Source organism: Micromonospora sp. NPDC049049, assembly GCF_040649115.1.
Lineage (GTDB): Bacteria > Actinomycetota > Actinomycetes > Mycobacteriales > Micromonosporaceae > Micromonospora.
The window spans coordinates 113611-170077 of record NZ_JBEZEX010000003.1 but is presented as its reverse complement, the minus strand read 5'-3'; the positions used below and the strand labels follow the sequence as shown (position 1 = coordinate 170077).

At 71.0% G+C, this 56467-nt stretch carries 54 protein-coding genes and 1 pseudogene (2 of these 55 running past the window's edge); 28 read left to right on the top strand and 27 right to left on the bottom strand.

Annotated elements, in window-relative coordinates:
- Positions 1-300: the 3' portion of a DUF4126 domain-containing protein gene (locus AB0B68_RS04920; RefSeq protein ID WP_355008049.1), read on the top strand. The gene continues 318 nt to the left of window position 1, outside the view; only the last 300 of its 618 coding nucleotides appear in the window; its start codon lies beyond the left edge, outside the window; it ends in the stop codon at positions 298-300.
- An 83-nt stretch (positions 301-383) separates the two neighbouring features.
- Positions 384-680 carry a DUF1540 domain-containing protein gene (locus AB0B68_RS04915; protein WP_355008050.1) on the top strand — a complete coding sequence of 99 codons (297 nt, stop codon included), beginning with the start codon at positions 384-386 and terminating at the stop codon, positions 678-680.
- Positions 681-720: 40 nt separating this feature from the next.
- On the opposite strand, the gene AB0B68_RS04910 is transcribed toward AB0B68_RS04915, so the two are convergent.
- A complete protein-coding gene (locus tag AB0B68_RS04910; RefSeq protein ID WP_357257897.1) occupies positions 721-2727 on the bottom strand; it encodes a protein meaA in 2007 nt (668 codons plus the stop codon).
- 151 nt (positions 2728-2878) lie between these two features.
- Here AB0B68_RS04910 and AB0B68_RS04905 point away from each other — a divergent pair, with 151 nt between their 5' ends.
- Together AB0B68_RS04905 and AB0B68_RS04900 are read left to right on the top strand one after the other, a co-directional pair.
- A complete protein-coding gene (locus tag AB0B68_RS04905; RefSeq protein ID WP_357198635.1) occupies positions 2879-3730 on the top strand; it encodes an ABC transporter ATP-binding protein in 852 nt (283 codons plus the stop codon).
- Positions 3727-4572 (top strand): ABC transporter permease, encoded by an 846-nt coding sequence (locus AB0B68_RS04900; RefSeq protein ID WP_357198638.1) that lies wholly within the window; start codon positions 3727-3729, stop codon positions 4570-4572. The genes AB0B68_RS04905 and AB0B68_RS04900 overlap by 4 nt, the downstream gene beginning before the upstream one ends.
- A gap of 48 nt (positions 4573-4620) precedes the next feature.
- On the opposite strand, the gene AB0B68_RS04895 is transcribed toward AB0B68_RS04900, so the two are convergent.
- Positions 4621-5469 carry a 3-hydroxyacyl-CoA dehydrogenase family protein gene (locus AB0B68_RS04895; protein WP_355008054.1) on the bottom strand — a complete coding sequence of 283 codons (849 nt, stop codon included), beginning with the start codon at positions 5467-5469 and terminating at the stop codon, positions 4621-4623.
- 95 nt (positions 5470-5564) lie between these two features.
- The gene (murA, locus tag AB0B68_RS04890) at positions 5565-7007 is read right to left on the bottom strand and encodes a UDP-N-acetylglucosamine 1-carboxyvinyltransferase (RefSeq protein WP_357208348.1); all 1443 of its coding nucleotides are present in this window, start codon (positions 7005-7007) and stop codon (positions 5565-5567) included.
- Between murA and AB0B68_RS04885 the strand changes: the two genes are divergently transcribed.
- Positions 7006-7578, top strand: coding sequence for a cob(I)yrinic acid a,c-diamide adenosyltransferase (locus tag AB0B68_RS04885; protein WP_355008056.1), 573 nt, complete (start codon positions 7006-7008; stop codon positions 7576-7578). The genes murA and AB0B68_RS04885 overlap by 2 nt on opposite strands.
- A 395-nt stretch (positions 7579-7973) precedes the next feature.
- On the opposite strand, the gene AB0B68_RS04880 is transcribed toward AB0B68_RS04885, so the two are convergent.
- Both AB0B68_RS04880 and AB0B68_RS04875 read right to left on the bottom strand, forming a co-directional pair.
- On the bottom strand, positions 7974-10163 hold the full coding sequence (locus AB0B68_RS04880) for a hypothetical protein (RefSeq protein WP_357257894.1): 2190 nt from the start codon (positions 10161-10163) through the stop codon (positions 7974-7976).
- Positions 10160-10951, bottom strand: a complete 792-nt coding sequence (locus AB0B68_RS04875) for a deoxyribonuclease IV (RefSeq protein WP_357201849.1) — start codon at positions 10949-10951, stop codon at positions 10160-10162. The genes AB0B68_RS04880 and AB0B68_RS04875 overlap by 4 nt, the downstream gene beginning before the upstream one ends.
- A 628-nt stretch (positions 10952-11579) precedes the next feature.
- Here AB0B68_RS04875 and rpsF point away from each other — a divergent pair.
- The 4 genes from rpsF to rplI all read left to right on the top strand — a co-directional run bounded on the left by rpsF (position 11580) and on the right by rplI (position 13230).
- Positions 11580-11870: a 30S ribosomal protein S6 gene (gene rpsF / locus AB0B68_RS04870; protein ID WP_036391391.1), complete on the top strand. Its 291-nt coding sequence runs from the start codon at positions 11580-11582 to the stop codon at positions 11868-11870.
- An 81-nt stretch (positions 11871-11951) separates the two neighbouring features.
- The gene (locus tag AB0B68_RS04865) at positions 11952-12488 is read left to right on the top strand and encodes a single-stranded DNA-binding protein (protein ID WP_181518404.1); all 537 of its coding nucleotides are present in this window, start codon (positions 11952-11954) and stop codon (positions 12486-12488) included.
- Positions 12488-12769 (top strand): 30S ribosomal protein S18, encoded by a 282-nt coding sequence (gene rpsR / locus AB0B68_RS04860; RefSeq protein WP_051723758.1) that lies wholly within the window; start codon positions 12488-12490, stop codon positions 12767-12769. Before AB0B68_RS04865 ends, rpsR begins: the two co-directional genes overlap by 1 nt.
- Before the next feature lie 14 nt (positions 12770-12783).
- Positions 12784-13230 (top strand): 50S ribosomal protein L9, encoded by a 447-nt coding sequence (rplI, locus tag AB0B68_RS04855; RefSeq protein ID WP_145778354.1) that lies wholly within the window; start codon positions 12784-12786, stop codon positions 13228-13230.
- 116 nt (positions 13231-13346) lie between these two features.
- Here the strand turns inward: rplI and AB0B68_RS04850 are convergent, their stop codons facing one another.
- Complete coding sequence (locus AB0B68_RS04850; protein WP_357257892.1) at positions 13347-14891, bottom strand: hypothetical protein; 1545 nt, start codon at positions 14889-14891, stop codon at positions 13347-13349.
- Positions 14892-15287: 396 nt separating this feature from the next.
- Between AB0B68_RS04850 and dnaB the strand changes: the two genes are divergently transcribed.
- Complete coding sequence (gene dnaB / locus AB0B68_RS04845; protein ID WP_124853587.1) at positions 15288-16691, top strand: replicative DNA helicase; 1404 nt, start codon at positions 15288-15290, stop codon at positions 16689-16691.
- Positions 16692-16951: 260 nt separating this feature from the next.
- Complete coding sequence (locus tag AB0B68_RS04840; protein ID WP_357201842.1) at positions 16952-17614, top strand: hypothetical protein; 663 nt, start codon at positions 16952-16954, stop codon at positions 17612-17614.
- Between the two features lie 45 nt (positions 17615-17659).
- Here AB0B68_RS04840 and AB0B68_RS04835 read toward each other — a convergent pair whose 3' ends face one another.
- The 5 genes from AB0B68_RS04835 to AB0B68_RS04815 form a co-directional block, all read right to left on the bottom strand.
- A complete protein-coding gene (locus AB0B68_RS04835; protein ID WP_357257890.1) occupies positions 17660-18340 on the bottom strand; it encodes a maleylpyruvate isomerase N-terminal domain-containing protein in 681 nt (226 codons plus the stop codon).
- Positions 18341-18444: 104 nt separating this feature from the next.
- Entirely contained in the window at positions 18445-18825 is a 381-nt protein-coding gene (locus AB0B68_RS04830) for a zf-TFIIB domain-containing protein (protein WP_357257888.1), read from the bottom strand.
- Positions 18826-18847: 22 nt separating this feature from the next.
- Positions 18848-19480 (bottom strand): phosphoribosyltransferase, encoded by a 633-nt coding sequence (locus AB0B68_RS04825; protein WP_357227162.1) that lies wholly within the window; start codon positions 19478-19480, stop codon positions 18848-18850.
- Between the two features lie 41 nt (positions 19481-19521).
- Positions 19522-20901 (bottom strand): glycosyltransferase family 87 protein, encoded by a 1380-nt coding sequence (locus tag AB0B68_RS04820; RefSeq protein WP_357257886.1) that lies wholly within the window; start codon positions 20899-20901, stop codon positions 19522-19524.
- 50 nt (positions 20902-20951) lie between these two features.
- Positions 20952-23369 (bottom strand): bifunctional diguanylate cyclase/phosphodiesterase, encoded by a 2418-nt coding sequence (locus AB0B68_RS04815; protein ID WP_357201827.1) that lies wholly within the window; start codon positions 23367-23369, stop codon positions 20952-20954.
- 823 nt (positions 23370-24192) lie between these two features.
- Here AB0B68_RS04815 and AB0B68_RS04810 point away from each other — a divergent pair.
- The 5 genes from AB0B68_RS04810 to AB0B68_RS04790 all read left to right on the top strand — a co-directional run bounded on the left by AB0B68_RS04810 (position 24193) and on the right by AB0B68_RS04790 (position 30302).
- Positions 24193-27297: a BTAD domain-containing putative transcriptional regulator gene (locus tag AB0B68_RS04810; protein ID WP_357257884.1), complete on the top strand. Its 3105-nt coding sequence runs from the start codon at positions 24193-24195 to the stop codon at positions 27295-27297.
- 262 nt (positions 27298-27559) lie between these two features.
- The gene (gene moaC / locus AB0B68_RS04805; protein WP_334500220.1) at positions 27560-28051 is read left to right on the top strand and encodes a cyclic pyranopterin monophosphate synthase MoaC; all 492 of its coding nucleotides are present in this window, start codon (positions 27560-27562) and stop codon (positions 28049-28051) included.
- The gene (locus AB0B68_RS04800; protein WP_357257881.1) at positions 28048-28518 is read left to right on the top strand and encodes a MogA/MoaB family molybdenum cofactor biosynthesis protein; all 471 of its coding nucleotides are present in this window, start codon (positions 28048-28050) and stop codon (positions 28516-28518) included. Before moaC ends, AB0B68_RS04800 begins: the two co-directional genes overlap by 4 nt.
- A 99-nt stretch (positions 28519-28617) precedes the next feature.
- On the top strand, positions 28618-29877 hold the full coding sequence (locus AB0B68_RS04795) for a molybdopterin molybdotransferase MoeA (protein ID WP_357257879.1): 1260 nt from the start codon (positions 28618-28620) through the stop codon (positions 29875-29877).
- Positions 29874-30302, top strand: a complete 429-nt coding sequence (locus tag AB0B68_RS04790) for a molybdenum cofactor biosynthesis protein MoaE (protein WP_130405760.1) — start codon at positions 29874-29876, stop codon at positions 30300-30302. The genes AB0B68_RS04795 and AB0B68_RS04790 overlap by 4 nt, the downstream gene beginning before the upstream one ends.
- A 3-nt stretch (positions 30303-30305) precedes the next feature.
- Here the strand turns inward: AB0B68_RS04790 and AB0B68_RS04785 are convergent, their stop codons facing one another.
- Positions 30306-31772 carry a glycosyltransferase 87 family protein gene (locus tag AB0B68_RS04785; protein ID WP_357257877.1) on the bottom strand — a complete coding sequence of 489 codons (1467 nt, stop codon included), beginning with the start codon at positions 31770-31772 and terminating at the stop codon, positions 30306-30308.
- Between the two features lie 215 nt (positions 31773-31987).
- Complete coding sequence (locus AB0B68_RS04780) at positions 31988-32533, bottom strand: DoxX family protein (RefSeq protein ID WP_357201811.1); 546 nt, start codon at positions 32531-32533, stop codon at positions 31988-31990.
- Positions 32534-32666: 133 nt separating this feature from the next.
- Between AB0B68_RS04780 and AB0B68_RS04775 the strand changes: the two genes are divergently transcribed.
- Positions 32667-33215 (top strand): N-acetyltransferase, encoded by a 549-nt coding sequence (locus AB0B68_RS04775; RefSeq protein WP_357201808.1) that lies wholly within the window; start codon positions 32667-32669, stop codon positions 33213-33215.
- 7 nt (positions 33216-33222) lie between these two features.
- Here the strand turns inward: AB0B68_RS04775 and AB0B68_RS04770 are convergent, their stop codons facing one another.
- The 3 genes and pseudogenes from AB0B68_RS04770 to AB0B68_RS04760 all read right to left on the bottom strand — a co-directional run.
- Positions 33223-34464 carry an ATP-binding protein gene (locus AB0B68_RS04770; RefSeq protein ID WP_357257876.1) on the bottom strand — a complete coding sequence of 414 codons (1242 nt, stop codon included), beginning with the start codon at positions 34462-34464 and terminating at the stop codon, positions 33223-33225.
- A 136-nt stretch (positions 34465-34600) separates the two neighbouring features.
- Positions 34601-35005: a hypothetical protein gene (locus AB0B68_RS04765; protein WP_357201854.1), complete on the bottom strand. Its 405-nt coding sequence runs from the start codon at positions 35003-35005 to the stop codon at positions 34601-34603.
- Between the two features lie 482 nt (positions 35006-35487).
- A pseudogene (locus AB0B68_RS04760) lies at positions 35488-35958 on the bottom strand (hypothetical protein); the annotation flags it as partial.
- 432 nt (positions 35959-36390) lie between these two features.
- Here AB0B68_RS04760 and AB0B68_RS04755 point away from each other — a divergent pair.
- Both AB0B68_RS04755 and AB0B68_RS04750 read left to right on the top strand, forming a co-directional pair.
- Positions 36391-37419: an EamA family transporter gene (locus AB0B68_RS04755; RefSeq protein WP_357193543.1), complete on the top strand. Its 1029-nt coding sequence runs from the start codon at positions 36391-36393 to the stop codon at positions 37417-37419.
- 10 nt (positions 37420-37429) lie between these two features.
- Positions 37430-38083: a prepilin peptidase gene (locus tag AB0B68_RS04750; RefSeq protein ID WP_357257873.1), complete on the top strand. Its 654-nt coding sequence runs from the start codon at positions 37430-37432 to the stop codon at positions 38081-38083.
- Between the two features lie 128 nt (positions 38084-38211).
- On the opposite strand, the gene AB0B68_RS04745 is transcribed toward AB0B68_RS04750, so the two are convergent.
- From AB0B68_RS04745 to AB0B68_RS04725, 5 genes are all read right to left on the bottom strand, one after another.
- Positions 38212-41391 carry a UvrD-helicase domain-containing protein gene (locus AB0B68_RS04745; RefSeq protein ID WP_357257871.1) on the bottom strand — a complete coding sequence of 1060 codons (3180 nt, stop codon included), beginning with the start codon at positions 41389-41391 and terminating at the stop codon, positions 38212-38214.
- Between the two features lie 61 nt (positions 41392-41452).
- A complete protein-coding gene (locus tag AB0B68_RS04740) occupies positions 41453-42697 on the bottom strand; it encodes a metallophosphoesterase (protein ID WP_357257869.1) in 1245 nt (414 codons plus the stop codon).
- A 14-nt stretch (positions 42698-42711) separates the two neighbouring features.
- Positions 42712-42966, bottom strand: coding sequence for a MoaD/ThiS family protein (locus AB0B68_RS04735; RefSeq protein WP_357193553.1), 255 nt, complete (start codon positions 42964-42966; stop codon positions 42712-42714).
- A gap of 2 nt (positions 42967-42968) precedes the next feature.
- Positions 42969-43982, bottom strand: a complete 1014-nt coding sequence (moaA, locus tag AB0B68_RS04730; protein WP_357257867.1) for a GTP 3',8-cyclase MoaA — start codon at positions 43980-43982, stop codon at positions 42969-42971.
- Positions 43979-44893 (bottom strand): fructosamine kinase family protein, encoded by a 915-nt coding sequence (locus tag AB0B68_RS04725; RefSeq protein WP_357193559.1) that lies wholly within the window; start codon positions 44891-44893, stop codon positions 43979-43981. The genes moaA and AB0B68_RS04725 overlap by 4 nt, the downstream gene beginning before the upstream one ends.
- Positions 44894-45066: 173 nt before the next feature.
- Between AB0B68_RS04725 and AB0B68_RS04720 the strand changes: the two genes are divergently transcribed.
- The 4 genes from AB0B68_RS04720 to AB0B68_RS04705 all read left to right on the top strand — a co-directional run bounded on the left by AB0B68_RS04720 (position 45067) and on the right by AB0B68_RS04705 (position 47654).
- Entirely contained in the window at positions 45067-46110 is a 1044-nt protein-coding gene (locus AB0B68_RS04720; protein WP_357193562.1) for a DUF4192 domain-containing protein, read from the top strand.
- Positions 46111-46171: 61 nt separating this feature from the next.
- Complete coding sequence (locus AB0B68_RS04715; RefSeq protein WP_357193565.1) at positions 46172-46423, top strand: hypothetical protein; 252 nt, start codon at positions 46172-46174, stop codon at positions 46421-46423.
- Positions 46420-46818 carry a hypothetical protein gene (locus tag AB0B68_RS04710; RefSeq protein ID WP_357257865.1) on the top strand — a complete coding sequence of 133 codons (399 nt, stop codon included), beginning with the start codon at positions 46420-46422 and terminating at the stop codon, positions 46816-46818. The genes AB0B68_RS04715 and AB0B68_RS04710 overlap by 4 nt, the downstream gene beginning before the upstream one ends.
- Before the next feature lie 119 nt (positions 46819-46937).
- Complete coding sequence (locus AB0B68_RS04705; protein ID WP_357257863.1) at positions 46938-47654, top strand: GAP family protein; 717 nt, start codon at positions 46938-46940, stop codon at positions 47652-47654.
- Positions 47655-47667: 13 nt separating this feature from the next.
- On the opposite strand, the gene fdhD is transcribed toward AB0B68_RS04705, so the two are convergent.
- The gene (gene fdhD, locus AB0B68_RS04700) at positions 47668-48534 is read right to left on the bottom strand and encodes a formate dehydrogenase accessory sulfurtransferase FdhD (protein WP_357257860.1); all 867 of its coding nucleotides are present in this window, start codon (positions 48532-48534) and stop codon (positions 47668-47670) included.
- Positions 48535-48802: 268 nt separating this feature from the next.
- Here fdhD and AB0B68_RS04695 point away from each other — a divergent pair, with 268 nt between their 5' ends.
- From AB0B68_RS04695 to AB0B68_RS04685, 3 genes are all read left to right on the top strand, one after another.
- Positions 48803-49552, top strand: a complete 750-nt coding sequence (locus AB0B68_RS04695) for an NTP transferase domain-containing protein (RefSeq protein WP_357257858.1) — start codon at positions 48803-48805, stop codon at positions 49550-49552.
- Positions 49549-49815: a DUF6457 domain-containing protein gene (locus tag AB0B68_RS04690; protein ID WP_355004496.1), complete on the top strand. Its 267-nt coding sequence runs from the start codon at positions 49549-49551 to the stop codon at positions 49813-49815. The genes AB0B68_RS04695 and AB0B68_RS04690 overlap by 4 nt, the downstream gene beginning before the upstream one ends.
- An 81-nt stretch (positions 49816-49896) precedes the next feature.
- On the top strand, positions 49897-51003 hold the full coding sequence (locus AB0B68_RS04685; protein ID WP_357193579.1) for a hypothetical protein: 1107 nt from the start codon (positions 49897-49899) through the stop codon (positions 51001-51003).
- A 6-nt stretch (positions 51004-51009) separates the two neighbouring features.
- On the opposite strand, the gene AB0B68_RS04680 is transcribed toward AB0B68_RS04685, so the two are convergent.
- Complete coding sequence (locus tag AB0B68_RS04680; protein WP_357257856.1) at positions 51010-51966, bottom strand: zinc-binding dehydrogenase; 957 nt, start codon at positions 51964-51966, stop codon at positions 51010-51012.
- A 72-nt stretch (positions 51967-52038) separates the two neighbouring features.
- Positions 52039-52503 carry an Lrp/AsnC family transcriptional regulator gene (locus AB0B68_RS04675; RefSeq protein WP_357193585.1) on the bottom strand — a complete coding sequence of 155 codons (465 nt, stop codon included), beginning with the start codon at positions 52501-52503 and terminating at the stop codon, positions 52039-52041.
- A 59-nt stretch (positions 52504-52562) separates the two neighbouring features.
- On the opposite strand from AB0B68_RS04675, the gene ddaH reads away from it, so the two are divergent.
- Positions 52563-53396 carry a dimethylargininase gene (gene ddaH, locus AB0B68_RS04670; protein ID WP_357257854.1) on the top strand — a complete coding sequence of 278 codons (834 nt, stop codon included), beginning with the start codon at positions 52563-52565 and terminating at the stop codon, positions 53394-53396.
- A gap of 68 nt (positions 53397-53464) precedes the next feature.
- On the opposite strand, the gene AB0B68_RS04665 is transcribed toward ddaH, so the two are convergent.
- Positions 53465-54652, bottom strand: a complete 1188-nt coding sequence (locus AB0B68_RS04665; protein ID WP_357193589.1) for an ABC transporter substrate-binding protein — start codon at positions 54650-54652, stop codon at positions 53465-53467.
- An 81-nt stretch (positions 54653-54733) separates the two neighbouring features.
- A complete protein-coding gene (locus AB0B68_RS04660; protein WP_357193591.1) occupies positions 54734-55531 on the bottom strand; it encodes an alpha/beta hydrolase in 798 nt (265 codons plus the stop codon).
- Between the two features lie 84 nt (positions 55532-55615).
- On the opposite strand from AB0B68_RS04660, the gene AB0B68_RS04655 reads away from it, so the two are divergent.
- Positions 55616-56218: a bacterial proteasome activator family protein gene (locus AB0B68_RS04655; RefSeq protein WP_355004489.1), complete on the top strand. Its 603-nt coding sequence runs from the start codon at positions 55616-55618 to the stop codon at positions 56216-56218.
- Positions 56219-56220: 2 nt separating this feature from the next.
- On the opposite strand, the gene AB0B68_RS04650 is transcribed toward AB0B68_RS04655, so the two are convergent.
- Positions 56221-56467, bottom strand: the 3' end of a protein-coding gene (locus tag AB0B68_RS04650; RefSeq protein ID WP_357193594.1) for an HAD family hydrolase. Its footprint extends 566 nt past the window's final position; the window shows 247 of its 813 coding nt (coding positions 567-813); its start codon lies off the right edge, out of view; its stop codon occupies positions 56221-56223.

Below are 56467 nucleotides of genomic sequence, written 5' to 3'. Positions count from 1 at the left end.
TTCTCGTCGCACCAGTGGGTGCCGGTCGTCACCGGCGTGCTGCTGGCGTTGGGCGTGCATCTGCTCAAGTCCGCGGCCCGGCCGGTGATCAACGCGACCACCGCCGGAATCGGCGCCCCGGTCGCCAGCACCGCCGAGGACGCCACCAGCGTGGTGGTCTCCCTGGTGGCGATCATCCTGCCGGTGCTGGTGCTAGTCGCCCTCGTCGGCCTGGCGTTCTTTGCCTTCTGGTTCTTCCGTCGTCGGTCTGATCGACGGCGCGAACGGGAGGCCGCCCGCGCCGCCGGCTTCCGCGTCTGACGCGTTATCGGCGGCCCGCTATACCGGGGCTGCACGGGGCGACAAAAGCCTAGTATCGGGGCAAGAGCCTAGAGGAGGTCGGCATGACCGCAGCGTTGGAGATGCCCCGAGTCCAGGAATGCGTGGTCGCCGCATGCGCGTACAACCAGTCGGGTGACTGCCACGCCTTCGCGATCACCATCGGCAGCATGGATCACGCCCACTGCCACACCTTCGTCGAGTCGCCCGTCCGGGGTGGCGTGGAGAGCCTGATCGCGCAGGTGGGGGCCTGCCAGCGCGCCGACTGCCGGCACAACGAGCAGTTGGAGTGCCACGCGTCGTCGATCAGGGTCGGCCCGGACAACGACATGGCGGACTGCATGACCTACACCGGCCGCTGACCCACGCCGGGCCGACGACCTGCCCGAGACGGCGCTTCGTTCAGGGCAGGTCGTTGGCGCGACGGATGACGGTCACCAGGTCGTCGATGATGCCGGTGAGGGCGAAGTCCTTCGGGGTGAAGACCCGGGCGACCCCGGCCGCGCGGAGGGTCTCCGCGTCACCGGCCGGGATGATGCCGCCCACCACCACCGGCAGGTCGGCCCGGCCGGCGGCGCGTAGCCCGTCGAGCACCGCCGGTACGGCGGCCAGGTGCGACCCGGAGAGCACGGAGAGCCCGACCAGGTCGACGTCCTCCTCGACAGCGGCGGCGACGATCTGCCCCGCGGTCAACCGGATGCCCTGGTAGACGACCTCGAAGCCGGCGTCACGGGCGCGTACCGCGATCTGCTCCGCGCCGTTGGAGTGCCCGTCCAGGCCAGGTTTGCCGACCAGCAGCCGCAGCCGGCCGCTGCCCAGCTCCCGCGCCGTCGCGGCGACCCGCTCGCGGACCGCCGCGAGGCCCGGCTCCCCGCCGCCGCCGGTAGCTCCGGCCAGCCCGGTCGGCGCCCGGTACTCGCCGAAGACCTGGCGCAGCGCGCCGGCCCACTCGCCGGTGGTCACCCCGGCCCGCACGCACTCCAGGGTGGCCGGCATCAGGTTGACGGTGGTCGCGGCGTCCGCGCGCAGCCGGGCCAGCGCCGCGTCGACGACGGCCGCATCCCGGTCGGACCGCCACCGGCGTACGCCGTCCACGGCGGCCGCCTCGACCGCGGGGTCGACCTGCTCGACGGAGCCCGCGCCGGCAGCGGTCAGCGGGGAGGGTTCGGTCTCGGTGTACCGGTTGACCCCGACCACCACGTCGGCACCGGACTCCATCCGCCGCCGCCGCTCGGCGAGTGACGCGACCAGCGCGCTCTTGAGGTAGCCGGTCTCCACCGCGGCGACGACGCCGCCCAGCTTGAGCACCGCGCCCAGCTCGGCCCGCGCCCCGGTGACGATCTCGTCGACGAGTGCGGTCATCACGTGCGAGCCGGCGAAGAGGTCGGGATATTCGAGCAGGTCCGACTCGTACGCCAGAACCTGCTGCATCCGCAGCGACCACTGCTGGTCCCACGGTCGGGGCAGACCGAGCGCCTCGTTCCAGGCGGGCAGTTGGACGGCGCGGGCCCGGGCGTCGCGGGACATCGTCACGCCGAGCATCTCCAGCACGATGCGCTGGATGTTGTTCTCCGGCTGCGCCTCGGTCAGGCCGAGCGAGTTGACCTGCACGCCGTAGCGGAACCGCCGTTGCCTGGCATCGGTGACCCCGTACCGGTCCCGGGTGATCTCGTCCCAGAGCACGCCGAACGCGCGCATCTTGGCGATCTCCTCGACGAAGCGCACCCCGGCGTTGACGAAGAACGAGATCCGCTCGACCACGTCACCCATCCGCTCGGCCGGCACCTGACCGGAGTCCCGGACCTCGTCGAGCACGGCGACGGCGGTGGCCAGCGCGAAGCCGACCTCCTGCACGGGCGTGGCGCCGGCCTCCTGGAGGTGGTACGAGCAGATGTTCACCGGGTTCCACCGGGGCATCTCGCGCAGCGTGTACGCCACCACGTCGGCGGTGAGCCGCAGCGACGCCGCCGGCGGGAAGATGTAGGTGCCCCGGGACAGGTACTCCTTGATGATGTCGTTCTGGGTGGTGCCGGCGCAGCGGGCCAGGTCGGCGCCCTGCTCCAGCCCGACGGTGCCGTACAGGGCGAGCAGCCACATCGCCGGGGCGTTGATGGTCATCGAGGTGTTCGTCTCGGCGAGCGGGAGACCGTCGAAGAGCGCCCGCATGTCGCCGAGGTGAGCCACCGGCACGCCGACCCGTCCGACCTCGCCGGCGGCGAGTTCGTGGTCCGGGTCGTACCCGGTCTGGGTGGGCAGGTCGAAGGCGACCGAGAGGCCGGTCTGCCCCTTCGCCAGGTTGCGGCGGAAGAGCGCGTTCGTCGCCGCAGCCGACGAGTGGCCGGCGTAGGTGCGCATCACCCACGGGCGGTCCCGCTCGGGCAGTCGCCCCGGGAATGGCGTCTCATCCATGGCCGGAGTCTAAGTTACCGTTCAGTAAAAGGAGCTGTGGAAAACCACACAGGTCCATGTCGGGGACGTCCGGGTGGCAAACCCCCGCTGTGGCGCGGACCGCCACACCCCGGGCACCCGCCCGTTGCTGCCAGGACGCACACTTGACGGCATGGATGACGAGCTGGCCATCTCCGTCCGAGGGCTGCGCAAGGCGTACGGCGACAACGTGGCCGTGGCGAGCGTGGATCTCGACGTCCACCGTGGCGAGGTGTTCGCGTTGCTCGGCCCGAACGGCGCCGGCAAGACCACGACCGTGGAGATCCTGGAGGGTTACCGGCATCGGGATGCCGGCGAGGTCTCCGTGCTCGGCGCAGACCCGGCCAACCCCGACGCCGACTGGCGTTCCCGGGTCGGCATCGTGCTCCAGGGCACCGGCGAATTCGACGAGCTGACAGTGGCCGAGGTGATCCGACACTTCTCCGGCTTCTACCCCGGCGCCGACGACCCGGCAAAGGTGATCGAGCGGGTCGGGCTGGCCGACAAGGCGAAAGCCCGCACGCACACCCTCTCCGGCGGCCAGAAGCGCCGCCTGGACGTGGCCCTCGGCATCATCGGTCGCCCCGAGCTGCTCTTCCTCGACGAGCCGACCACAGGGTTCGACCCGGAGGCCCGCCGTGAGTTCTGGGAGCTGATCCGCGATCTCGCCGCGGCCGGCACCACGATCGTGCTCACCACGCACTACCTGGACGAGGCCGAGGCCCTCGCCGATCGGGTCGGCGTGATCGCCGGTGGCCGACTTGTCGAGGTCGCCGCGCCCAACCGGCTGGGCAATCGGCAGGAGGCCCTCGCCACGGTCTCCTGGCGTACCCCGGACGGGACGCTGGAAAGCGCGCAGAGCGCGACGCCGACGGCCCTCGTGGCCGACCTCGCCGCGCGTCACGGCGGTGAGGTCCCCGGGCTGACGGTGACCAGGCCGACCCTGGAGGACGTCTACCTCACCATGATCGGACACTCGCGATGACGACCACGACGAAGCCGGCGACGCCGGTCACCGCGACCCGCGGCCGGCGGCCGGGTGCCGGCGCGCTCGCCCTGCGCCAGGGTCGACTGGAGATCACTCAGTTCCTGCGTAGCCGGGAGTCGGTGGTCTTCACGATGGGCTTCCCCATCATCATGATCCTGATCTTCGCGTCGATCTTCGACGGGACGATCGGCGGCGGGGTCAAGTTCACCCAGTACTTCATCACCGGCATGATCGCGACCGGCCTGATGACTGTGAGCTTCCAGAACCTGGGCATCTGGATCCCGGTCGAGCGGGACCGGGGGGTGCTCAAGCGCTACCGGGGCACGCCGATGCCGAAGTGGGTCTGGTTCGCCGGCAAAGTGATCATGGTGGTGGCGATCGGGATCGCCGAGACGGCGCTGCTGCTGGCGTTCGCGGTGGCGCTGTTCGACCTCGACCTGCCGGGCACCGCCGCGAAGTGGCTCACCTTCGGCTGGGTCTCCATGCTCGGCGTGACCGCGTGCACCCTTAGCGGCATCGCCATCTCGTCGCTGGCCCGCACGGCCCGCAGCGGCTCGGCCGTGGTCACCCCGGTCTCCCTGGTGCTCCAGTTCATCTCCGGGGTGTTCTTCGTCTTCACCGACCTGCCCACCTGGATGCAGCAGGTGGCGGCACTGTTCCCGCTCAAGTGGATGTGCCAGGGGCTGCGGTCGGTGTTCCTGCCGGAGAGCTTCGGCGCCCAGGAGCCGGGCGGCTCGTTCGAGCTGGGCCGGGTGGCTGTGGTGCTGGCCCTGTGGTGCGTGATCGGTGTGGTGGTCTGCCTGACCACCTTCCGCTGGACCACCAAGCGCGACGGCTGAGCGGCTGAGCGGCCGACCGGGGCGGGCGCCCGCCCCGGTCGCCACAACTCAGTAGGTGTAGAAGCCCTTGCCGGTCTTGCGGCCCAGGTCGCCGGCGGTGACCATCCGCTGGAGCAGCTCCGGCGGAAAGAACTTCTCGTCGGCGGTGTCGGTGTAGATGTTCTTCGAGGCGTGCAGCAGCACGTCCACGCCGGTCAGGTCGGTGGTGGCCAGCGGGCCCATCGCGTGCCCGAAGCCCAGCCGGCAGGCGGTGTCCAGGTCCTCGGCGGACACCACGCCGGACTCGACCAGCTTGACCGCCTCCATCACCAGGGCGGAGATCAGCCGGGTGGTGACGAAGCCGGCGATGTCCCGGTTGACCACGACGACCGTCTTGCCGATCTCCTCGGCGAAGGCCCGCGCGGTGTCCAGCGCGGCGTCGCTGGTCTTGTAACCGCGCACCAGCTCGCAGAGCTGCATCATCGGCACCGGGGAGAAGAAGTGGGTGCCGACCACCGCCTCGGGCCGCTCGGTCACCGCGGCGATCTGGGTGACCGGGATCGCCGAGGTGTTGGTGGCGAGCACCGCGTCCGACTTGCAGATCTTGTCCAGAGCGCGGAACACCTCGTGCTTGATCTCCAACCGCTCGAAGACCGCCTCGACCACGATGTCCGCGTCCGCCGCCGCCTCCAGGTCGGTGGTCGGCGTGATCCGAGCCAGCGTCGCCTCGACCTCGGACGCCTCGATCTTGCCCTTCTCCGCGAACTTCTCCAGTGACTTTCGAATACCGCCCAGACCCCGGGTGGTGGCCGCCTCGTCCAGGTCGCGCAGCGTCACCTGCCAGCCCGCCTGCGCCGCCACCTGGGCGATGCCGGAACCCATCAACCCGGCCCCGACGACCGCGAGTCGACCCGCCATCTGCTTCTCCCTCGCTGCGATTGAGTGCCTGCCTGCACCCTAGTCGGCGAGCCTGAACGATGGCTAAGTGGTGGTCGGGCCGGGTCGTGGGGGGCTCAGATCTCCAGTGACGGTTCCTCCGGGGTGGTGCCCCGCTCGACCGCCACCCCGAGCGCACGCAGGTCGGCCACGAAGTCCGGGTAACCCCGGTCCACGTGGTGCACGTGGGACACCTCGGTGACCCCCTGCGCGCACAGCCCGGCGATGATCAGCCCGGCGCCGGCGCGGATGTCGGTCGCCTGCACCGGTGCGCCGGAGAGCCGGCCCCGTCCACGGACCACCGCGTGGTGCCCATCGGTCTTGATGTCCGCGCCGAGCCGCATCATCTCGTTGGCGAACATGAACCGGCCGTCGAAGATGTTCTCGGTGATCAGGGAGGCACCGTCGCTGACGGCCGCCAGTCCAATCGCCATCGGCAGCAGGTCGGTGGCGAAACCGGGGTACGGCAGCGTAACCACGTCCACCGCCCGGGGCCGCTCGTCCATCCGTACGCGGAAGCCGTCCCCCCGGGTCTCCACCAGCGCGCCGGCCGCCACCACCTTGTCCAGGGCGACCTCCAGGAAGGCCGGGTCGAGCCCGGTCACCGTCACGTCGCCGCGGGTCATCGCCGCGCCGAACGCCCAGGTGCCGGCGACGATCCGGTCCCCCACCGTGGCGTGGCGCACCGGACGCAGACCGGGCACACCGGTGATGCGCAACGTCGACGTGCCCGCGCCGACGATGCGCGCGCCCATCTGGTTGAGCATCGTGCAGATGTCGACGATCTCCGGCTCCCGGGCCGCGTTGTCGATCATCGTGGTGCCCTGGGCCAGCACCGCTGCCATCACCAGGTTCTCGGTCGCGCCGACGCTGGGAAAATCCAGCACGATGTCCGCGCCGCGCAGCCCGTGCGGGGCGGATGCGATGACGAACCCGTGCTCACCGGAGATCTCCGCGCCCATCCGGGTCAGCCCGGAGATGTGCATGTCCAACCCACGCGACCCGATCGCGTCACCGCCGGGATGGGCCACCCGCACGTACCCCCGGCGGGCCAGCAACGGGCCGAGCACGCAGATCGACGCGCGCAACCGTCGAACCAGGTCGTAGTCGGCCTCCGCGCCCGGCTGCTCGGGTACGTCGATCGTCACCGACCGGGACCGGGCCACACCGCCCCGGGCGACCATCGGGTCGACCGGGTCGTCCGCGTCGAACTGGACGTCGCAGCCCAGCCGACGTAGCACCTCCCCCATGATCGCGATGTCGGTGATCCGGGGGACGTTGGTGATCACACTGCGGCCCGGCGCGAGCAGCGCGGCGGCCATCAGCTTCAACGCCGAGTTCTTGGCACCGACCACATGCACGGTGCCGGACAGTCGGGCGTCACCGCGTACCCGGATGACGTCGACATCGTTGACCGTCGAATCGCCGGCGTCGCCGGGGCCCACCACCACCGGCCAGCCGGCGGTGCTGTCCGGCCGCGCCGGGATCGTCAGGTCGGGAATCCGTAGGCTGTGCGTCATGGCCGTCCACCTCACGCGCATCTACACCAAGGCCGGCGACGCCGGCATGACCAGGCTGAGCAACAACGAGCAGGTGCCGAAGACCGATCCGCGGATCGCCGCGTACGCGGATGTCGACGAGTGCAACGCGGCGATCGGCGTCGCGCTCGCGCTGGGAAACCTCGACGAGGAGCTTCGCGGCGTGCTGGGGTCGGTGCAGAACGACCTGTTCGACGTCGGCGCCGACCTGTCCACCCCGGTCGAGCCGGAGCCGAAGTACCCGCCGCTGCGGGTCACCGAGGAGTACGTCGAGCGCCTGGAGGGCTGGTGCGACGAGTACAACGCACGCCTGAGCAAGCTCGACTCCTTCATCCTCCCCGGCGGCACCGCAGGTGCGGCGCTGCTGCACGTGGCGCGGACCGTCGCCCGGCGTGCCGAACGGGCAGCGTGGGCGCTGGTCAGCCACGATCCGGACCGAACCAGCACGCTCCCGGCAAAGTATCTCAACCGGCTCTCCGATCTGCTCTTTATCCTGTCAAGAACGGCAAATCCGGCAGGAGACGTGCTATGGGTGCCGGGCGGCAAGCGCTGAACGTCGGGCGCTCCGCACCACGTCGAGGTCTGAGTTCCCACTCTGCCCGCCACCACGCGTAGCCAGGGCCGACTCCTCGCGAGCCAGGCCGACCAGTACCCGGGCCCCTCGGCGAGTCCGACTGGCCGGCGCCTCGATCAACTCGGGTTTCTTGATGTCGGGGCATCCCAACCACCAGAACACCCCGACATCAAGAAAGCCGAGTCGATCAACCAGCCCGACGCGCTGCGCGCCGAGGAGGCTGGACTCAACGGCATCGGTAACGGCAGGTGAGAAAACCACGCCAGAACGGCGGACAGTGCCAACGAAGGGTTTCCGGGGGAGCCCGCCCGGCTCCGGGCGGTCAGGCTTGATCCCTGCGCCGGGCGGGCTCCCCCGAAAACCCGCCCCAAGGCTCACAGGCGGTAGACGACGGCCTCCCCGACCTCCTGCCGGCTGATCCCGAGCGACTCCACCGGCGCGTCGATGGTGATTTCCCACGGTGTGCCAGCCACCTGGCCGCGCAGCAGCACCACAGTGCGGACGCCGAGCGTGCGCAGGTAGTCGATGCTCGTCTGGTCCGGGAACGACTGGCTCACCCGACGGACATCGTCGAGCTGGCGCGGTGTGAAGCCGCTCCCGCCGTTGACCACGTCGGGGAACCCACTGGTCGACCAGAGCATCACGTGCTGGTCCAGGCTCTGATTGCTGGGCAGCACCAGCATCGGCCCCTCCGCCGAACGCATCGCCGCCGGTTGGGTCGGCACCACCGGGTGTGGGGTGGTGTTCAGGCCCTCGACGGTGACCAGCAGCAACGGCAGCAGGGTGGCCATCCGCAGCCACGGCCCCGGCCACGACGGAATCCGCTGCGCGGTCAACTCGCGGACCCGGTCGGTGAGCGCGGTGACCGCGCCCGCCGCGAGCAGGCCGAGCAACAACGTGGTCCAGAGCATCAACCGCCCGGGGGTACGCAACGCGCTCCAGCCCGGCAGGTACTCGAAGAGGGGAACGTAGGTGAAGGTGCCGTCGAAGAAACGGGTGCCCATGGCGAAGACCATCGTCAGCAGCACCCCGGTGAGCAGCAGCAGTCGGTGCCGCAACCGCCAGACCGAGAAGAACAACCCGCCCGCGGCGAGCGCATAGAGCACGAAGCCCGGCAGCAGGGTCATCTCCGGGTGCCACGGCAGCGCTGCCCGGGCACCCTCGTGCAGCCCACCCCAGATCCGCGACTCACCGGGCGCTGTCACGAAGCCCGACGCCGGTGGCGAGAAGAGGCTGATGTCGCCGATGGTGCGCTCGGCGTACGGGTGCAGCTCGGTCACCTTGAAGAACGGGAACGCCATCAGCAGACCGACGCCGGCGAACAACACCCCGCCGAGCACGTCGGCGGCGAACAACCGGCGACCGAACGGAACGGCCTGCCCGGTGCGCAGCCGCCGCACGATGAAGAGGACGGCAGTGACCAGCACCGCACCAGCCAGGAAGTACGCGAACGGCAGCCCGATGCCGAAGCCGAGGCTGAGTTGCCAGGCCGCCACCAGCCAACCCGCGTAGACCCAACCGTCGTGCCGGCGCTCCGGCCGGTAACCGTGTCGCAGCGACCACCCGTGCCCGCGCGCCAGCATCGCCAGCGCCAGCGGAATGCCCCCGTTGGAGAGCACGTGCAGGTGCCCGGCCTGAGCCAGCAGCCACGGCGCGTAGGTGTAGCTCACGCCTGCGACGGCCGCGCCGATCCGGCCGGCCCCGAGCTGTCGAGCCAGCGCGTACGCCCCGAGCGTGGCGAGCGCGTGCGCCAGCACGAACATGATGTTGTAGCGCAGCACGGCGTCCTCGGGACCGCTGCCGAGCATCCCGGCCGGGGCGTACCCGAGGAGCGTGTCGGAGAACGCGAAGCTCCACAGCTCGGGGAAGAACGTGTTGGACTGCCACAGCCGCGCCGGCTCGGCCAGCAGGATGTGCCCGGACCAGGCCATCTGCCAGGCTTGCAGGCTCGGGTCCCAGTAGTCCTGCGGAAGGGTGTAGCGCGGATAGCGCAGCGTCGGCCAGGTCATCAACACGGCCAGTGCCAACGCGCCGAGGGCGGCCAGGGTCCACTCGTGGATCAGGAACCGCCCGACCGCCCGGCCCGCCCGACTGAAGATGGAGGGCCGTGGCTCCGGTGCGGAGGCGAACGCCTCCCAACGCTCCGGGCCGACCGGCTTCGCCTCGCTGTCGACCTTGTCCGTAGCGTCGGCGCCGTCCGCCTTCGCGTCCTTGGCCGGGTCGCTGTCCTCAGCCGGTTTGCTGGCCTTGGTCGTGTCGTCCTTCTTGACCGCGTCGTATTTCTTGGCCGCGTTGCCCTGCTTGTCGCCGTGCCGGGCCGCGTCCTTGCTGGCGGCACCGCTCGTCGCTCGGACTGCCCCCGCGTCGCCGTTCGGGGTGGCTCCGGTCGTGTCGCCGCCGACAGGTGGGGACTGGTCCGCGGTGGTCCCGGCGGGGGCCTTGTCGGAGGTGCGAGCCGGCTGGGTGGGGGTGCCGGCCGCGGCAGTGGTGGCGGGTTGACTCTCGCCGGCCGCGCCGGTGGGGGTGGGCCGCGCGTTGCCGGTCCCGGGCTGTCCGCTCGTCATGCTGCCGGGCTCTCCGCTCCGAGCTGCTCACGCAGAAAGTCGATGTCGGCGGCCTGGCCGGTCACGCCGCCCGGTGTCTCGACGACCACCGGCGCGCCGGCCGCCCGGATCACCGCAACCACCAGCTCCGGGTCGATCGTCCCGCCGCCCAGGTTGTCGTGTCGGTCCTGGCCGGAGTTGAACGCGCCCTTGGAGTTGTTGGCGTGCACCAGGTCGATCCGCCCGGTGATCGCCTTGACCCGGTCGACCAGGCCGAGCAACTCCTCGCCGCCCGCGTACGCGTGGCAGGTGTCCAGGCAGAAGCCGACCTCGTAGTCACCGATGGCGTCCCAGAGTCGGGCGAGCGCGTCCAGCCGTCGGGCGCAGGCGTTGTCGCCGCCGGCGGTGTTCTCGATCAGGACCGGTACGCCGAAACCGCCGGAGTCCGCCGCGTACGCGAAGGTCTTGCGCCAGTTGTCGAAGCCCACGGCCAGGTCGTCGCCGGCGTTGACGTGCCCACCGTGGACGATCAGGCCCTTGGCACCGATGGCGGTGGCGGCGTTGGCGTGCCCGAGCAGCAGCTTGCGGCTCGGGATCCGGATGCGGTTGTTGAGTGTGGCCACGTTGATGACGTACGGCGCGTGCACGTAGAGGTCGACCTCGGCGGCGCGCAGCCGATCGGCATCTTCGCGAGGCTTGGGCGCCTTCCAACCCTGTGGGTCGGCGAGGAAGAACTGCACGGTCTCGGCGGACCGGGCGGCCGCCTCCGCCAGCGGGTCGGTCGAGTCGACGTGGGCTCCGATACGCATGCGAGCGAGCCTACGTCGCGCCCCCGACCGCCGAGGCGACGGCCGGGGCGGTGTCGCGTCACCGGACGGACCGACGCTCGTTGATGGGTGTGAGCCGGCGACCAGCGTCCCGGTGCCGCCAGCGGCGCGAGCGTCGCGCACGGCGACCGGCGGTCGACGGCCGACAGCGAGGTCACCCCCGCGGCGCGGCCCGGCGCAGCGGGGGCGACCCATCGCACAACGGGTACCGAGCGACGACGAATCTCGGAATATTGTCCTTTTCCCCCCTACAAGGTACGAGTGCTGTTGTATCGTCAGATAACAACACGATAAAGCTCCGCGGGGCGTCTTCGGTCCAACCTCATCGGTGTGGTCGTTCCTCCCCAGGTCCCACCCAAGGAATGCGGACCAGACGCCCCGCGGCCTCGTAGACGGGGGTTCACCACCGACCGGTTGACGGTCGGACGGTGGGCCCCCGTCGGCTCGTCCGGGTCTGGTCCCGACCACCCCGGGCATGATCGTTGGGACCGGGTATCCTGGTCAGGTTGTCCGCGTCCGGCCGGGTTCCCTCGGCGCGTGCGGGCAGCGACACAAGACCTCCTGCCACGGAAGGACCGTGGCCGCTTAGCCCACAGGAGGTGAGCACGTCTTGCGTCACTACGAACTGATGGTCATCCTCGACTCCAGCCTCGAGGAGCGCACCGTCGCACCGTCGCTCGACACGTACCTGAACGTGATTCGGACCGCGGGTGGCTCGGTTGAGAAGACCGACGTGTGGGGCCGCCGGCGCCTCGCGTACGAGATCAACAAAAAGGCCGAGGGCATCTACGCCGTCATCGACCTGCAGGCCACGCCTGCTGCGGTGGCCGAGCTGGACCGTCAGCTCCGGCTCAACGAGTCCGTGCTGCGCACCAAGGTCATCCGACCGGAAATGCGCTAAGCCTTCCAACCCCCGGTTCGTCCGGATCAGCCTCCGCGACTCTGTCGGAGGGCTCTGAGAGCCTGTACGACGAGACGCTGAGTGCGCGAGGAGATGGTCATGGCAGGAGACACCACCATCACGGTCATCGGCAATCTGACCGATGACCCCGAGTTGCGGTTCACCCCCTCCGGGGCTGCGGTCGCCAAGTTCCGAGTCGCTTCGACGCCCCGTTTCATGGACAAGGCGTCGAACGAATGGAAGGACGGCGAGCCGCTGTTCCTCGCATGCACCGTGTGGCGGCAGGCCGCCGAGCACGTCGCCGAGTCGCTGCAGCGTGGCGCCCGGGTGATCGTGTCGGGCCGGCTGCGTCAGCGGTCGTACGAGACCCGCGAGGGTGAGAAGCGCACAGTCATCGAGCTTGAGGTCGACGAGATCGGCCCGTCGCTGCGCTACGCCACGGCCAAGGTGCAGAAGATGTCCCGCTCCGGCGGCGGTGGCGGCGGCTTCGGTGGCGGCGGTGGTGGTGGCAACCAGGGTGGCGGCGGAGGCAACTTCGACGACCCCTGGGCTTCGGCCGCTCCCTCTCCCGCGCGTGCCGGTTCGGGCGCCAATTTTGACGAGGAGCCACCGTTCTAATGGCGCCTAGCGCTCGCGATCGCAAACCAGGAGCACGTGCAACGGCCAAGGCTGCGGCACTGCGCAAGCCGAAGAAGAAGGTGAACCCGCTCGACAAGGACGGGATCGCCTACATCGATTACAAGGACACCGCGCTGCTGCGCAAGTTCATCTCCGATCGCGGCAAGATCCGCGCTCGTCGGGTGACCGGCGTGACCTCGCAGCAGCAGAGGCAGATCGCCCGCGCGGTCAAGAACGCCCGTGAGATGGCGCTCCTGCCGTACACGGCCACCACCCGCTGAGAGGAGGCACCGATATGAAGATCATCCTGACTCAGGAAGTGTCCGGCCTCGGTGCCCCGGGCGACATCGTCGAGGTCAAGAACGGCTACGGCCGTAACTACCTGCTGCCGCAGGGCTTCGCGATCGCCTGGACCAAGGGCGCGGAAAAGCAGGTCACGGTTATCAAGCGGGCCCGTGGGGCTCGCGAGATCCGCGACCTCGACCACGCCAACGAGGTCAAGGCTCAGCTCGAGGGTCTCAAGGTCAACCTGAAGGTCCGCGCCGGCGACGGCGGACGGCTCTTCGGCTCGGTCACCCCGGCCGAGATCGTCGACGCCGTCAAGACGGCCAGCGGCCCGGTCCTCGACCGGCGTCGGCTGGAGGTGCCCGGTCACATCAAGTCGACCGGCACCTACCCGGTGAAGATCAAGCTGCACCCCGAGGTGACCGCGTCGTTCAACCTGAACGTCGTTCAGGGCTGACGTCCGCAACACCACCACGAGAGCCCGCACCGAGCGATCGGTGCGGGCTCTCGTGCGTACGTCATCCAACCCGGCAACCCGGGCCACGGCCGGGCGTGCCCCGACCCGCCGACGGGTCACCCGATGGGCTGGCCCGTCACCGCGCTGATCAACACCGTGGAGAGGCCGCCGCCCACCACCGCGGCGGCCACCGCGATGGTCGCCGAGCGCCAGGTCGTACCCACCCGCCGCAGCAGCGCCGCCACCACCAGGCTGCTCACCAGGGCCAGACCGAAGCGCGGCGAACCGGCCAGGAGTGACTCCAGCGCGCGGGACCGGGCGGACTCACACCCGCCCCCGCTGATGTCGGTCACACAACCAGCCGGCGCCTGGCTGTCCAACGTCAACAGCCAAACGAAGATCAGCATCGCCGGCACCAGGTAACAGGCCGCCGTATACAGCAGAGGCCGGACGGACCCACCCGGATCCGGGTCGAGCAGGTCGTCCTCCAGGCGCCGCGCCCAGGCACCCGTGGCCGCCGACTCGACCCGGCGACGTACCGACGCCGTGCCCACCGCCGGCCGGTCCGCCCTACGTCGGGGCGCGCCCGGACGCGGCGCAGGCGCAGGCGCGCTGCGCGGCCGTGGGGCGGTGTATCCCACCACGGGCGACCGGGGCGCCGACGTGGTCGGTTCCATCCAACGCGGGTCGTCATCAGCCAACCGGGTGCCGGACCAGAAGCCGTCCTCCCGGCTCGGCCACCCCTCGGCGGCTGCCGGGCGATCGGAGCGCGGCGCCAGCGTACGGTCCCACTGGTCGTCCTCGATCGCGGACCGCTCCCACTGGCCGGTGCGGTCCGACCGCTCCCAGCCGCCGACACTTTCCACCGCCGACCACTGCCCGCTCAGGTCCCCGCTGTCCGCGCCGGCCGACTGCGGCCACGCGTGCACGCCCGAGGCGTCCCACGGGTCCACAGCAGGCGGGTACGACGGATCCGGCTCTGCCACCTGCTCCGAACTGCGGACCCACGGGTCGGCCGCCGGACGGGACCAGGACTCCTCCGCCGCACGACGGCTACGCCGGGTGGGACGGCTCGGCTCCTGGTCCGGGACCTGCTCGCTCGGGGGGGACTCCGGCTCCCCGCCCGACCAGATCACCTGCGGACGGCCAACCGGCGCGCGGCGGGGACGCCGTTCCGAGACAGCACCAGAGATTGGCTCGTCCTCGCCGGCGTCGGCCCGTCGGCGGCCGGAATAACCCTGGTCCTGTGGACGGTCGAGCGTCCACTCCCGGGTGTGGTCCGAGTCTGGCGCCGGGCCGATCGCTGTCTGCTCCCGTCGACGCGGCTCGCTGCCCCGCCGCCGACCACCCGACGACTCGGCGGACCGTCGGCCCGCCCCGGAGATCGGCCGCTCGGGCTCGTCCTCGTCGTCGTCCGGTGCCGCGTGCCGACCAGCGCCGTCCGCGTGCCGGACCCCTGACTCCAGCGCCCACCGGGGCAGGTAGGCGTCGACAGGCTCGTCCTGGCCGCGTTCCAACGCACGTCGACGGCTGGAGGTGCGGTAGCGCCCGTCCTCGTCGTACGGATCAACCGGAACAGACGCCGCGCGCTCACTCCACGAGGCGGTTGGCTGGCGCTCGCGCGGGCTGCCATCGCCGCGTCCCCAGTCCCGGTAATTCACGGCCGGAGTGTGACCCTTCTGAACCGAAAGCGGAATCCGCTGTCCAGGTGTAGCCGTTCGCTGGAGATAGTACGGGACGATCGTGTCACAGGCCCGACCGAAATATTCTCCTCCACAGGCTGGGGAGTATGTCTTCGCAGGTCAACGACTTATGGCCGAGAATTCCCCAATGGTTATCCACAGGCTGTGCACACGCTGCGCACATGCTGTCCACCGGGATCCACAGGTTGTCCCGAGGCTCGTCCACCGGCGTTGTTGAGTCTCTGACCTCGGGGTCCGTATGGTTGGCCCTCGACCGCCGGCGATGGCCCCCGATCGACCGGCCCGGTCGGAGGAGAAGTGTCGCACCCCAGCAGTAGAGCTGGGGTTGGATCCGGCGCAGTGGAGGGGGGACCCGTGTCGGTCACCGACGACATGCGGGCAGAGCCACGCTCCGGCGGAGGCCAGCCACCCGCACAGCGGGATGGCCAGTTCGACAAGACCCCGCCCCAGGACGTCGCGGCCGAGCAGTGCGTCCTCGGCGGCATGCTGCTCTCCAAGGACGCCATCGCCGACGTCGTCGAGATCCTCAAGACCAACGACTTCTACCGGCCGGTGCACGCCACCATCTTCGACATCATCCTCGACATCTACGGCCGTGGTGAGCCGGCCGACTCGATCACGGTCGCGGCGGCGCTCGCCGACTCCGGGGATCTGGTACGCATCGGTGGCGCGCCGTACCTGCACACACTCATCGCCAGCGTGCCCACCGCCGCCAACGCCGCGTACTACGCCCGCATCGTCAGCGAGCGGGCGGTGCTACGCCGACTGGTCGAGGCCGGCACGAAGATCGTGCAGCTCGGCTACGGCACCGCCAGCGGCGGCAGCCGCGACGTGGACGACGTCGTCGACCTCGCCCAGCAGGCCGTGTACGACGTCACGGAACGGCGGGTCAGCGAGGACTTCGCGATCCTGGCCGACATGTTGCAGCCGACGCTGGACGAGATCGAGGCGGTGGGCGCGACCGGCGGCATGATGACCGGCGTGCCGACCGGCTTCAGCGACCTGGACCGGCTGCTCAACGGCCTGCACGCCGGACAGTTGATCATCGTGGCGGGCAGGCCTGGTTTGGGTAAATCGACGGCAAGTATGGACTTTGCCCGAAATGCAGCTATTCGCGCCAACCAGGCCGCAGCCATCTTCTCGCTGGAAATGAGCAAGGTCGAGATCGTCATGCGGCTGCTCTCCGCCGAGGCGCGGGTGCCGCTGCACGTGCTGCGCAGCGGTCAGCTCTCCGACGACGACTGGACCAAGCTGGCCCGGTGCATGGGCGAGATCAGCGAGGCCCCGCTCTTCGTCGACGACACGCCGAGCATGAACCTGATGGAGATCCGGGCCAAGGCTCGGCGGCTCAAGCAGCGGCACGACCTCAAGATGATCGTGGTCGACTACCTCCAGCTGATGACCTCACCGAAGCGCACCGAGAGCCGCCAGCAGGAGGTCGCCGACCTGTCCCGTGGCCTGAAGCTGTTGGCCAAGGAGGTCGAGTGCCCGGTGATCGCGGTCAGTCAGCTGAACCGTGGCCCGGAGCAGCGCACCGACAAGCGGCCCCAACTGTCCGATTTGCGTGAATCGGGATCAATTGAGCAAGATGCCGACGTCGTCATCCTCTTGCACCGCGACGACTACTACGACAAGGAGTCGCCGCGGGCCGGGGAGGCGGATTTTATAATTGCTAAGCATCGAAATGGGCCCACCGACACTGTGACCGTCGCGGCTCAGCTGCATCTGTCGAGATTTGTGGACATGGCCATCGGATGAGCGACACAGGATTTCGCCTTTCGGCGGCACAAATCGAGGCGGTTGTTGAACGTGCAAGGACGGGCGAGAGCCTGACTCGAATTGCGAACTCCTATGGCGTCAGCAGGCAGGCTGTCCGTGGCTTACTGAAAAGACGAGGCGTACCAGCTCGGTCGAGGGCGAAGTTGGCCGAACCCGAACGCTCAGAGGCGGTCAGACAATACGCCGAGGGTCGGTCTATAGCCGAGGTGGCGAAGAGCTTTGGTTTCACGGAGCCTGGAATGCGCGGCCTGTTGGTCCGCCGTGGCGTTGTCCTCCGGAGGACCGTTCACACGCTTCGACACGATGCGTTCGACCTGTTGACACCAGAAGCCTGCTACTGGCTTGGGTTCCTCTTTGCCGACGGATGTGTGACCTACCGGACGGGCCATCTCCCGCAGATCTCCGTGGGGCTTGCCCAGCGGGACCGCGAACACCTTGTCTCGCTGCGCACCTTCCTGGGCTCGACCAGTAGCGTCTCGGCACCAAGTCCCACACATGGCTCGTGCCAGTTTTCGGTGCGCTCGACCCGCCTTGCAGAGCGCGTGATGGCGCTGGGAAGATATGACGGACCGGTCGACGAAAGGCTGACCGAATCACGCGACTTTTGGCGCGGTGTCGTTGACGGCGATGGCTCAGTCGGTCAATACCGCCGCCCAAATCCTAGTCAATCGACGTTCTCTCAATTCAGGTTGGTGGGCAGTAAGCGCCTACTCGATGCCTTTGCGGCCTTCCTAGTGAGGAATGGTGTCGATGGTCTTTCTGTTCGACCGCACAAAACGATCTACACGATCGGGACAACCTGCGCTCCTGCCGAGAAGATTGTGGCTCTGCTGTATTCGGAAGCGACCGTCGCGTTGACGCGGAAAGCCGAGATCGCGAAGAAGATGCTCGGCAACCGATAGTGCCTTCGGCTTGATTCTTCTTCTCTCAGTGGGAGCGATTGCGGGTCAGCCGAGCAGTGGGAACCAGCCTGCCGACTCACCCAGCTCCAGCCGGTCCCGGTCGGTCAGCGGTACGCGCCCGGTGGCCTTCAGCAAAAAGTCGCTGTCGTCCCAGGCGGCGGGTCGAACTGTGTCGTCGCTGAGCAGGCCGTCCATTGTCGCTACCGCGACCTGTACGGCCAGTGGGCCGGGCGGCGGAGCGTCGGGCAGTTCCAGCGTCAGGTCCAGGTGGTGGACGGCGGCCTCGGTGGTCAGGGTGGCGAGGAAATCCGGTACGCGCAGCACGTGTCCCTGGGTGGTCACGTACCCGTCAGGGTCGGCTGACGCGGCGGCGCGGACCGCGGCCGGGGCGGTGTCCCGCCAGAGTTCGACGATCCTGGTCGGACGGTCGAAGGCGGCAGCCGAGCGGCGGACCCACCAGGCATGGCGGGCAGCCTCGTCGTCGTTGCCGCCGGGAAAGTCGCGCCAGTAGCTCACGTCGTCGACGTCGGCGGGGCCGTCGACAGGGCTGGCCAGGGTGACGAGTGCCCGCTGGGCGTCGCCAAGCAGGTGCAGGAGCAGGTCGGCGATGAGCCAGCCCCGGCACCGGGTGGCTCGTTGCAGGCCGGAGTCGTCGAGGCGACCGACCACCGCTGTGATGCCGTCGTACGCCTGGGCCAGCGCCTCGTCCGGTCGGATCGCGGTCATGCGATCGAGCCTCGCACGAAGCGTGGCGCGCGCCAACGATCAATGGCGAGGGCGGTGTGCCCGGGCCGACGCGTGTTCGACCCGGGCGGGAGGTCGGCCTGGGGTCAGCCGAACATGTCGTCGAGGAAGCCCTTGCGCTTCTTCTGCCGGTAGTGGCCGTGGTAGCCGTGGTGCTGCTGCTGGTGGCCGTAGGCCGGCTGCGGCGGGTAGCCGTGGGCGGGCGGCGGGGGCGGCGGGACGGTGCCGTAACCGGGCTGGTGCGGCGGGGGCGGCGGGGGCGGGTAGCCGGCCGGCTGTTGCGCGGGCTGCCCCGGCGCGCCTCCGGTCTGTTGGCGGCTCCAGTTGGCCTCCGCCTCGAACAGCTTCTCCAACTCGCCGCGGTCCAGGAAGATGCCTCGGCACTCCCCGCACTGGTCGATGACGACGCCACTGCGTTCGTACTGGCGCATTTCTCCGCGACACTTGGGACAGGTAAGGCTACTCATTGCCCGACGGTACCTGGTGGACCTATGCAGTTGCTGTGAGCGCCTCGGTGACTTCTTCGTCGGTCACCTCGTGGAAGTCGTCGTAGTAGGCGCTGACCGCCCCGAAGTCCGCGGGGCGTTGGGCGCAGACGACCTGGTCGGCCTCGGCGGAGAGCAGTTCGTACGCCTCCTGCGCGCCGACCGGGACCGCGACCACGACGCGGTGTGCCCCGAGTTGGCGGACGACCTCGACGGCGACGCGGGCGGTCGCCCCGGTGGCGAGGCCGTCGTCGACGATCACCGCGGTCCGCCCGGTGAGGTCCACCTGTGGGCGGTCGCCCCGGTAGAGCCGTTCCCGGCGCTCCAGTTCGGCCTGTTCCCGGTGACGGACCTCGGCGATGTCGTCGTTGCTGAGTCGGCTGGCCACCGGGTCGTTGAGCACCTGGACACCGCCCGGCCCGAGTGCGCCGAAGGCGACCTCCCGGGCCCACGGCACGCCGAGCTTGCGGACGACAAGCACGTCGAGTGGTGCGCCGAGCCGTTCGGCGACGACCCGGGCGACCGGCAGGCCGCCTCGGACGAGGCCGAGGACGACGACGTCCGGTTCGCCGATGAGCGCGGTGAGCCGTTCGGAGAGCACCCGGCCGGCGTCGGCCCGGTCGCGGTACGTGGTCATGCCTTCAGGTCTACGCCCTGACGCGCCGTTCCGCCCGGAAGTTAGGCCGAAGTGCTCCGACCGGAGGGTTCGTCGGCAACTGTGGCGGTCGGTGTGTCGACCGGGCGGTGCAGGGCGGGGGCCCAGGTCAGCAGGGCCAACGGGTACAGCAGGTAGCCGAAGCGGGTGGTCGGCATCAGGGCGATCGCGGCGAGCAGCCCGTACCCGCAGATCAGCGCGGTGGCGGCGGCGGTGCGGGGCGGGCGGCGGGCGAGCCGGACGGCGATGGCCAGTCCGGCGGCGATCAGCAGCCCGGCGGCGACCAACCGGCCCGCGGGTAGCGCGTTGGCGATCAGGTAGCCGGGGAACGGGGACTGCGCGGGGCTGGTGACCAGCCCGTGGCCGAGGGGGAAGCGCAGCACGTTCTCGGTGAGGGCGTCGCGGTCCACCAGCAGCGCCGGCAGTAGTGCGGCGACGGGCAGCCCGATCGCGCCGACGGCGACCCGGGTGCCGGCGCGTCGGGTCAGACCCCAGACGATCAGGACCAGGGCGACCGGCCAGGCGAACAACTTCAGCGCGCCGGCGAGTCCGACCGCGATGCCGGCCCGGCCGGGCCGGTCGGCGGCGGCGAACGCGAGGGCCAGCAGGCAGAGCGCGAGTACGGGTAGGTCGTCACCGCCGGTGGCGAGGGTGAGGGCACAGATCGGCAGTACGGTGGCGGCCTGCACACCGCGCAGCAGGGCGGCGTCCCGTCGGCGGGTCGCGTCGTTGGTGGCCTCGCTGGTGGTGGCCTGGCCGGGGGTGGCCTCGTCCGTGGTGGCCGGTGTTCGGCGCAGGGCGGCCACGGCCAGGGCGAGCGCCAGCGCGGTGCCCACCGCGAACCAGACCCGGGAGTCGGTCCACCAGGTGTCGAGCAGCGCCCTGGGCAGGCCGAACATCGCCATGCCAGGCTGGTACGGGGTGTAGCCCATCAGTTGCTCGCCCGGTGGCAGGGCGGCGATGGCGTCCGGTCCGAGGTACGGCGTGCCGTGTTCCAGGAGGCGGATGCCGGCCTGCTCCACGACCAGCACCTCCTCCTGGGCCCGGTCGGTGCGCCCACCGGCCCGGTCAATGCTCTGCCAGGCCAGGGGCAGCAGTGTGGTGGCGGCCCAGGCGAGACCGGTGACCGCCCAGCGGGCCGGCAGACCAGTCAGCCGGGAGGTTGGAAAGCGTCGACGCAGCAGAAGTTGGGCGATCACCGTCAGCGTCGCGAGCAGGTAGCCGACGGCGGCGACCGCGCCCCAGGCGCGGTGCGGCAGCAGGGTGGACGTGACAGCGGTGATCGCCGCGAAGGTGGCAGACACGGCGTAGAGGCCCAGGTCGAGGGCGAGCCCGCCGGCGGCGTTGTCGAGAGTGCGCCAGTGCCAGCGACTGCGGTGGGCGGTCGGGTCGTCGACGATCACGCGCGACAGTCTGGCAGACCGGGCTGCCCACGCAGCGGGCCGATGCCTGCTCAGGCGGGCAGGTGTGGCAGGCGGTCGGGCCTGGAGCGGCCGGCCTGGCGGCGGTTCTGGCTCAACCGGATCACCGCCCCGGTGTCGTGCAGCGGCGCGGCGAGGGCGCCCGGTCGGCCGCCCGAGCCGCGCTGCATCGCCGCGAGCAGGGTCCCGGACGGCATCGGCCGGGCGAACAGGTGCCCCTGGCCGGCGACGCAGCCCAACTCCCAGAGGGCCCGACGCTGCGGCTCGCTCTCCACCCCCTCGGCCACCACGTCCAGGTCGAGGCTGCGACCCAGGTCGAGGGTGGAGCGGATGACGGCGGCGGCCTCCGCCGAACTCTCCATCGTCGTCACGAAACTCCGGTCGATCTTCAGCTCGTGAACCGGGATTCGGGAGAGCAGCGAGAGTGAGGAGTAGCCGGTGCCGAAGTCGTCCAACGCCAACCGGACGCCCTCGTCGCGTAGTCGGCTGAGCACCCGGTCGACCACGTCGAGTTGGCTGAGGGTCAGCGTCTCGGTCAACTCCAGGACCAGCCGGTCCGGTGGTAGGTCGTGGGCGCGGAGGCGAGCCAGCACCGAGCCGGGGAACCGCGCGTCGAGAAGGCTGCGCGGGGACACGTTGACCGCGACCGGTACGTCGAAGCCGGCGTCGTGCCAACTCACCGCCGCGATCAGCGCCTGGTCGAGGATCGCTTCGGCGAAGGCAGGTAGCAGGCCGGACCGTTCCACCGCCTCCAGGAACCGCAGTGGGTCGATCAGGCCGTGGGTGGGGTGGTGCCAGCGGGCCAGGGCCTCGGCGCTGGTCACCTCACCGGTGCCCAGGTCGACGATCGGTTGGAAGTTGACGACGAATTCGTGGTCGGCGACCGCGCGCGGCAGGTCACCGCCGAGGGTGAGGCGCCCGAGGTCGGCGGTGTCGCGGGTCGGGGCGTACGTGGAGATCCGCTGCCCGGCTCGCTTCGCCTGGTACATGGCCACGTCGGCGCGGCGCAGCAACTCGGCCATGCCGCCGTTGGACGGGGCGGCGGAGATGCCGCCGCTGGCTTCGACGCTGATGCGCATGCCGTCCAACTCGAACGGCTCGTGCAGGGCGGCGAGCAGCGTCTCGGCCCGGTGCGCGGCGACCGCCGGGGCCGGCAGACCACGCATGAGTACCGCGAACTCGTCGCCGCCGAGGCGGGCCACCAGGTCGCTCGGCTGGGCCGCACCCCGCAGCCGGTCGGCCACCTGCACCAGCACCTGATCGCCGGCGGCGTGCCCGAGCGTGTCGTTGACCTCCTTGAAGTGGTTGAGGTCGATCAGCACCAGCGCGGTCACCCCTTCGGCATGGCGGGTGCTCAACTGTTCGGTGCCCTCGTCGAGGAGGTGCCGGCGGTTGGCCAGGCCGGTCAGCGCGTCGTGCGAGGCCGCGTACGCGTGCTCGTCGGCGACCCGGGCCAGTTCGGCGTACGCCTGGGCGTTGCGGACGGCGGTGCAGAGAGCGGAGGCGAAGGTGCGCAGGGTGTACTGCTCCCGTTCGGAGAGCTGCACCGGGCCGCGGAAACGCAGTCGAAGCATGCCGACGTCGACTGTCCGGTCATGGCCTTCCAGCGGTGCCGGGACGACCGTGCCGTCCACGTCGGTGGGCGTGCCGGGAGGGCCGTCGAAGGTGATGCCGCCGGTGCCGCCGCGTACGGTGCGGCTGCCGTCGCTCAGCTCGATCTCGACCTCGTCGGCGGAGAACAGCTCGGCGGCCTGGGTGACGGCGGTGGTGAGGACGTCGTCGAGGTCGACCACGTTGAGCGCGTCGGTGGTGCGGGCAAGCCGCTGCCACGCCTGTTGCTCGGTGCGGCCTCGGATGCGCGCGGAGTAGGCCAGGTGCAGGCTCAGGACCAGGGGTGGCACGGCGAGCAGGAGCCGAGGGTCCATCTGGAGGGTGAGCAGGGTCAGGGCCGCCACCACGAACCGGACCGCGTAGCCGGCCAGGCGAAGATCCAGGTTGCTGCGGAACTGGGTCGAGATTCTGGTGCCGGAGGCGAGCGCGATCACGGGGATCGCCAGCAGTTCGTCGAGGAGGGCAGCGACAAGGTAGGCGACCGCCAGGATCCCGACCAGCTGTGGGGCCTGCATGGCGGGCCAGGTCCAACCGAGCAGCGCGAAGGCGGTGCCGGCCCCGGCCGCGACGAGGATGTTCTTGCCGACGCCGAAGGCCAGCTTGATGGGTGGAAGACGGGCCGAGGCGATGGTGATGCCGATGCAGGTGCAGAGGACCACCCACGGAACGGGGGCAATGGCAGCCGCGATGACGATCGCCGCCTCGCTCCAACTGATCAGGTGCACCGTGGACCGCACACGTACGCGGGTCTTGACGAACGCACCCAAGGCGATCATGGCGGTCAGCGTGACCAGGGTCGCTACGTCGGGTGTCGGAGCCTCAGCCGCGGGGAAGGTCATTCTCAGGGAGGCGAGAGCAACGATCGTGGCCGCAACGACGAGGAGACCGACGATCAGCCGTAGCCGTCGATCGGTCCCGTCATCGCGTCGTTGTGAAGAGGCCACGCAACTCCTGGATTACCTCGCCTGTCGTACTCGTAACCATATCGCCGGGCGTTGCGGAAGTCCCGCATCGATGTCAGCCCCACTCGTTTCCGCGCATTTCACCCACCCTCTCCTTCGTACGGTGTCGGGCCCTGTTGGCGCCGACCCTCTACGAATGGAGCTTAAATGGGGTTAGCCCTAGTTAGGGACGATAAATGTCGTTATCCTCAACATTAGTTAATCCTGTACGGATAAGTGACATTCTGTTTGCGTTCCGGTGCGGAGAGCGCTGGGATGCTTGCCTGTTGCATCCGGTCCGTTGCGGAATGTCGCGAGCCGCGGCGACTGATTGGACCGCGCCCTCAGTGTGGCCGTCGGGATGCCGCAACTCATCCGCCGATTCGGTCAACCGCTCGCCAGCTTCAGCCTGGCTCCCCTTCGCAGTGGAACATTGATGATGGTGGCACCGCCCTGGTCAGTTCCAGTCTCCGGAGCCGACGGCTCGTGCCGAACAAGTAGTTGAGGGCTTTCGCTCCTTCTTTCCCTGTTGCGCAGCGGTCGAGAACGCCGAGGGCGCAGATGGTTCTTGCAATGTTCGCATTGCACTCATCGGCAGCGTCGCAGTGGGCGGCCGCAGGAGCGTATGCATCGGCGGCTTGATTGGCGTCAGGTCTACATCCGGGTGCCCGTAAGCTTCGTTGCGTGATCGGCTGAATACCCCGCTGAAGCAGGGGGACGGGTGGAGATTCAACTTCTGGGTGGCCTCTCGGTGCAACTGCTGGCTCGCAAGCTGCACCTGGGTACGCCTAAACAGCAGGCTGTCTTCGCGATGCTCGCGGTCCAACCGGGGCAACTGGTGACCCTCGACGACCTGGTCGACGAGTTGTGGCCAGACGGCCCGCCGCGCTCTGCCGTGGCGAACGTCCGGACCTACGCCGCCAATCTGCGCCGTACCTTCGAGGCTCACGAGTCTGGTCGGGGTGTCATCGTCAGGCAGCAGAGCGGCTACCGCCTCACCGTTGGGCCGGAAGCCATCGACGTGTTCCGCTTCGAGAAGGAGTGCGCCGCGGGCCGCGAAGCCCTGATAGCCGGTCACGTCGACAGCGCCCTGGAACGGTTGGGGTCCGCCGTGGCGCGTTGGCGGGGTGCGATGCTCGCCGGCATATCGCTCGGGCCGGTGCTCGGCGCACGCGTGGTGGCCGCCGAGGAGGAGCGTCTGCTGGCCGTGGAACTCCTTGCCGACGCGCAGCTCAGAGCGGGGCGCGGCGACCTGGCGATCCCCCTGTTACGGGACGCCATCGCCCGTCATCCCCTCCGGGAACCGGCGTACGTCCTCCTCGGACGGGCGCTGCACGAGCGTGGCGACCACGCGGGCGCGCTCCTCACGTACGACGAGGTTCGGGCGAAGCTGATGGCCGAGCTCGGTGTCCTCCCGGGTTCCGACCTTCAGGCTCTTCATCGCACGATCGTTTCGGCGGCGCCACCCCCGCGACCGGCAGGCCGCGCCGCGTCCCGTCCGGCCGGCCAGAGCGCCCGCCGTTTCCCGAACCCGACTCCCACAGTCGGTGCCCTGATCGCTGAGACAGCGCCTCGGCCCGACCTGGTGGATCACCTCCCCCGAGCTGTCACCGACTTCGTCGGCCGGGAGGACGTGGTGTCGCGGCTGCTGGCGGAGACCTTGCGGGTCGAGGCGCGGGTGCCGGCCGTGCACATCATCGACGGCATGGCGGGCAGCGGGAAGACGACTCTTGCCGTGCACCTCGCCCGTCGGCTGTCCGATCGCTACCCGGACGCCGCGCTCTTCATCGACCTGTGCGGGCACGGTGAGAAAAACCGCGTTGAGCCGGCGAGTGCCCTGGTCACCCTGCTTCGACAGTTGGGCGTTCCGGCTGGTCGTGTACCAGTGGAGTTCGACGACAGGGTGGAGTTGTGGCGACAGGAACTGGCCCTCCGGCGGTCAGTGGTGGTGCTCGACAACGCGGCGAGCAGCGAGCAGATCATGCCCCTGCTTCCGGCCGAGCCGACCACCGTCGTGCTGGTTACCTCGCGGCGTCGTCTGTCTCACCTGGATGTCGGGCCGTCGCAGACGCTGCCGCTCCTGAACCCACGGGAGAGCGTGGATCTCCTCAGCCTGAGCATCGGTCGGGACAGGGTTGAGGCCGAGTCGGAGGCGGCCGCCGAGGTGGTGCGTCGGTGCGGGTATCTCCCACTGGCGATCCGGCTGGCCGGTGCGCGGCTGGCGCACCGGCGCGGCTGGCGGTTGGCGGACCTTGCCGAGCAGATGGCTGGCGATGCTCCGGCGCTGCACTACCTGGCTCAGGAGGAGAACACTGTCACCGGGGCCTTCGCCGCTTCCTATGAGCCGCTTGCGAGTTCGACCAAGCGTGTCTTCCGATTCCTGGGCCTGTATCCCGGTAGTCGCTTCAGTACGCCGGCAGTCGCCGCGCTGACCGGGCTGACGATCACGGATGCTCGCGCGGCGCTCGACGACCTCGTCGACAGGAACCTGGTGGAGGACGTGGACTCGACGCGATATCGACTGCACGACCTCATGCGGCATTACTCCATCGAGCTGTGTTCGCGTACCGACTCTGTGAGCGGCCGAAAGGCCGGGCTGGCTCACCTGTTCGACTTCACTCTGGCGGTTGCGTTGAGGGTCGCCAAGACGCTGGAGCTCAACGACCTGGAATCTCGCGTCACACATGTCCCGTTCGGGCGACCTGAGTTGGTCGACGCTATCGGGGAGCCCACAACTGACTGGTTGGAAGCGGAGCGGACGGACCTGGTGACGATGGTGGGGGCAGCGCGCGATGAGGGCTTCCACGAGCACTCGTGGCGGCTGGCCCGTGCCCTCTGGCGATTCTGTTACATCCGCGGATACTTCGAAGACATCATCACGACTCACCGGCACGCGCTGACCGCAGCGGAAGCATCCGGGGACGTCGGTGCAACGGCATTGATGAACAACTACCTCGCTTCCGGATATATCCGGACTGGCGACAACCGGGAAGCACTGCACCATCTGACCCGCGCTGTCGCCCTCTCCGAAAACTCGCGGGACGTGCTCAGAACCGCGCGGTACCGCGCCAATCTCGCTGCTGTCTACTACTGGAGCGGCAACCTGACCGGAGCGGTTACGGTCGGTTTTGAGCACCTGCGTGACTACAAGGGATACGGCAAAGCCAAGGTGCCGATGGCGCTGCCGAACCTCGGCATGGCACTCACCTCACTGGGGCGCTACGAGGAGGCGTTGCGCCTGCATCGCCTGCACCTGGCGTGGGCCCGGACGAACTCCGACGTCTTCCACACACTCAACGCCCTCAGCCATATCGGCGCCGTGCGGGTCCGGATGGGCGATCTGCCGCAGGCGATCCGAATACTCCTGGCCTCGTTGGCCCTCCGTGATCGCACCGGCCACCGATACGCCGAGGCTGAGGTGCGCAACGACCTCGGGATCGCCTATCGGGGTCTGGGTCGACTGGTGGAGGCCCAGCAGGAGCACGAGTTGGCTCGGAAGCTGTCGATCGGTTCGGGGGAGCGACACGTCGAGGCGGCTGCGCTCAACGAACTCGGCCGCACCCTGCTGGCGCAGGGGCGGCGCGGCGAGGCGTTCGAGGTGCACCAGGAGGCGTTGCGGCTGGCCACTCGGATCGCGCATCCGCACGAGCAGGGTCGAGCGTTGGCCGGGCTCGCCGAACACTTCGCCCGCACCGACCCGGCCGAGGCGCGGCGGCACTGGGAGCGGGCGTTGGCCATCTTCCGGCGGATGGAAGTGCCGGAGCGCTTCGAAGCCGAACGTCGCCTCGCCGAGTTGACCGGGGCGGCAGTGGTCGCGGAGCGCTGACCAGCCTGAGCGGCGCTTATCGATTTCTTATCGGCAGGCCCGGTAACTTACCGGCCGTATCGACGAACGGGGGAGGTTCTGCCCAGGGGCAGAACCGGGTCGTCGGCACACGCCCGCTGCCGGGTCCCCCCAGCGACCTCGGCGACGGGCTGGTGAGGGAGGAGTGGCGTCGGGGCCGTTGCGCCGTCAGCACCCGGTGCGGTCGCCAGCGTGACGCCGCTCCTTCCGACCGCCGTCGGACCACACCGATAGGCTCACGACCGTGACCGAACCCGCGCAGCTCAGCCACGTCGATCGCGCCGGCGCGGCCCGCATGGTCGACGTCTCCGCCAAGGCGGTGACGGGTCGGTTGGCCGTCGCGGCCGGCCGTCTGCGGACCACGCCCGAGGTCATCGACCTGTTGCATCGCGACGGGCTGCCCAAGGGTGACGCGTTGGCCGTCGGGCGGCTGGCCGGGATCATGGGGGCGAAGCGCACTCCTGACCTGATTCCGCTCTGCCACCCGATCGCGCTGCACGCTGTCACCGTCGACCTGCGGCTGACCGCCGACACCGTGGAGATCACGGCCACCGCCCGCACGGCGGACCGGACGGGGGTGGAGATGGAGGCACTGACGGCGGTTGCTGTCGCCGGTCTCGCCCTGGTCGACATGGTCAAGGCGGTCGACCCGGCGGCCTCGGTGGAGGCGGTCCGGGTGCTGCGCAAGGAGGGCGGCAAGACCGGCGAGTGGGTTCGGCCGGAGGACCGGCCGTGATCCGGGCTCGGGTGATCGTCGCTTCCAACCGGGCTGCGGCCGGTGTCTACGCCGACACCAGCGGGCCGCTGCTCGTCGCCGGGTTGCGTGAGCTGGGCTGCCAGGTCGACGACCCGGTGGTGGTGCCCGACGGCGAGCCGGTCGGCGAGGCTCTGCGGGCCGCCCGCGCCGACGGTGTCGACGTGGTGCTGACCAGCGGCGGCACCGGAGTGACCCCGACGGATCGGACCCCGGACGTGACGCGGCGCCTCCTGGATTACGAGATCCCTGGCGTCGCCGAGGCGATCCGGGCGCACAGTCGTGACCGCGTGCCGACGTCGGTGCTGTCCCGGGGCCTGGCCGGGGTCATCGGTCGGATGCTGGTGGTCAATCTGCCCGGCTCGACCGGCGGTGCCCGGGATGGCCTGGCCGTTCTCGGGCCGATCCTCGGCCACACCGTCGACCAGCTCCGCGGCGGAGACCACTGACCGCTCGGCACGACGGGACCACTGACCGCTCCGCGGCGAGCACTGACCGGTGCGCGCCAGGCCCGGGCGGGTGTCGGTCCGGGCCGATAGGCTCGGTCGGTGAGCACGGAAACCGCACCCACCGCGGATCGGGTCACCGCACCCCCGCCAGCCGGGTGGGAAGAAGCCCGTTCGCGGGTCTACGCGGTCGGTCTGGCCGCCGCGCTGCCCGCCGCCGCCCGACCACTTGCCGACACCGACGGGTCGACACTGGCCGAGCCGTTGACCACCCGCACCGACCTGCCGGCGTTCCCGACCTCCAGCGTGGACGGCTGGGCGGTGCGCGGCAGTGGGCCGTGGCGCGTGGTCGGCCGGGTCCTGGCCGGCAGCATCCCCGCGCCGCTCACCGAGGACGACACCACTGTCGAGATCGCGACCGGCGCGATGGTGCCCGAGGGCGCCACCGCCGTGCTCCGCGTCGAGGAGTCCGCCGCATCCACCACCGGCCTGATCAGCGGCGTTCCCCGGGAGACGCCCGAATGGCGGAAGCCCGGCGAGGAGGCGTACGCCGATGAGGAGTTGTTGCCGGTCGGCACGCCGGTCGACCCGGCGGTGATCGGCCTGGCCGCCGCCTGCGGGCACGACACGCTGCGGGTCCGGCGGGTGCCGCGCGCCGCGCTGCTGGTCTTCGGCGACGAGCTGCTGACAGCGGGTCCGCCCGCGGCCGGTCGCATCCGCGACGCGCTGGGCCCCGCGGTGCCGGCCTGGCTGCGGCGCTACGGCTGCCAGGTCCGCCCGTCCGACGTGGTCGGCCCGGTGGCCGACACGCTGCCCGCGCACGTGGCGGCCCTACGCTCGGCGCTGGGCCACGCCGATCTGGTCTGCACCACCGGCGGCACGATGAACGGTCCGGTCGACCACCTGCACCCGACCCTGGAGGCGCTCGGCGCCGACTACGTCGTCAACACGGTGGCGGTTCGCCCGGGCTTCCCGATGCTGCTGGCCCGGCTGACCGGCCCCGACGGGCGAGCCCGGTTCGTGGCCGGGCTGCCCGGCAACCCGCAGTCCGCCATCGTCGCGCTGGTGTCGTTGGTCGCCCCGCTGCTCGCCGGCCTCCAGGGCCGATCGATGCCGGTGCTGCCGCAGGTCACGTTGGCCGAGGCGGTGCCCGGTCGCGGTGACCACACCCACCTGGCGTTGGTCCGACTGGACCGGTCCGCCGGCGTCGCGTTCCCGGTCCGTCACGTCGGCTCGGCGATGCTGCGGGGCCTGGCCGGCGCGGACGGGTTCGCGGTCATCCGACCCGGCACCCGCGGTGAGCCGGGCGACCGGGTGCCGATCGTGCCACTGCCGTTGTTTCCCGGGGAGCGTGCGTCGTGACCGCACCAGCGATCACCTTCGGCGAGGTCACCGACCAGCCGCTCGATCTCGCCACGCACGAGGCGGCGGTCGCCGACCGCCGGGCCGGCGCCGTGGTGTCGTTCCAGGGCGTGGTCCGCGACCACGACCACGGACGCCAGGTCACCAGCCTGGAGTACGAGGGCCACCCGAGCGCCGCACAGGTGCTGCGCGAGGTAGCTGCCGAGATCGCCGCAGAGCCCGACGTCTACGCGGTGGCGGTCTCGCACCGGGTCGGCCCCCTGGCGATCGGTGACGTCGCGCTCGTCGCCGCGGTGAGCACCGCGCACCGGGCGGCGGCCTTCGCGGCCTGCGCCCGGCTGGTCGACGAGGTCAAGGCGCGACTGCCGATCTGGAAGCGGCAGGTCTTCACCGACGGCACCGAGGAATGGGTCAACTGCCCCTGACGCTCAGCGGCGGCCGTTGACCACCACGGCCCGGGCGAGCCGGTCGCCGTAGAACGCCGGCTCCGCGCCGGGGCGCCAGGGCAGCGCGGCGACCAGGACGATCAGCGCGAGCGCGAGCGAGTTCTCCATCAGCGCCCCGAACAGACCGTCCTGGTAGTGCGACATCTCCGGCAGTTGGTGTTCGTACGGCCAGATCGGGGAGATCAGGAAGAGTAGGTAGAGCCCGATCGCGGCGAAGCCGTGGCGGAGCCCGGTCAGCGTCGGGTACCAGATCGGCGGGCGGAGCCCGTTGACACCGGGTAGACCGCCGAACACCGGCCCCTGGCCGGTGCGCTGCGGCATCCCCCGGCTCGCCTCACGGCGACGCACTGCGGCGTCGGCCAGCACGATGATCGCCGGGATCACCCAGACCAGGTGGTGCGTCCAGGAGATCGGGCTGATCACGTTCGCGGTGAGACCCACCAACGTGAAGGCGGTCAACTCGTCACCGTCGGCGCGGGAACTGGCCGCCCGGGACAGGCCCAGCGCCAGGACCAGCACCGAGAAGGCAAGCCACAGCAGCCCCGGGGTCTCGATCGAGTCGTACAGCCGGGCAAGCAGGCCGGCGAGGGACTGGTTGGGCGTCATGTCCGCCGCGCCGACGCGTTCGGTCTGCCACAGCACGCTGCCGAAGTAGGTCCGCGACTCGTCCCCGACAATCGCGAAGGTCCCCAACGTCACGCCGATCGTCGTGCCGATGGCGGTGGCCGCCACCCGCCACTGACGGGTGATCAGCAGGTAGGCGATGAACAGCGCCGGGGTGAGCTTGACCGCCGTGGCGAGGCCGATACCGGCCCCTGCCCAGGCCCCGCCGTAGATGAAGCGCAGCAGCGGCCCGTCGGTGGCGGCGTAGTGGGTGCCCCGGCGGGACCGCCAGCGAAGGCCGATCAGGTCAGCCATGATCAAGGCGAACAGCAGGATGTTGACCTGGCCGTACCCGAGCGTCTCCCGACCTGGCTCGATGGCGACCGCGAGCGGCACCGCCAGGGCCACCGTGAACCACAGTGGCCACCCCAGTCGGTCCACGATGGGTCGGAGCAGCCCGGCCAGCACCAGCGCCAGGGCGGCGATGCTGGCGGCGGCGTTGACCAGGCCGGCCACGCCGATCGGTAGCTGCGCCATCGGCAGCATGACCAGCCCGGCGAAGGGCGGGTAGGTGAACCCGAGTGTGGTTTCGGGCGCGATGAACTCATAGAGCTCGTGACCGCTCGCCCACCACACCACGGCACCGTGGTAGATCTTCATGTCGAAGAAGTTGTACGGCCGCCCGAAGGCGCCGATGGCAAGCCATGCGGCATAGGCGACGGCGGCCACGATGGCCCCCCGTACGACGTTCCTGCGATCGATCCCGCGAGCCACGCGATCGATCCCGCGTGTCACACGTTGGATTGGGGCGAGGCGGTCCGCCCGTCTACCGACATCCGTCGGCATGGCGTGGCCACCCCCGTACCAAGGTCGTCCTACCCGTCCAGGTCCTGCACGGAGCCTAGAACGGCGCCTCACGTCAGTGCCTCCCGCGTTATGCGACCGTGTCCGATCCCACACATGTTTTTGACATTTCCACCGCGTTAACGCCTACCGGGTGGTTCAGGTAATTCGCGGCCTTAGCGAGGGGTGGGGGTGAGACGGAGACGGATCGACGCAGGTCAGCCGGGGAGTCGACGTGCGGTGGACGCGGAGCGGACGGCGATCCGGGCCTCGCGGCGGGCGGTTCGGACGGCGCGTTGCATGGAACGTCGAGAGTGACCGATGCGATGGCCCGTCCGCCACCGCAGACCCGGCTTGCCGCCGGTGTCCGCGGCGGCGAGGAGCAGACCGCCGAGGAGCCCGAGGTTCTTCAGGGCATGAATCTGGTTGTTGTTCTTGGCGATCGGGTCGTCGTTGTTCCAGAAGGGATGCCCGGCGACTGTCACCGGCACCAGCGTGCCGGCCAGAACCAGCGCCGCGGGTCGGCTGAACCGGCCGGTGGCCAGCATCAGACCGGCACCGACCTGCACAGCCGCGTTGAGCCGGATCAACGTCTCAGTCTCGGTGGGGAAGCTCGGGTGTGCCTTCTTCAGCATCGGCGCGACCTTGTCGGTCACCGGTTTGGCGGCCACCGCGAGCCGGCCGGGGTCGCGTAAGTTGCGATACCCGCTGACCACGAAGATGCCGCTCAGCATGGCGCGGGCGAGGGAACGTACGGGCGTCATGGATCAGTCATACCCCCTCGCGACGTTTGCTACCCCGTCAACCGCAGGATCGGATTGGTGTTCGTACACGTGCGCCACGCCGAGTCAAGCGACCGTCACGGATGGACGGGCGCTGGCGGGTAACGTCGCGCGGGTGACCACGCTGCGGCTACGCCCCGAGGACCCGGCCGACGCCGGCCCGGTCCGCCGCGTACTGGCCGCCGCCTTCGCCCGCCCGGACGTGGCGACGCCGCCGGAGGTCAGCCTGGTCGAGGAGCTGCGCGACACCACCGCCTGGTTGCCGGAGTTGGCCATGGTCGCCGAGTACGGCGGTGAGGTGGTCGGTTACGCGCTGCTCACCCGGGTGCGGCTGCGGCCGGAGCGAGGCTCGGACATGCCAGTCCTGGCCCTCGGCCCGGTGGCGGTCGCGCCGCACCGACAGCGTGTCGGGCACGGCACGGCGGTCGTTCAGGCTGCCCTGGATGCCTCCACCGAGTTGGGCGAGCGGCTCGTCGTCGTCCTCGGTGCCCCGGTCTTCTACCGCAGGTTCGGGTTCGGCCCGGCGAGTGAACTGGGCCTGACCAGCCCCTGGGCCGGCCTCGGTGAGCCCTGGCAGGCGCTGGTGCTGCCGCCGTCCACCAGCGAGGAGGGCCCTCCGCCTCGCGGTGAGGTGCTCTTCCCGGCCCCCTGGTCGAAGGTCTGACCGGGCCTCAGGCCGGCTGCGTCCGCAGGTACCGGCCGAAGTGCGGGACGGTGAAGGCGACAGTGCCCCGCTCGCCGGAGTAGATCAGCCCCTTCTTGATCAGCGCGTCCCGGGCCGGAGACAGACTGGCCGGCTTGCGGCCGAGGGCACGGGCGATCTCCGCGGTGGGCACCGCGGCGTCCATGTCGTCGCGGACCACCTCGCCGGGCTCGCCCTCGACCGCGGACATCATGGCCATCGCCCGCATGTACTCGCGTTCGGCGGGAGTGGCCCGTTCGAACCGGGAACCGAAGAACCCGACCGCCAGCTCGGCCTCCGCCTCGGGAGCGGCCACCCGCACGTCGGCGGCGGTGATCGGCGAGCGTGGCGCGTGGTCCCAGGTGGCCTTGCCGTACGCCTGGACGAAGTAGGGATAGCCGCCGGACTTCTCGTAGAGCAGGTCGAGCGCCTTCTGCTCGTACTCGACCTCCTCGCGATCGGCGGGCGCGCAGAGCGCCCGGTCGGCGGCGATCCGGTCGAGCCGGTCGATGCGTTGATAACGGAACAACCGTTCGGAGTACGACTTGGCGGCGCTGAGCACCGCCGGCAGGTGCGGAAGGCCGGCGCCGACGACGATCAGCGGCGCGCCGAGCTGGGACAGCTCGTGGCAGGCGGCGCAGAGCGCCGACACGTCCTCCGGGCCGAGATCCTGCATCTCGTCGATGAAGATGGCGATGCCGGTGCCGACGTCGCTGGCCACGGCGGCGGCGTCACTGAACAGTTCGACCAGGTCGATCTCGATGTCGCCGGAGTCGGCCCGACCGCTGGCGGCCGGCACGTCGATGCCGGGCTGCCACCGGTCGCGCAGCTTGGTGGCGGCACCGGCCCGGCCGGTCGGGTTGGACCGCTGGGCGAACGCCTTGAGGACGCCGAGGAACGCGTCGATGCGGTCCGGTGCGCGGTGGCGGGGGGCCAGCTCCCGGACGGCCATGTGCAGTGCGGCGGCGACCGGTCTGCGCAACGACTGGTCCGGTCGGGCCTCGATCTTGCCGCTGCCCCAGAGCCGGTTGATCGCCTGCGACCGGAGCGTGTTGAGCAGAACCGTCTTGCCGACGCCCCGTAGCCCGGTGAGCATGAGGCTGCGCTCGGGTCGGCCACGGGCGATGCGCTCGAGCACGATGTCGAAGACGTCCAGCTCTCGCCCCCGCCCGGCAAGTTCGGGCGGACGCTGACCGGCGCCCGGCGCGTACGGGTTGCGGACCGGATCCACGCATCGCAGATTATCGGGCCGTCTAGCTGCGAGGCTAGACATGGATAGATGGGGCTACCGGCGTGTCGAGACCGTCGACCACAAACTAGGGCTGTCTAGCATCCACGCTAGACAGCCCTAGTTTTGGCAACAGGCGTTAGCGCTCCTTCAGACAGAGCACGTAGTCGAACAGGTCGACCGAGTTGTCGTGCACATAGTTCGCGGTCGCCTGCGGCGCGAGCATCTCGCACCGGTCACCGTCGGTGGTCGCCGGAATCCGCAGCAGCACCTGATAGGTGTTCGGGCCGCAGGGCACCTTACGGAGCTCCGCGTCGCTCTCACTGCCGTCGTTCACCACGCAGTCACCCCTGGCGAACTCCGGGCCCGGAGTCGGGGCGGCCGACGTCGGAGCATCGCTGGGCAGCGCGGGTGGAACGCCCGGGGCACTCGTCGACGGGGTACGCGCCGCGTCACTGCCAGCGTCGGCCACCTTCCAGACCGCCCAGCCAGCCAGGCCGAGGCACGGACAGAGCACGAGCAGCACCACCACGGTGATGATCAGAGCGACGTTGCGGCCGGTTTTCTTCGCGGGCGCGACGGGCGGCATCCCGTAGCCGCCGGGAGGCTGCTGACCCCAGGGCGCGGGTGGCTGACCCGGTACCGGCCCGGCCGGCTGACCGGGCATCGGGCCCGCCGGTGGGTACGGCCCGACCGGTGGGTACGGCCCGGCCGGCGGTGTCGGACCCGCTGGCGGGTACGGGCCGGGCGGTGGGTAACCCGGGCCCGAGGTGGGCGGCGGCGCCCACATCGGCGCGGTCGGCGGCGCCGACATGGGTGCCGTCGGTGGCTCCGCGCCGGCCGGCGGGGGACCCCACTGCTGCCGGGTCGGGTCGTCCGCAGGCGGCGGCGTGCTCCGCAGCGGCACCGTCTCATCGACCGGTGGTGAGCTGTCAGGCCCGTTGGGCGGGCGCTGGTACGGATCGTCCGGCTGGTCGGAACCCGTAGGTCCGTAGGTCGTCATGTCATCCCCGGGGGTGGGTGGTCTCAGCGTTGCTTGAGGCAGAGGACGAAGTCGAGAGTGTCCAGCTCACTGTCGAAGAAATACCAGTTGGTGTAGCCCTCGACCTTGCCGCATTTGGCCTCGGCGTCCCGCTCGCCGCTGGTCGGGCCGTCGATCCGGCTCAGCACCTCGTACGACTTCGCGGTACAGCCGCTGATCAGCAGCTTCGGCTTGCCACCAGCGGTGCCGTCGTTGCGGACGCACTGGCCGACCTTCGCGAACCGGGGATCGGCCGACGACTCCGGCGCGGCCGCGCTTGGCGCGGGCTCGACCGCGTCGGCGCTGGGTTCACCGGCAACGGCCGAGTTGCTCGGCGCGGCTGCCGGCGGCGGGTCGCTCGGCCCACTGCGCAACCAGAACGCCCCGGCGGCGGCCACCACCAGCAGCAGTACGACGGCCAGTACCGCGATCAGCGGCCCCCGACCGCGCCGGCTCGATGCCGGATCCTCGCCGTACGGGTCGTCGGGCCGGTACGGCTGCCCGCCGTACGTCGGGGTCGGCTGGTACTGGCCGCCGTAGGGCGGGCTGGGCTCGTGGCCGTAGGGCGTGGCCGTACCGCCGCCGTAGGGCGCGTCGGATGCCGCACCGTAGGGCGCGTCCGGTGCCGCACCGTAGGGCGGGGAGGGTGGGCCGCCGTACGCCCCGGGTCGTCCCTGCGGTGCGGGCGGGTACGACGGGACCGCCGGCGGGTAGGGCTCCGCCGCGGGCGGGTAGGGCTGCTGCGGCGGTCGACCGGGCGTCTCGTCGGGTCTTTGCCCACGCCACGGCCCCGGGTGGCCGCTCCCCGGTTGTCCGTAGTTCGTCATGCCGCCCTCCTGCACAAGTGGTGAGAGGCCGGCCACCAAAGCGCGACGCGGGCTCCGGGGTCACCGTAGCGTGGTCCACTGATGAGCTCACCTCCACCGAGCGCCACGGCCCTCGCCGGCCGTCGTGCCAACAGCACACCGACAGTGATCTGGACCGCGTTGATCGTGGTCTACGTGCTCTGGGGGTCGACCTATCTGGCCATCCGGATCACAGTGGAGACACTGCCTCCGCTGCTGTCGGCCGCGCTCCGCTTCGCCGTGGCCGGCCTGGTCCTGGCGGTGGTGCTGCGACTGCGGCGAGGCCCCGGCGCGCTGCGGGTGGACCGACGGCAACTCGGCTCGGCCGCCTTGGTCGGGGTACTCCTGCTCAGCGCCGGCAACGGCCTGGTGGTGCTCGCCGAATCGGGGCCACCGGGAGTGGCGCTGCCGTCCGGGATCGCCGCGCTGCTGGTGGCCACGGTGCCGCTGCTGGTCGTGCTGTTGCGCTCGGCCACCGGGGACCGGCCGCCGATCTGGACGTTCGCCGGAGTCACGGTGGGCTTCGCCGGCCTCGTCCTGCTGGTGCTGCCGAGCGGTAGTTCGGCAGCGGTGCCCCTGGTCGGGGCGCTGACAGTGGTGGCGGCGGCCACCTCCTGGTCGGTCGGGTCGTTCCTGTCCGGACGGATCCGGATGCCCGCCGACCCGTTCGTGGCCACGGTGTACGAGATGATGGCCGGCGCGCTGGTGCTGGTGGCCCTCGCCGCCGGTCGGGGCGAACTGGCCGACTTCCACCCGGCGGCGGTGAGCACCCGGTCCTGGTTGGCGTTGGGCTACCTCATGGTGGCCGGCTCGCTGGTGGCTTTCACCGCGTACGTCTGGCTGCTGCACAACGCGCCGATCTCGCTGGTGTCGACGTACGCCTACGTGAACCCGGCGGTTGCGGTGGCGCTCGGCGCGCTGCTGGTGGCCGAGCCGATCACCCCGCAGGTGCTGCTCGGCGGTGCCGTCATCGTCGCCGGGGTCGCCGTGGTGGTGACCACCGAACGGCCGCGTCGGGCGGGCACGAGATCACGATCGGGGGATACGCCGGCATCACGATCGGGGGACACACCGGTGCGCGACCGCCAGTAACGTCCGGCCCATGTCGGCCGCCGCGCTGGTGTCGATCGCGCTGCTCGGCGCGTTGGTCGGCCTCGTCGTACCCCTGGTGTCGCGGTGTTTCGCCACCGCGGACGCCCGGCCACCGGCGTTTTCACTGCCGCAGCCGGTCCGGCGGCCCTGGGTCGGCCCGGTGGTGGCGGCCGGCGTCTTCGCCGGCCTTGCCGTCGCCGTGGGTGACGACCCGGCGCTGCCGGTCTTCCTCGCGGTCGCGGCGGTTGGTCTGGTGTTGGCGCGGGTCGACCTGGCCTGCCTGCGGCTGCCCGACCCGCTGGTCCTCGTCGCCGGGCTGCTGGCCCTCGGAGGGCTGATCACAGCGGCGCTGCTGTCCGGCACTCCCGGCCGGCTGCCCGGCGCGTTGGCAGGTGCGGCAGTCGCGGGCGGGGCGCACGTGCTGCTGGCCCTGCTGCCCGGCTCACGGCTGGGTTTCGGGGACGTGAAACTCGCCGCCGTCCTCGGCCTGCCGCTCGGCTGGTTGGGGTGGGACGCCCTGCTGACCGGGCTGCTCCTGCCGCACGTGCTGCACGGCGGTCTGGTGCTCGCCCTGCTCGTCACCCGAAAGGTGCACCGGACCACCCTGCTACCCCTCGGCCCGGCCCTGCTGGCGGGCGCCTGGCTAGCCGCCCTCCTCCCCTAACACCCCCGCCCCGGCCGGCCCCGCCCCCAGGCTTCGTCGATCTTGCAGTTTCTGCGCCGACATAAGAGGCATCCCACGCACATCGGCAACCGAAAGTGCAAGATCGGCGACGGCTCGGCGGCTCGGGCTTAGATCAGGCGGAGTTGGCGGTCCTTGGGGCGGCGGGGTTCGGCTTCGCCGAAGCGTTCGAAGAGGCCGGGGTCGATGGTGCTGAGGAACGGCGAAGGTGCGCAGTCGCGCTCGGTGCCGTGCCGGGTGCGGCGGGCGGCGTGACTGACGTACAGCCGGTCCTGGGCCCGGGTCAGGCCGACGAAGAAGAGCCGGCGCTCCTCGGCGACGGCGTCCTCGTCGGGCGTCGAGCCCGGCCAGCGCAACGGCAACAACCCGTCCTCGACACCGACCAGGAAGACAACCGGGAACTCCAGGCCCTTCGCGGCGTGCAGGGTGAGCAGCGTGACCGCCTCGGCGCGCGGGTCGAGGGCGTCCACCTCCGCGCCGGTGGCCAACTGCGACAGGAAGGCCTCCAGGTCGTCACCGCAGCGTCGGGCCAGCGGGGTCAGCAGGTCCACGGCCGAGCGGACGTCCTCGGGGCGGACCGCACTGCTGGCGCCGTCCAGGGTGGGCACGGCGAACCGCTCGGCGACCACCTGACCGGCCAGCCGCACCCGGGCGGCAAGTGAGCCGGACAGGCCGTCGGCGTGTCGTAGCTCCCGGGCGATGGCCGCCACCCCGGGCCGATCCCGCAGCCGGTCGTGGGAACGCTTCTGCACAGGGATGTTGGCCCGGGTCAGGGCGTCCACGATCGGGGCGGCCTGCGCGTCGGTGCGGTACAGCACGGCGATGTCGGAGAACGACAGTGAGGTGGACCGGCCGTCGATGCGGCCCGAGTCCAGCGAGCGGTGCGACAACCCGCCGACCAGATCGTCGACGGTACGCACGACGAAGTCGGCCTCCTCGTTCACCGACGCCGCCGGGTACCGCCCGACCAGCGGAGCTTCCGGGTCGAGCCGGGCCGGGTCCAGCCGCCGGCCCCGGACCAGCGAGGACGGCGCGATGGCCTGCACGGCGGCGGCCAGGATCGGGGCCGACGAGCGGTAGTTGCGGTTGAGTCGGACCAGTCGGGCGTCGGTGAAGTCCTCGGAGAATCGCAGGAAGTAGCCGACGTCGGCACCCCGGAACGAGTAGATGGCCTGGTCCGGGTCGCCGATCGCGCAGAGGTTGCCGTCGGCGGGGCTGAGCAGCCGCAGCAGCTCGTACTGCACCTCGTCGACGTCCTGGTACTCGTCGACGAAGATCCACCGCCAGCGGTCCCGGTACCGGTCGACAAGCTTCCGGTCGGCCCGCAGCAGCTCCACCGGCAGGGTCACCAGTTCGTCCAGGTCGACCAGGTCCTGCTTGCGTAGCAGCGACACGTAAGCGGCGCTGTCGTCGCCGGCCTCGGTGCGTGCCGCCGCCCGCTCGGCGTCGTCGGCGATCCGGAAGTCGGCGGGGAGACCCGCTGCGCCGACGTTCTCCCGCAGGATGGTCAGCCCCAACGCGTGGAACGTACCCACCGTGACGTCCTCGGCGACCGGGCCGAGCAGGCCGTCGAGGCGGTGCCGCAGTTCCTCGGCTGCCCGACGGGTGAAGGTGATCGCGAGGCAGTGCTCGGGGAAGACGTTCAGCTCCGCGCAGAGGTACGCGATCCGGTGGGTGAGCGTCCTGGTCTTGCCGGTGCCCGGACCGGCCACGATGAGCAGCGGACCGCCGGGTGCGGAGGCGGCCACCCGCTGCATGGCGTCCAGTCGGTCCAGCAGGCCGGTGCCGACCTCCTCCATGCCGGAGAGCATCGGCTCGAACGGCTCGTGCGGAGACGGCGGTGACGCGATCGGCGGCGCGGGCGCCGGGACCGGCTTCCGCTTCGGCTCCGCCTTGGCCGCCGCCGGGCGCTTGGCCGCGACCCGTGGAGCCGGCTCCGAGGGGCGTCGCTGCGCCGGCACCGGTACGTCGAACAGTGTCTCCTGCGCGCCCAGCTCGGCCGGGTCGAAGAGCGTGATCACGCCGTACTCGCCGTCGTAACCGGGCACCCGGCGGACGTCGCCGCGCCGCAGCCGCCCGATGCCCTCCGCGAGGAGCTCACCACCGGCCTGCGCGATCTCGGTCAGCGGCGTCGTGGTCAGGATCTCCAGCTCGGGGCCGAGCGTGGCCAGCAGCTCGTTGAGCCGCCCCTCGACCTTCTTCGACCGGGCACCCACCTTGTTGATCTCGCCGAGGATCTCGCCCAGCGGCACCAGGTGGGTGACGTCCCGGGCGTGCGCCGGCCGGTGTCCGTCCGGCCGGTCCGCCAACTCCTCGATCCGACTGAGGACACCCACGGTGAGGGGTTTGCCGCACTCGGGGCAGCGCCCGTCGGCGGCCCGGGTGCGCTCCGGAGTCCAGTTGACCCCGCACAGCCGGTGCCCGTCCGCGTGGTACTTGCCCTCCTCCGGGAAGAACTCGATGGTGCCGGCCAGGCCGTCACCGGTACGCAGCGCCTCCCGAACGGCGAAGTAGTCCCGTTCGGCGGTCAGCACCGTCGCCTCCCGGCCGAGCGCCGGCGGCGAGTGCGCGTCCGAGTTGGACACCAGTTGGTAGCCGTCCAGGCTGCCGACCCGCCAGTTCATGGCGGGGTCGGAGGAGAGCCCGGTCTCCACGGCGAAGATGTGCTCGGCCAGGTCGGCGTAGCAGTCCGCGATCGCGTCGAAGCCCGACTTCGAGCCCAGCGCGGAGAACCAGGGAGTCCAGATGTGTGCCGGCACCAGGTAGCCGTCCGGGCTGGCCTCCAGGGTGATCTCCAGCAGGTCGCGGGAGTCCAGTCCGAGGATCGGCCGGCCGTCGGAGCCGAGGTTGCCGATCCGGCCCAGGGCGGTGTTGAACCGGGCCACCGCGTCCAGATCCGGCAGGTAGATCAGGTGGTGCACCTTGCGGGTCCGGTCGTCCCGCTTGTAGATGGTGGAGATTTCCACGCTCAGCATGAACCGGACCGGGTCCGCCTCCGCGTTCGGCGCGAGTCGGGGTGGCAGCCGCCGGGCGAGGTCCCGTTCCGCCTCCGGGTCGAGCCGGTAGAGCCCCGGTTCGGCCGGGCGCAGCGTCTCCCGCAGGTGGTCGTACCAGGCGGGGTGGGTGAAGTCGCCGGTGCCGAGCAGGCCGATGCCCTTACGCCGGGCCCACCACGCGAGGTTCGGCAGGGTGAGGTCACGGCTGCACGCGCGCGAGTACTTCGAGTGGATGTGCAGGTCCGCGACGAATGGCGGTAGGCCACCGGGGGGTGCGGCGCTGAACGGGGGCACGCCGCATCCTGTCACGCCCGCCGCGCCGGCCACCCGCCGCCACGCGCGGACGTGACCTCCGCTATGCCGAGCGCAGCTCGACCAGACTGATCTGCGGCTCGGCCCCGACCCGGACCGGTGGCCCCCAGAAACCGGCGCCGTTGGTCACGTAGACCTTCGTGCCGTCGACCTCGCCGAGGCCGCTGACCACCGGCTGTTCGAGCCTGACGGCCAGGTTGAACGGCACCATCTGCCCACCGTGGGTGTGCCCGGACAGTTGCAGGTCGACGCCGTAGCGGGCGGCCTCCTTCGCCGCCAGCGGCTGGTGCGCGAGCAGGACCACGGGACGGCTCGGGTCGCGGTCGCCGAGGGCGGCGGCGAAGTCCGGGCCGGCGGCGAGGCCGGTGCCGGCCCCGGTGAGGTCGTTCACGCCGGCCAGGTCGAGCACACCACCCCGAGCCTGGATCTCCTGCCGCTGGTTCTGTAGGACCCGTAGGCCGAGCCGGTCGACCTCCTGGACCCACTCCTCCACCCCGGAGTAGTACTCGTGGTTGCCGGTGACGAAGAAGTTGCCGTACCGGGAGCGCAGGTTACGCAAGGGCTCGGCGGCCGCGCCGAGTTCGGCGACGGACCCGTCAACCAGGTCGCCGACCACCGCGACCAGGTCCGCGTCGAGCCGGTTGATCGCGGCGACGATCCGCTCGGTGTGCGCCCGGCCGCGCAGCGGACCGAGGTGGATGTCGGAGACGGTGGCGATGCGCAGGCCGTCCATGCTGCGGGGGAGTTTGGCGAGCGGGATGCGTACCCGGTCGAGCTGGGGTGGACCGAGTGCCGTGCGAACGCCGTACCCCACGATGCCTGTGGCGGTGAGACCGGCGAAGATGGCGGCCCCACGGGCGAGCACCAACCGACGGGACGGGTCGTGGTCCGGTGCCGCGACGGCGTCGGCGGCCGGCGGGTCGGTCGGCCCGGCGGCCCCGACGAGCACCGGCTCGGGCGCGGCGGTGGTGGGCTCCGCGGCGACCACCCGGCGGCGCAGCACCAGCCGGGCGACGAGCATCGGGACTTCCAGCACGACCAGGACGATCAGCAGGTAGAACATCAGCGCGAGCCACAGGTAGCCGGGCCAGGCGAGCCAGTAGAGCCCGGCCTGTGTGCCGGCCATCGTGACCGGCACGAGCAGTGCCAGCACCACTGCGGCGATCCCGCCGACCCGTCGCCAGCGGCCCGGCGCGGTGGCGTCCCGAACGAGCCGCTTCCACAGGTAGAGGTGGATGAGGCCGGTGACCAGCGCCAGGACAGCCACGAACCCCAGAACCGCCATCATGTGTGAAGCCTCCCTCAGCCGCCCGCGAACGGGGGTAGGACATCGATCGTGGACCCGGCCGGTAGGGGGGTCTGACGATCATGACAGCTGACGCCGTTCACGAGGAAACTCGCCACCCGCAGCACCCCGGCGAGCCGGTCGCCGTGCTGCTCGGTCAGCTCGGCCGTGAGGTCGTCGAGTGACCGCCCAGCCGGCACGATCTCCTCGGCGCGGCCGGCGGCGGCGCGGGCGCCCGCGAAGTAGCGGATGGTCAGCGTCGTCGACTCCACGCTCAGCCTCCGATCGCTGACATCGGGCGGGTCGGCTGGAGGAAGGTGGGATCGTCGATGCCGTGCCCGGCACGCTTGCCCCACATCGCGGTACGCCAGCGCCGGGCCAACTCGTCGTCGTCGGCACCGGTGCGCAGCGCGGCGCGCAGATCCGACTCTTCGGTGGCGAAGAGGCAGGCGCGGACCTGGCCGTCGGCTGTCAACCGGGTGCGGTCGCAGTCCCCGCAGAAGGGGCGGGTGACGCTGGCGATCACGCCGACCCGGGCGGGGCCTCCGTCGACCAGCCAGGTCTCCGCCGGTGCCGCGCCGCGCTCGGTCGGGTCGGGGCTCAGATCGAAGACGGTACGCAGTGACGCCAGGATCTCCTCGGCGGTGACCATGGTGTCGCGGGCCCAACCGTGCTGGGCGTCCAACGGCATCTGCTCGATGATTCGCAGCTGGTAGTCGTGCTCAAGGGCGAAGCGGAGCAGCGCCGGCGCCTCGTCCTCGTTGACACCACGCATCAGCACTGAATTGATCTTCACGGGGCTGAGCCCGACGGTCGCCGCACCGGCGAGCCCGGCCAGCACCGCGTCGAGGCGGGGGCGCCGGGTGAGCTTGGTGAACCGGTCCGGGTCCAGGGTGTCCAGTGAGACGTTCACCCGGTCCAGGCCGGCCGCCCGCAACGCCGGGGCCAGTCGGTCCAGGCCGATGCCGTTGGTGGTCAGCGAGACCCGGGGGCGGGGTTCGAGGGCGGCGACCGCCGTCACGATGTCGACCAGCCCGGCTCGGATCAGCGGCTCACCGCCGGTGAACCGCACCTCGGTCACGCCGAGCAGCTCGACAGCCACCCGGACCAGCCGGACGATCTCCTCGTCGGTCAGCAACTCGGGGCCGGCCAGCCAGGGGAGCCCTTCCGCCGGCATGCAGTAGGTGCAGCGCAGGTTGCACTTGTCGGTGAGGGACACGCGCAGGTCCCGGGCGACACGGCCGTACCGGTCGACGAGGACGCCGTCGATCCCCGGGGCGACGTTCACCTGTCGACCGTAGCGCGCTCGGCCCGGCTCAGGACGCCACGGGCGGTCTGGACGACCACATCTCGGAAGCTGACGCCGAAGAGTGCTGTGTGCACGAGCAGCAGATGCAGCTGATGCACTGGCACGCGGTCACGCCAACCGTCCGGTAGTGGCCAACTCTCCTGGTAGGCGGCCAGCACCCGATCCAGGTGGGGAATGCCGCCGAAGAGGGCGAGCTGGGCGAGATCCGTCTCCCGGTGCCCGCCGTGCGCCGCCGGGTCGACGAGCCAGGCCCGGTCGTCGAACCCCCACAGCACGTTGCCCGGCCACAGGTCGCCGTGGATGCGCGCGGGCGGCTCGTCGCCGCCGAGCCCGTCGAGGCGACCGATCACCTGCTCGACCAGAGCGGCATCGGCGCTGGTCAGCGCGCCAGCATCGACCGAACGTCGCAGGTAGGGGGCGAGGCGTCGCTCGGCGAACCAGGTCGACCAGCGCCCGCCGGTGAGGGTGTTGTCCTGTGGGAGCGAGCCGATGAAGCCGGGCCAGGCGGCACCGAAGGCGGTTGCGCCCGCCCGGTGCAGCCCGGCCAGCTCCCGACCGAAGCGCTCCGCTGCCTCCGGCGTCGGTTCGCCGGGCTCCACCCAGTCGAGCGCCAGCAGCTCCGGCAACACCACGATCACCTCGGGTACGCCGACAGTGCCCGCCTCCCGCAGCCAGCGCAGGCCGGCGGCCTCGGCGGCGAAGAAGCCCTCCGGCGCCGGTCGGTCGGCGTCTTCCGGCCAGGACTTGGCGAAGACGGAGTGGCCGTCGTCGAGGGTGAGCCGGGCGGCCGCGCAGATGTTCCCGCCGGCGACCGGCGTCTCCCGGAGCCGCTGATGGGTCCGGAAGGTCGGGAGGTGTGCCGGATGTGCGCGCAGGTACGCCAGGTCCATCAGCGCACGGTAACCGCTCCTTACGACAGCCAGGTGTCGCCCGACGACATCGGCGCTCTTTCCGCACCCGCAGGTGGCGCGTGAGCAGGGAAAACACGTTCAGTAACTGTGGATAAGCCGCGTGTCGTCCACAGGGGTGGCAGGGCCCGGCACGCCCGCCGCAGGCTTCCGACATGACCTCGACCGAACGCCCTCAGCTCGCCGTCCGCTCACCCGCCGACCTGATCGCCGCCGTGCCGTACCTGCTCGGCTTCCACCCAACCGACAGCGTCGTCGCCGTGGCGCTGGTCGGCCGACAGATCGTCTTCGCCGCCCGCGCGGACCTGCCCGACCCGACCGAGCTGGGCGGACTGGCCGGGCACCTGGCTGGTGTGCTCCGCCGGCAGGGCGCGGAGGCCGCCACGGTTGTGGGTTACGGGCAACCGGAGCAGGTCACCCCAGCAGTGGACGCGCTGCGCGACGCGTTGAACGATTTCGGGCTGCACGTGCTCGACGCGCTGCGGGTGACCGACGGCCGCTGGTGGTCCTATCTCTGCACCGAGCCCGAGTGCTGCCCGCCCGAGGGTCGCCGCTACGACCCGACCGCCAACCCGGTGACCGCCTCGGCGGTCTTCGCCGGTCAGGTCGCGCTCCCCGACCGGGCCGCCCTGGGGGCGCAGGTGGCACCGGTGGAGGGGCCGGCCCGGGAGGCGGCCCGCGCGGCCACCGCCCGCGCCGAGCTGAGACTGGCCGAGCTGGTCGAGCAGGCATCCGAGAGCGACCTGCTCGGGGCACGGGCGCTGCGCGCCGCCGGGGTGGCGGCGGTCCGCGAGGCCCAGCGTCGGCAGCGGCGTGGTGAGCGGCTCGACGACGACGAGGTGGCCTGGCTGAGCCTGCTGATGACCCACCTGCCGGTCCGCGATCACGCGTGGGAACGCACCGACGGCCGGGACCGGGACATCGCCCTCTGGACCGACGTGCTGCGCCGCGCCGAGCCGGAGGTGGCCGCCGCGCCGGGTGCGCTGCTGGCGTTCGCCGCCTGGCGTGCCGGGCAGGGCGCGTTGGCGGCGGTCGCGCTCGAACGCACGCTGAGCCTGCACCCCGACTACTCGCTCGCGCTGCTGCTGGACGACCTGCTCCGGCGGGGCGTGCCCCCGGCGGAGCTGGACGGCTGGCCGTCGGTCGGAATGCCCGGCGTCATCCGCCCCCGCAAGCGGAGCCGTCGTGGCCGCCGCTGAAGGACGCGATCACCCGCGTGGTAATACCGCAGGTGCTACCGGAATTGATAGGCTGGCGGACGTGACAGTGAAGCGCTCCGTGAGCCTTCCCGACGACGTCGCGGACTGGCTCGACCAGCAGCCCAACGTCTCGGCCGCCATCACCGCGGCGGTACGGGTGCAGATGGCCCGCGTACACCTCGACGAGGTGCTGCGGCGCGCCGGCATCGAGGTGACCGAGGCGGGTAGGGCGCGATGGCGGGAGCGCCTGGCGACACCCATTCCGGCGGACGCCCTGGCTGAGGGACGCCGGATGTTGGGCCGCCCCGGATGAGCGATCAGATCGCCGCCGTGTTCGACGCGTCGGCGCTGACTGCCTACATCGAGGGCAACGTCTCGGTGGGGGAGTTGATGCTGGAGGTCGCCGACGAGGGTCGGCAGGTCGCCGTCCCAGCGACGTGCCTGGCTGTCGCCTTCGCGAGCGTGGCCGACGAGATCGATGCCGCGCTACTGGCCCTGATGATGACTGCCCCGATGATCCGTCTGCTGCCGCTCGACGTCGAGAACGTGCAGGACACCGGCAGGCTGGCCCGTGCCGTGGACGGCGACATCTCGTTCGGCCATGCCGCCCGCGCGGCACTCACCCACGAGGCGCACTACGCGACAGTGCGACCCGAGGTGGCGGCGAAGGTGCTCCCTACCAACTGGAGCATCCTCGACCTGGCGTGACGGGTCTTCCGGCGACGCCTCCGTCAAAGGATGTACGCGTTGCTCCTGTTCACGGCCGACGCGGCAGGCTCGCCGCCGCCAGAGAATGATCTCGTGGCCGTTCTCCGCATTGGTACGACATGACCCCCGAGTTGCTGCTGTCGCTGGCCGGGCTGGCGTTGATCGACAGCACCAGCATCGGCACCCTCTTCATCCCGGTCTGGTTGCTGCTCGCACCCGGGCCGGTCAACGTCCGGCGGATCCTGGGCTACCTCGCCACCATCGCGGTGTTCTACCTCGCGGTTGGGCTGCTTCTGGTCTGGGGAGGCAGCAGCCTGGGCGACGCGCTGGGCGGCGCCCTGGACAACCGGGGCGTCCTCTGGGCACAACTCGTGCTGGGCGTGGGAATGCTGGCGCTCAGCTTCCGCTACGACGGCAAGCGGCGTCCCCGTACCGGTGGCGTCCTGCGCTGGCGGGACCGGGCCACCGCCGGAGATTCCTCGGCACGCTGGTTGGTCGGGCTGGCGCTGCTCGCGGCGCTGGCCGAGGTGGCGACCATGCTTCCGTACCTCGGTGCGGTGGGTCTGTTGGCCACATCGGAGGTGGGAGCGGCGAGCGTGGTGGTGCTGCTCGCCGGATACTGCCTGGTCATGGTGCTGCCGGCGGTGCTGCTGCTGGGTGCCAGAGTGGCCCGCCCGCGACTGGTCGAGCCGGTGCTGGCCCGCCTGAACACCTGGATCGTCACGAAGGCGGGCAGCGCGTTGGGCTGGATCCTCGGCATCGCCGGTTTCCTGATCGCCCGTGACGCCGCCGCAAGGCTGGCCCTGTTCGACCTGATCGACCGGATCGGTCGCTGACGGGCCGCTCGGGTCAGGCTGGCTGCTCCACGGTGATCCGGTGCGGCCCGGTGTAGACGTTCATGGTCCGCCCGCGCAGGAAGCCGACAAGTGTCATCCCCGCCTCGTCGGCCAGTTCCGCGGCGAGGGTGCTCGGGGCGGACACCGCTGCCAGCAGCGGCAACCCCGCCATCCACGCCTTCTGGGTCAGCTCGAAGCTGGCCCGCCCGGAGACCAGCAGCAGGTGCCCGGTGAGCGGCAGCCGGCGTTCCCGCACGGCCCAGCCGATCACCTTGTCCACGGCGTTGTGCCGGCCCACGTCCTCCCGGAGCACCACCAGCTCACCGTCGGGGGTGAACAACCCCGCCGCGTGCAGCCCGCCGGTCCGATCGAAGCCGCGCTGGGCGGCGCGCAACCGGTCGGGCAGCTCGGCGAGCAGCGTGGCCGGGACGCTGAGCGGGTCCGCCGCGACCGGAAAGAGCGATCGGGTGCGTACCGCGTCGATGCTGGCCTTGCCGCAGACACCGCAGGAGCTGGTCGTGTAGAAGTTCCGGGACGGGTCGGTGGTCGGTTCCGGTACGCCGGGGGCGAGCACCACGTCCACCACGTTGTACGTGTTCGGCGTCTCCGCGCCGGCACAGAGTTGCGCGGTCAACACGTCGTCGGTCGACCGGATCAGCCCCTCCGTCAGCAGGAACCCGATGGCCAGGTCCAGATCGTCGCCGGGAGTACGCATGGTGACGGCGAGCGGCCGGCGTCGGCCGGGGCCTGCCGCGCCGACCCGGATCTCCAGCGGCTCCTCCACGGCGAGCGTGTCCGGTCGGCGGATCGCCCCGCGTCCGGCGGTCGCCGCGTCCAGGTCGATCCGGAGTACGCCCCGTCGATCAGTTGCCCGTCCCATCCCGCCATCCTCCACCCCCCGCCGGCACACCCGCACGACCACCGGCCATCGGGCACCCGGCGGCGCCGTCCGACCGATGCCCCTCCGATCCGGTCCGCCGGCGGTGCCCGGGGGGTGATCCACTCGTGTTCCTTGAAGTCGGGGTATCCCCGGCACCGGGACACCGCGCTTTCGGCGAATCCGAGTGGATCATGGTGTTCGTTCGCCGCGCTGGGTTCGCGCAGCCGCCCGACATCTGGGTGGGACCGGTCCCGGCTACGGTGGCCGGGTGGGGACGTACGCCGCCGTGGTGCTCGCGGGTGGGGCCGCCCGACGGATGGGCGGCCTCGACAAACCCGCGCTTCCGATCGGCGGCCGGCCGATGCGCGACCGGGTGCTGGCCGCAGTCGCCGACGCGACGCCGCGGGTGCTTGTCGGTGCGGCCGACGCCGTGCCGGCGGGCGTCCGGGTCGTCCGGGAGGACCCGCCCGGCGGGGGCCCGGTCGCCGCGGCGGCGGCCGGGCTGGCACTGCTGGACACCGACGTCACCTTGGTCGCGCTGCTCGCCGCCGACCTGCCGCTGCTCACCCGGGCCGCGATCGAGGACCTGCTGCACCACCTCGATCGGAAGATCCCCGACACCGGTTCGGCGGGCGGCCCCACCGATCCGGCACCGCCGGCCCGCGACGGCCTCGCCGCACCGTTGATCCGTGACGGCCTCGCCGCACCGCCGGCTCGCGACGGCCTCGCGCAGGCCCGCGACGGCCTCGGCGGCGGTGAGCGACCCGACGGGGCGTGCTTCGTGGACGGCGGTGGGCGGCGGCAGTCGCTCTGCGGCATCTGGCGGGTGACCGCGCTGCGGGCGGCGGTGGACCGGTTGGCGGTCGAGCGGGGCGGCAGCTTGTCCGGGGCCCCGGTCCGGGCGTTGCTGGCGGGGCTCGTCGTGTCGGAGGTGGCCTGGTCCGGCGAGGGCCCGCCGCCGTGGTTCGACTGCGACACTGACGAGGACGTACGCCGGGCGGAGGAGTGGGCGCGATGACGGTGATGGACGACTGGGTCACGGCGGTGTGTGCCGAGTTGGATCTGGACCCGACCGCGGTGCCGGTGCCGGCGGTGCTGGATCTGGCCCGGGACGTCGCCCACCAGGTGCTGCGTCCGGGTGCGCCGGTCACCGCGTACCTCTTCGGGTTGGCGGTTGGCCGGGGCGCGGACCCGGCGGACGCCGCGGCCCGGCTCAGCGCGCTGGCGGGCGCCTGGCCGGTCGAGCTGGGCGCCGACCCCACGGACCCGACGGCCCCCTGACCGCCGCTGTCCGATCCCGGTCCGGGCTGATCCGACCCACGGGCGGCGTGGGTAGGGTGATCGTGACGGACGGAGGCGATCATGACGGCTGACCACCCCTCGGCGCCGCACGGTGAGCTGCCCGGCGCTTCGATTGAGCCGGCGGAATCGATCCTGCTCGACGAGCCCAGCACCACCGACCTGCGGGCGAAGGTGACCGAGGCGTGGCGGGAGTTCGCCCGTGCGCTCGCCGTACGGCTGCGGGAACTTCCCGTCGGCGCAAACCTCGACCTGACCCTGGACCCCACCGCCTCCGGCACCGGGGACGCTGTCTATTCGATCAGCGTCGACGTGGACGCGGACCGGGTGTTGTCCGCCCGCGCGGTCGGCAACGCCGCTCTGCCGGCGGGCTACCGACTGGACCGGGGCGCGGTGGCGGACATGGTCGCGCTCGGTTGGTCCCCGCCCGGGGTGGTCGCCGGCTCTGGCGGTTCCTTCGGGCTGAACGCCACGACGGCCGAGTCGACCCAGGTCGCCACCCTGCTCTCCCGCACGCTGCGGGACGTCTACGGCGCTCCGCACCCGGCCTTCCTCGTCTATCTGGTGCACGACGCCGAGGGCGAGCCGTTGGCCGTGGAACCGCTGGGCACCGCTCGCAGCGAGTTCGGTCCGGACGCCGACGTCGAGGCGGACCTGGAGGAGGCGTTGGCCGAGGCGGCCGCCGCGCAGGTCGAGCAGGACGACGTGCTCGACCTGGCCGATCGGGTCCGAACCGTGGTCTCCACCATGTTGAAGTCGGACACCGACCGGTTGCAGATCGACTCGGACGGCGACATCACCATCCGCGCCGGCTCGGCGATGGTCTTCGTGCGCGTGCGGGACAACCCGCCCCTGGTGGACGTCTTCTCCCCGGTGCTCACTGAGGTGGAGCCGACCGAGCGGCTCTACGTCAAGCTCTCCGAACTGACGAACCGGATGCCGATCGGCCGCCTCTACTGCGCCGACGACACGGTGTGGGCGTCCATCCCGGTGTTCGGCCGCAACTTCCAGGCGACCCATCTGATGCTGGCGGTGCAGGTGATGACCGGTCTCGCCGACGAGTTGGACGACCGTCTGCACGGCGAGTTCGGCGGCAAGCGGTTCTTCGGTGAGGGTGACAAGCCGGTCCGACGCGACGAGTCGGAGCACCGCACCGGCATGTACCTCTGAGCTCGATCAGGCCACGTCCAGCAGGGTCTTGCCGACCGTCGCGCGCGCCTCGATGGCGGCGTGCGCATCGGCGGCGCGTTCCAGTGGGAAGCGTTGGCCGATGAGCGGTCGCAGGTGGCCGGCCGCCGCGTCCGTCAGGGCCTGTTCGGTGTACGCCCGCAGCCGGGGCGGTGGCACGTCCGGGCGGATCATGGTGACCTGACGCGCCGTGGCGGCCTCCGTCGACACCGGGGACCACTCCCCGCTCGCCAGCCCGAAGCTGACCATCCGGCCGCCCGGCGGGAGTAGGTCGAAGGCGGCCCGGGCCACCGAACCACCGACCCCGTCGAGCACCACGTCGACCCCGCCCACCGCGGCGCGGACCTGCTCGGCCCACTCGGGCAGCAGGTAGTCGACGGCCAGTTCGGCGCCCAGGCCGGGTAGCAGGTCCACCTTGCGTCGCCCACCGGCCACGCCGATCACCCGTGCCCCGGCGCGGACCGCGAGCTGCACCAACAGGCTGCCAACGCCGCCGGCAGCGGCTTCCACCAGCACCCGGTCGCCGGGGCGTACGCCGACCGCCTCGATGAGCATGGTGGCGGTCCGCCCGTCGGCCAGCAGTGCCACCGCCTCGTCCAGAGCCAACCCGGCCGGCACCGCGATCGTCGCCGACGCGTCCACTGCCGCGCGTTCGGCGTAACCGCCGGAACCTCCGGTGGCGCTGACCACTCGTTGCCCGGTCAGCGCCGGGTCGACGTCCGGCCCGACGGCGGTGATCACCCCGCCGACGCCGTTGCCGGGGATCAGCGGTGGGGTGAGGCGGAACGGGCCGGGGTGACCGGCGCGCAGTTGGGTCTCGACGAAGGTGATGTTCGCGTGTGCGACGTCGATCAGCACCTGACCGGGACCGGGGACCGGGTCCGGCGCGGGGCCGGGCACCAGCACCTCGGGCCCGCCGAACTCACGTAACCAGATCGCCCGCATGACAGCCCCCTCGGCCCCGGTGGGCTGCCTCGCCCACTCGGGGCCAGTCCATCTCCTCAACCTGGGTTGAGGTCAAGAGGTGCCGGCGGACGGGCCGACGCCGGGCGACTCGACCAGCCGGGAGAGCACGATGGTGCTGCGGGTGGAGGTCACGAAGGACTCGGCACGCAGCCGCTCCAGTGCCGCCTCCAGGTGGCTGATGTCGGCGGCGCGCAGGTGCACGAGCGCGTCCGCCTCCCCGGAGACGGTGTACGCGCCGACCACCTCGGGGTGCCGGCGGGCGGCCACGCCGATCTGCGCCGGGGTGGTCCGGCCGGCGCAGAACAGCTCGACGAAGGCCTCCGTGGTCCAGCCGACGGCGGCCGGATCAACGACGGCCGTGAATCCCCTGATCACGCCGGTGGCGCGCAGTCGGTCGACGCGACGTTTGACCGCCGGGGCGGAGAGTGACACCCGGGCACCGATGTCGGCGTAGGACGCACGGGCGTCCGCGACGAGTAACGCAATGATCCGCTGGTCTACCGCGTCTATCTGCAACGTTCCGCCTCTGGGAAGCAACGCTTGTGGCTGTTTTCAAAGTTCCACGGTACCTACTCTTGGTGACCGTGAACCAGCAGCGTTTCCCGCGAAAGCGGACATATCTCATGTGCTCGCCGGAGTACTTCGCGGTCGAGTACGCGATCAACCCGTGGATGGACGTGACCACCCCGGTCGACCGGGCCCTGGCGGTCAAGCAGTGGGACCGGCTGCGCGAGACGCTTGTCGGCCTCGGCCACGAGGTGCACCTGCTCACCGCCGAGCAGGGCCTGCCCGACATGGTCTACGCCGCCAATGGTGGCTTCGTGGTGGACGGCAGCGTCTACGGCGCCCGGTTCAAGCACGAGCAGCGGGCCGCCGAGGCCGCCGCCCACTACGCCTTCTACGACGCGCAGGGCTGGCGGTTCATCGCACCCAGCGAGACCAACGAGGGTGAGGGCGACTTCGCGTACGTGCCGGAGGCGCACGGCGGGCTCATCCTGGCCGGGCACGGCTTCCGTACCGAGATCCCGGCGCACGCGGAGGCGCAGGAGGCGCTGGGCCGTCCGGTGGTGTCGCTGCGCCTGATCGACCCCCGCTTCTACCACCTGGACGTGGCGCTCGCGGCCATCGACGACGCGAATGTCGTCTACTTCCCGGGCGCGTTCTCCGCGGCCAGTCAGCGGGTGCTCACCCAGCTCTTCCCGGACGCGGTGATCGCCGACGACGAGGACGCGATGGCCTTCGGGCTCAACCTGGTCAGCGACGGCGCGAACGTGGTGCTGAACAGCGAGGCCACCCGCCTGGCCGGCAAGCTCAAGGCGGCCGGGTACACCCCGGTCCCGGTCGAGCTGGCCGAGCTGAAGAAGGGCGGCGGCAGCGTGAAGTGCTGCATCGCCGAGCTGCGGCACTGACCCCGCGAACGTTCCGGGGCCGGCCTCCCACTGGGAGACCGGCCCCGAATCGTGCTCCGGGTGGGCGTTCAGCCCAGCGTGGCCAGCTCGTTGATCAGCACGTTCGACATGACCTGACCGTCGCGCTGCACCTCGCGCAGGTACCACTTCTGCTGCGGGGTACGCGGCTGGTTGAACTGCCAGATGCCGCGCGGGCTGTCGATCTGGCCGATCTTGCCCAGGGCCAGGTTGACCTGCTGCGGCGTGGGCTTCCCACCGGTCAGCTGGATGGCCTGGTCGAGCACCTGCGCCGCGTCGTACGACGCCATCGCGTACGTGGTGGGGGTGACCTGGTACTTCTTGCGGTACGCCGAGGCGAAGACCCGGTTCGACGTGTTGTTCAGGTCGGCCGAGTAGTTCAGCGCGGTCTGGATGCCCAGCGCGTTGTCCTTCAGGTTCTCCAGCACGGCGCCCTCGGTGAGGAAGCCGGGTGCGTAGATCGGCCCGGCGAACTTCTCGCGCAGCTGCTTGATGAACTCCACCGCCGCCGCTCCGGCGAAGAAGCAGAAGACCGCTGTGGGCTTCTTGGCCAGCGCCCTGCTGATGTCCGAGGCGTACGTCGTCTTGCCGGGGTTGGAGGTGGCGCTGGTGTAGGTCACCGCGTCGCGGATCCGGGGGTCGTTCGTGCCGAAGTACTCCCGGAAGCCGCGGACGACGTCCGGGCTGCCGACGTTCTCCGGCATGATGATCGCGACGCGGCCGTTCGCCGGCAGCTGGTCGCGCAGGTAGGTGCCCAGCGCCTTGCCGGCCTCGTCGAGCACGTACGAGGTCCGCCAGATGTAGAAGACGCTCTGCAGGCTGCTCGGTGAGGCGTTGGAGCCGATCAGCGGGACCCGGGCCTGCTCCACGGTGTCCCGGATGCCGACCATCACCGCCGAGTTGACGACGCCGGTGAGTGCCAGGACGCCCTGCTTGAGCAGGCCCTCGACGGCAGCCTTGCCCGTCTTGGCGGTGTCGCCCTCGTCGGCGGTCAGCAGCTCCACCGAGTGGCCGCCCAGCCGCTGGTCGTGCAGGTCGAGGAAGAGCTGGAAGCCATTGGTGATGTCATCGCCGATGCTCTTGAAACCACCGGCCTGCGGCGTGATCAAACCGATCTTGATCGGGCCCCGGTCGGCGGTCGGCTCGGCGTCACCGTCGGAGCCGCACGCGGCGACGAACCCGGTGGTTCCGAGCGCGGCCAACAGTTGGAGCGCCCGCCTGCGATTCATCTGCGACACCGAGTTCCTTCCAGGGAAGCGTTGCAGGGCTGAACACCGCCCCAACGGCGTTCTACCTGGTCCGCGACGCTGCGTCAATGGCTATTGATCATCGTGCAGGGACCGCAACACGGCAAGGACCTGAGGCCAGGCGACGGCCTCCGGGTCGATCAGCCCGAAATGCTCGCATCCGGGCAGTTCAACAAGGGAGATATCGGAACCCGTGGCACGCGCTTCCGCGACGAAATCCCGGCTCATCTCCACTGGAACCTGATGATCGTCGGACCCATGAACGACTACTGTGCGTGTTCGTATCGGTACCAACATCCGTGGATCCGCTGCCGCGTACCGGTCCGGGACGTGCGCCGGGCCGCCGCCGAGCAGCGCGGCGACCGCCCCCGAGTCCAGGTCCCGCCGGTACGCCTCGCCCAGATCGGCCACCGGGGCCAGGGCGAGTACTCCGCCCACCGTCGCCGGTGCGGTGCCCGCCACGTACAGCGCCAGGTGGCCGCCTGCGGAGTGCCCGACCAGGATCGGCGCGGCCAGGCTCACCCGGCCGGGCAGCGCCTCGGCCGCCAGCGCCGGCAGCTCGGCCACCCCGGTCAGTACGTCGGTGAGGGTGCCCGGCCAGCCGCCTCCCGGCTGCCCGGTGCGGCGGTATTCCAGCTGCGCCACCGGGTAGCCGTCGGCGGCGAGGGCTGCGGCCAGCGGGCCGGTGTGCCGTCGGTCGTACTCGGCCCGCCAGAAGCCGCCGTGCAGGACGACGACCAGCGGCCGGGCCGGCCCGGTGCCCGCCGGGAGGCGCAGATCGGCCACCTGATCCGGGTGGTCCCCGTACGCCACCGTCCGGTCGGGCTCCGGGGCGGGCCGGGTCAACACGGCGCGCGGGTCGACAGGCATGGCGCGACGGTAGCGCGCCCCGCCCGGGTGGTTCGGCCCCGGTAGTCGGTCCCGGGCGGCATGGGTCGCGCCCGCTGGGTAAAGATGGACCCCATGACCGAAGCGCGCTCCGCTGGACAGAACGACGAGCCCGGCCCCGACGACTCCGGCCACTCCGGCACAGTGGTGGTGGTTGGTCCGGACGGCCGGCCGATCGGCACGATGCAGACCGACGAGGGCCAGGGCGAGGACCCGACCCGCCTGGTCGAACAGCCGGCCAAGGTGATGCGGATCGGCAGCATGATCAAGCAGTTGCTGGAGGAGGTGAAGGCCGCACCTCTCGACGACGCAAGCCGCAGCCGGATGCGGGAGATCCACGAGCGGTCGATCGTCGAGCTCAAGGAGGGCCTCGCCCCCGAGCTTCGCGACGAGCTGGAGCGCATCTCGCTGCCCTTCGCCGAGGACAAGGCCCCCAGCGAGAGCGAGCTGCGGATCGCGCACGCCCAGCTCGTCGGCTGGCTGGAGGGCCTGTTCCACGGCATCCAGGCGGCCCTGGTGGCCCAGCAGATGGCCGCCCGGGTGCAGCTGGAGCAGATGCGCGGCGGCCGGCAGGCGCTGCCCAGCGGCCCCGGTGGGGTCGTCCCCGGGATGCCGGGCATCGGCCAGCCGGGCGGCGGCGAGGGCCACAACACCGGTCAGTACCTCTGACCTCAGTCCACCCCGAAGATCTTCTCCAGGTACGCCGCCACGCCGTCCTCGGTGTTCGCCGTCGTCACATCGTCGGCGACCGCCAGGACGGCGCGGTGCGCGTTGGCCACCGCCACACCACGCCCGGCCCAGGTCAGCATCGGCACGTCGTTCGGCATGTCGCCGAAGGCCAGCACGTCCTCCGCGGCCACCCCGACCTGGTCGCAGTACCAGGCCAGCCCCGCCGCCTTGGTCACGCCGGCCGCCGAG

Bases quoted from the DNA above. Each gene is read 5' to 3' on its own strand.
- AB0B68_RS04655 (WP_355004489.1), top strand. From the start codon at position 55,616: ATGGACCCCATGACCGAAGCGCGCTCCGCTGGACAGAACGACGAGCCC.
- AB0B68_RS04815 (WP_357201827.1), bottom strand. From the start codon at position 23,369: ATGACCTTCCCCGCGGCTGAGGCTCCGACACCCGACGTAGCGACCCTG.
- AB0B68_RS04780 (WP_357201811.1), bottom strand. From the start codon at position 32,533: ATGACGCCCGTACGTTCCCTCGCCCGCGCCATGCTGAGCGGCATCTTC.
- murA (WP_357208348.1), bottom strand. From the start codon at position 7,007: ATGACGCACAGCCTACGGATTCCCGACCTGACGATCCCGGCGCGGCCG.
- rplI (WP_145778354.1), top strand. From the start codon at position 12,784: ATGAAGATCATCCTGACTCAGGAAGTGTCCGGCCTCGGTGCCCCGGGC.
- AB0B68_RS04750 (WP_357257873.1), top strand. From the start codon at position 37,430: ATGTCGGCCGCCGCGCTGGTGTCGATCGCGCTGCTCGGCGCGTTGGTC.
- AB0B68_RS04905 (WP_357198635.1), top strand. From the start codon at position 2,879: ATGGATGACGAGCTGGCCATCTCCGTCCGAGGGCTGCGCAAGGCGTAC.
- AB0B68_RS04725 (WP_357193559.1), bottom strand. From the start codon at position 44,893: ATGGACCTGGCGTACCTGCGCGCACATCCGGCACACCTCCCGACCTTC.
- AB0B68_RS04900 (WP_357198638.1), top strand. From the start codon at position 3,727: ATGACGACCACGACGAAGCCGGCGACGCCGGTCACCGCGACCCGCGGC.
- AB0B68_RS04875 (WP_357201849.1), bottom strand. From the start codon at position 10,951: ATGCGTATCGGAGCCCACGTCGACTCGACCGACCCGCTGGCGGAGGCG.
- AB0B68_RS04705 (WP_357257863.1), top strand. From the start codon at position 46,938: ATGACCCCCGAGTTGCTGCTGTCGCTGGCCGGGCTGGCGTTGATCGAC.
- AB0B68_RS04885 (WP_355008056.1), top strand. From the start codon at position 7,006: ATGGCCGTCCACCTCACGCGCATCTACACCAAGGCCGGCGACGCCGGC.
- AB0B68_RS04830 (WP_357257888.1), bottom strand. From the start codon at position 18,825: ATGAGTAGCCTTACCTGTCCCAAGTGTCGCGGAGAAATGCGCCAGTAC.
- AB0B68_RS04840 (WP_357201842.1), top strand. From the start codon at position 16,952: ATGCGCGGCCTGTTGGTCCGCCGTGGCGTTGTCCTCCGGAGGACCGTT.
- rpsR (WP_051723758.1), top strand. From the start codon at position 12,488: ATGGCGCCTAGCGCTCGCGATCGCAAACCAGGAGCACGTGCAACGGCC.
- AB0B68_RS04880 (WP_357257894.1), bottom strand. From the start codon at position 10,163: ATGACGAGCGGACAGCCCGGGACCGGCAACGCGCGGCCCACCCCCACC.
- fdhD (WP_357257860.1), bottom strand. From the start codon at position 48,534: ATGGGACGGGCAACTGATCGACGGGGCGTACTCCGGATCGACCTGGAC.
- AB0B68_RS04825 (WP_357227162.1), bottom strand. From the start codon at position 19,480: ATGACCACGTACCGCGACCGGGCCGACGCCGGCCGGGTGCTCTCCGAA.
- AB0B68_RS04690 (WP_355004496.1), top strand. From the start codon at position 49,549: ATGACGGTGATGGACGACTGGGTCACGGCGGTGTGTGCCGAGTTGGAT.
- AB0B68_RS04680 (WP_357257856.1), bottom strand. From the start codon at position 51,966: ATGCGGGCGATCTGGTTACGTGAGTTCGGCGGGCCCGAGGTGCTGGTG.
- AB0B68_RS04785 (WP_357257877.1), bottom strand. From the start codon at position 31,772: ATGCCGACGGATGTCGGTAGACGGGCGGACCGCCTCGCCCCAATCCAA.
- AB0B68_RS04740 (WP_357257869.1), bottom strand. From the start codon at position 42,697: ATGATGGCGGTTCTGGGGTTCGTGGCTGTCCTGGCGCTGGTCACCGGC.
- AB0B68_RS04915 (WP_355008050.1), top strand. From the start codon at position 384: ATGACCGCAGCGTTGGAGATGCCCCGAGTCCAGGAATGCGTGGTCGCC.
- AB0B68_RS04835 (WP_357257890.1), bottom strand. From the start codon at position 18,340: ATGACCGCGATCCGACCGGACGAGGCGCTGGCCCAGGCGTACGACGGC.
- AB0B68_RS04685 (WP_357193579.1), top strand. From the start codon at position 49,897: ATGACGGCTGACCACCCCTCGGCGCCGCACGGTGAGCTGCCCGGCGCT.
- AB0B68_RS04710 (WP_357257865.1), top strand. From the start codon at position 46,420: ATGAGCGATCAGATCGCCGCCGTGTTCGACGCGTCGGCGCTGACTGCC.
- AB0B68_RS04660 (WP_357193591.1), bottom strand. From the start codon at position 55,531: ATGCCTGTCGACCCGCGCGCCGTGTTGACCCGGCCCGCCCCGGAGCCC.
- AB0B68_RS04720 (WP_357193562.1), top strand. From the start codon at position 45,067: ATGACCTCGACCGAACGCCCTCAGCTCGCCGTCCGCTCACCCGCCGAC.
- AB0B68_RS04755 (WP_357193543.1), top strand. From the start codon at position 36,391: ATGAGCTCACCTCCACCGAGCGCCACGGCCCTCGCCGGCCGTCGTGCC.
- AB0B68_RS04895 (WP_355008054.1), bottom strand. From the start codon at position 5,469: ATGGCGGGTCGACTCGCGGTCGTCGGGGCCGGGTTGATGGGTTCCGGC.
- AB0B68_RS04910 (WP_357257897.1), bottom strand. From the start codon at position 2,727: ATGGATGAGACGCCATTCCCGGGGCGACTGCCCGAGCGGGACCGCCCG.